A 57671-nucleotide genomic window follows, 5' to 3' on the forward strand; every position below is an offset into this window, starting at 1 on the left:
TAATGCTTATGCTCGTTTTAGCAGGATGTAAGAGCGGTGGAAATCTCGCCACTAATACTCCCGAAGATTCAAACAGCAAAGGAAATAGTAATAGTGGAGAAGAAGTAAAAGAGGAAGATCCAGAAGAAGATCCCTTGAAGCCGGTTTTCGATTCTTCTGTGGAAGGGTCAGTTACCTTCTGGACGTGGACTGCAGATATTTATGTAGATATTGTAAAAGAATTTAATAAAGTTTATCCAAATGTAAAAGTAGAAGTAGTAGGCTTAGATTTTGGTGATTTGCATGACAAGTTGCAAACGACGCTGGCAGCTGGAAGTGGATCGCCTGATGTAGCACAAGTTGAACAAGGGCAGTTTGGCCGTTATGTAGTAGGAGATCTGCTTGAAGATTTACTTCAGCCACCTTACGATGCCGGGCGCTATAAAGATTTGAATTCAGAATATAACTGGGAGCGCTGGAAATCTGTTGACGGAATAAAACTTCTTGGGATGCCGTGGGATGTTACTCCGGGTGTATTCTATTACAGACAAGATTTATATGAACAAATGGGTCTGCCAAGCGATCCTGAAGAACTTGGTGAATTCATTAAAGATCCAGACAACGTACTAGCAGCAGCAAGAACATTTGCAGCAAATGGAATTTATATGTTTGAATGGCGTGACTCTCCAGCTATTCAGTACGGGGACGCCTTAGGATACTATGATAGTGATTATAAGTGGCTTCGAAATGATGAGAAAATGGCTGAATTACTCGATTTTGTAAAAGAAGGAAACCAATTAGGATGGGCTCCGCAAATGTCAATCCTTGGAAGTGATGAAGGAAAGCAGTTAGTTAACCAAGGAAAAGTTGCTTCTTTCCCTGTAGGAAGCTGGGGAGCGCGTGAATTGGCTAACGTTTTTCCAGAACAGGCTGGGAAATGGAGAGCAACAACAATGCCGCTTGATTTAAAAGTTGGTCTTGGTGGATCGACATTTGTTATCCCTTCACAAGGCGAAAACAAAGAGGCTGCATGGGCGTTTGTTGAATGGATGAATACAGCGGAAGAATCATGGAAAGTATTTGTCGAGCATTCTGTACAACCAGGCTGGAATCATATTACCGCTATGCCTTGGTATCAAGAGCATTCAAATGAGTACCTAGGTGGGCAAAAAGATTATGCATTATATGATACAATCGCTGCAGAAATTCCAGTGCGCAGGCTTACACCTTTTGATGGTCAAGCTTGGCCAATTTATATTGATAGAGTAGCAAAAGCGATTGATGAAAATATTGATTCTAAAACTACTCTCCAACAAATTGAAGAAGCTGCAGAGAAGGAACTTGGTCCTGAAATTGAAAAATTAAAGGCGGATATGGGTAACTAACAAATTTGGGCTGTCCTTACGATTTTAATAGATGAGTAGGACAGCCCTTGATTTAGAAGTCAACTCAACAAATTAAACAAAACCTTTTAAACGATATTTATATTAGTTCCTTACACAAGATTGCTTATCGATAAATGAAATTAGTCCTTTTCTAATGAAAAGTCAACATCGGGCAAGTTAGCCGAACTTTATCTCAGTCAATGGAACTGAATTTTGTCAGTTGATGAACAAATGCTCACACTTTTCTTGCAGAAATGAAACGAAACTGGGGGAGGCTTCCGTGAAACGATTGCTTCGAAAATATGCAGTTAGCATAACCGTTATTGTTGTCATCATTGCATCAATTATAATATGGAATCAATCCCGGGGGTATAATGACGCGGCGATGGCAATGATTCCAGAATATGATGACGTTGAAGAAAGATCTATATTAGCTGATGAAGATATTCAAAGTAAGTTGGAACCATCCTTTTTTGAATATTACGATAACCATAACTTAGCTGGAGCTTCGGACTCCACTGGTTTTGATATGACAATTGCTTCAACTGATTATTCGGCAATTAGTCAGGATGATGTTGAAATTAATACAGGTCTTGGTGAACCGTTTGACAAGGCTGTTGCACTTATAGATCAAAAAGGTTGGATAGAGTATTCCTTTACTGTTCCGGAAGATGGCTATTACCAAATGGGAATGAGTTACTATGCATTACCTGGAAAAAGGGCTGCAGTTGTCCGGAGTTTGCAAATCGATGGGGAATACCCATTTTTTCAAGCTAAAAAGCTAACTTTCCAACGGATGTGGAAAGAAAAAAATGAAACTTGGTTTGATAATCAAGGAAATGAATTTAACCCGAGCCGTGAGGAAGTACATGGTTGGCAATACAAAGAGCTGCGTGATTCCGAAGCGAAAATTGCAGAGCCTCTTCGTTTTTATTTGACGAAGGGTGAGCATACACTTCGTATTGAAGCTGTACGTGAACCAGCTGCCATTGGTGAGATTCGCATCTATTCACCGATTCATTATCCTGCATATGATGAAATGTTAAATACATATACAGAGAAAGGATATAAAGAAACGAAAGGTGTACAAGTTAAAATTCAGGCGGAACAAGCGATATTACGATCTGATCCTACATTGAAGCGAATTGAAGACAGGGAGCCAATTACTGAACCTTTTAATCCGAAATCGATTGTGTTAAATACATTCGGTGGTGATGGTTGGAGAAATGGGGAACAGTGGGCTGAATGGGAATTCGAAGTGCCTGAAAGTGGTTTGTACAATATCGGAATGCGATATGGCCAATGGTATTTAAATGGAATTCCTACACAAAGAAAAATCATGATTGATAACAAAGTGCCGTTTCAAGAAATGAATGGAGTTCTTTTTCCTTACAAGCAAGAGTTCCAAGTAATGAAATTAGGAAATGAAAATGAAGAATTTTTATATTATTTGGAAAAAGGCAAGCATACGATTCGAATGGAAGTGCAAGTTGGCAGTTTAGGACCAATGATGGAATCGATAAGGGTGACGACGAATAAATTGTCGCTTCTATATAGAGAAATCATACGTGTTACAGGGACAAGCCCGGATCCTAATGCCGATTGGAATTTGGAGAATAATATTACGAACCTTGTGCCGCGATTACACATACTGGCGCGGAACGTAAATGATATCGTTGAATCATTATACGATTTGGGCGTTCAAAAAGGCAGCTCTGATATTAGTACTCTATTAGAAGTACGAAATACATTGCTAAGTATGGCCGAAAATACGGATACGATTCCGGCAAGATTAGATTCCATCAATAACCTTCAAGCCTCTCTTGGTACATGGGTGAATAGTATGAGCCAGCAGAGCTTGCTGCTCGATTATATATTAGTCCAGTCGCCTGATCAAAAATGGCCGCAGCCTGCTGCACCTTGGTACGTGAGAGCAGGAACGAGTGTGAGGGATTTAGGGTATTCCTTTACGAAGGATTATAGTGGGATCGGTAATCTGTATAAAGATGAAGAAGTTCTCGACGTCTGGGTTGCACGTGGGCGCGACTGGGTGCAGATCATTAAACAAATGATTGATGAGGATTTTACGACTGAAACCGGGATTAAGGTGAATGTAAACGTCGTACCTGCTGGTCAAATGCAAGTATTGCTTTTAGCCAATACCGCAGGATTAGCACCGGATGTTGCACTTGGAGTTGAAGGTGAAACACCGATTGATTTCGCGGTCCGTAATGCGCTCGTCAATTTAAATGAATACCCAGACTACGAGGAAGTTGCTAGTCGTTTTAGACCAGGGGCACTCATCCCGTATAAATATAATGGCGGAGACTATGCTCTACCTGAAAACCAGAATTTTTATATGCTCTTTTATCGGAAAGATATTATGGAGGAGCTTGGCATAACGGAGGAAGAAATTCCGGATACATGGGAAGAAGTAATGGGGCTCATTCCTACATTACAGCAAAATGGGATGGATTTCTTTTATCCACATGCTCCAAACGATACGAAACTTGCAATCAATGAATTCGCGCCATTTTTATTCCAGCATGGCGGTGATTTATACGATGAAAAAGGAATGATTTCGAAGCTCGATTCACCAGAAGCGTTAAAGGCGATGGAAATGTGGACAGAGCTTTTCACGAATTACAAGATTGAAAAGCAAGCTGATTTCTATAACCGTTTTAGATCGGGTGAAATGCCAATTGGGGTAGCAGACTATTCAACATATATTTTATTATCTACAGCTGCACCTGAATTAACTGGTTGGTGGGGAATGAAGCCAATGCCGGGACTTAAGCAGGAAGATGGAAGAATCAATCGTTCTACAGGTGGTCTAGGGCAGACAGGTATCATATTTAAAGATTCTGATATGAAAGATGAGGCTTGGCAATTTTTAAAATGGTGGACGGGTGCAGATGCTCAGGAAAGGTTCGGGTCTGAATTAGAAGCCCTTCTTGGGGTTGAAGCACGTTGGAATACCGCGAATGTTGAAGCATTAAATAGACTTCCTTGGGAACAAAAAGATTTGGAGGCCATTCTAGAACAATGGGAATGGTTTAGAGAAAGGGAAGTTGTCATCGGTGGGTACTATACAACCCGCCATATCGCGAATATGTGGAATGAAATTGTTTTAAATGGAAAGGTGACCCGTGAAGCGGTCGAAGAAGGAGTGCGGGAAATCAACAAGGAACTCCGGAAAAAACGTGAGGAATTCGGTTTGGAAACATCTGACACCGATCGCCTTGATGAATAAGGGGGCGCACATAAATGGCTATTGAATCAACAACGACTGTAAAAAATGAGGCTCCGATCACTAAAACATCGGGTCCTCCCCTTCCGATGGGGAAATGGAAAAAACTTTGGTTTGATATGAAAAGAAACCGTATGTCTTATTTATTATTAGCACCATTTCTACTCGTATTTACCATGTTTACGATAATTCCTATCATTACATCGGTTATGTTAAGTTTTTCCTATTACAATATCGTGGAAGCCCCAAGATTTGTTGGTCTTTCTAATTACAAACTATTGTTTGTTGATGATGATATTTTCTTAAAAGCTATTGGGATTACGCTTAAATTTGCGTTCGTAACAGGACCGCTCGGCTATGTGTTAGCGTTTTTGCTGGCATGGCTCATCAGTCAAATCCCGCAAAAGTATCGCTTTTTCTATACATTATGTTTTTATACACCATCGATTACGAGTGCGGTTGCGATGTCTGTCGTGTGGCTGTATTTATTCGCAGGTGACCGAAAAGGCTTGTTTAACCACTTTTTAATGCAAATTGGAATATTAAATGAACCTTATTTATTTTTACAAAATGTTGAATCAATTGTTCCGGTTATCATCATTGTATCGTTATGGAGCAGCATGGGAATTGGCTTTCTTGCTTTCCTCGCTGGGTTGCAAAATGTTCCAAAGGATTTATATGAAGCAGGAAAAATTGATGGGATTAGGTATCGCTGGCAAGAGCTATGGTATATTACCCTGCCGTCTGTAAAACCACAACTTTTATTCGGAGCGGTTATGCAGGTTGTATTTTCACTCCAAGTGTTTGATGTGAGTATGCAGCTCGTCGGTATGCCAAGTCCGCTATATGCGGGACATACGATCCTTGCACATTTATATGACTATGCTTTTATCCGCTTTGAAATGGGATATGCTTCTGCGATTGCGGTCATTTTATTTCTTATGATGCTTGGGTTAAATAGACTTATTTTTAGAGTGTTGGGGAGGGAATAGAAGATGAGAGCTGCGGTTTCCCGAAAAAAAACAGATTGGGGAGGAGTTTTTCTTTACGTATTCCTAACCGTTTTCGGTTTACTGATGCTTGCGCCGCTTGTGTATATGGCTTCAACGTCCGTTAAACCAATCAGTGAATTATTCCTGTTTCCGCCAAGGTTTTTTCCGATAAATCCTACTTTAATGAATTTCCGGGATTTGCTTTTAATTACGGGTACATCATTTGTACCATTTTCCCGTTATATTTTTAATAGTGTATTGATCACAGCGGGGATTGTCTTTTTTGGAGTCGTGATTTCTGCTATGGCAGCCTATCCACTTGCCAAACATGAAATGCCGTTTAAAAGTTCGATTTTTAATTTGATTGTGACGGCATTAATGTTTTCGCCAATGGTATTGCAAATTCCGCAATATCTACTAGTCAGTAAATCGGGAATGATGAATACGTACTTTGCGATGATTCTCCCATATTTGGCTGCACCTATCGGTATATTCTTAATGATTCAGTTCCTTAAGCAATTGCCGGATTCTTTAATCGAGTCAGCAAGAATTGAAGGGGCCTCTGAATGGACGATTCTTTGGAAAATCGTGTTCCCGTTGCTAAAACCAGCAATTGCCACATTTGCGCTCTTTAGCTTTGTTCAAGCATGGAATGATCCGTACCCATCAATGATGTATACAACGAAGGAAGAATTAAAGACATTGCCTTTCGCGATTCAGTCCATTAGTGGTGGGGCAGGAGTCATCGCCCGTGTCGGTACACTTGCCGCAGCAAGCTTTTTGATGGTAATACCTACCATTATCGTCTTTACGATTACACAACGAATGGTATTGCAAACAATGGCTCACTCGGGCCTGAAAGAGTAGGGGGGAGAACATTTGAAGACAACGAAACGACTTTGTGTAATGTTGGCAGCTGTCATGATGATGTTGGTTTTGCCAATGGAAGGTTTGGCGGAAGCCCCCTACGAAGGTTATATATGGAATACCGAGGGAAGAGATGTTCATTCCATCAATGGATATGTATATCATGATTCAATTGATGGTGCTTACTTGTCGACAGGGGTTTTTAATAATCCGGAAGATATTTTTATCGCAACGGACGACACCATTTATATTACGGATACGGGTAATAATCGGATCGTTCATTTAGATCAAGACTATGAAGTAATCAAGGTGATTGGCGACCAAGACGGACCAGGGAAGTTAAACGGACCTAAAGGTGTGTTCATTAAGGAAGATGGAACAATCTATGTTGCCGATACGAAAAATCAACGTGTGGCCATTTTTGATGAAAATGGAAAGTTCGAAAAGGAGCTTACTGCACCGACAAGTACACTATTAGGTAAAAAGTTTTCGTATTCCCCCTCCAAGCTTGTAGTGGACAAGCGTGATTACTTGTACGTTGTCAGTGAAGGAAATACGAAAGGCTTAATGCAAATAGACCAAAATGGTGAATTTAAAGGCTTTTTTGGAACGAATGAAGTTGGTTTTAATTTATGGCGCTTTCTTGCACGTCTCATTGCAACAGATGAACAAAAAGCGAAAATGAGGTCCGTACAGCCATTAGCTTTTTCAAATTTAGACCAAGATGACGATGGATTTATATATACAACCACACTTGGAACGGGTGAGAATCAGATTAAGAGACTATCTCCCGTAGGGGTAGATACGTTAAATTCATCTGCAAAGAAGTATGGAGACCTGTTTAGCTACGGTGGAAATATTGAAATCTCTGCCTTTATTGATATCACTGTTAATGAAGATGGATTGATCACAGCACTAAATCTACAGACGAGCAGAATCTATCAATATGATAAATTAGGAAATCTTTTATTCGTATTTGGTGGAACAGGAGAGCAAAACGGGATATTTACCACACCTTCAAGCATCGCCCAGGATTCGGATGGAGTGTTATACGTCGTTGACAAAGGACGAAATCGAATCGATTTATTTAGAACGACTCCTTTTGCCGACCTTGTACATACCGCGTCCAAATTATATGTAGATGGTCAATACGAAGAAGCGAAAGAAATATGGGAAGAAGTCATCCATTTAAATGGAAATTATGATATTGCTTATCATGCGATCGGAAAAGCTCTTTATAAATCAGAGAAATATAAAGAGGCGATGGATTACTTTAAAAAGGCGAGTTCCCGTACAGATTACTCTGCATCCTTCCGTGAATATCGTGTTGAATATGTTCGAGATCATTTTGGTTGGTTTTTTGGAGGGGTGATCGTCTTATTTTTTGGTCTTCGTTTTGGAATTCCGCTTTTGATCAAGCGCATTCGACAAGGTCGCAAGGAAAGACAGACGGCTCTTGAAGGAGAGGTGGAAGCAAAGTGAATACTGTACAGATGATGCGCCAAATCTTATTTAAACCATTAGACTTCTTTTATGAGATTCAGGAGCCGAACCGCTTAAAATGGTCACAAGGATTTATCCTTATCCTATTAGCTTTTATTGCAAGAATGGCATCTCTTCTATTAGTTGGATATGATTTCGAAACGAGAGAGCCGTATCAAATTTCCTATTTACATGAGTTCATTTGGATATTTGTTCCATGGATTACATGGAGTCTGTCCAACTGGAGTGTAAGCACCATTTTAGATGGTGAAGGGAAATTTAAAGAGCTTTTTATCGGCAGTGCTTTTTGTCTTGTCCCATATATCATATTTATTATTCCTATAACTTTAATGACAAATGTTCTCGCATTGAGTGAAGAAACGTTTTATAACTCAGCTACCATTTTCATTTTTTGCTGGGTTGGTCTATTAATTTTAATAAAGGTAAAAGTTTTGCATGACTTTGAAGTCGGAAAGCTTATCATGATTACGTTTTTTACATTGCTCGGAATGGCGATCATTTGGTTTATTGGTATTTTGTTATACGGACTAATCAACCAATTTATTAGTTTTTTCCTAGATCTCTTTAAAGAAATCCGATTCAGGCTATAGGAGGTGGAAAAGTTGTTCCAATACGAAAAGATTAATCGGAAAAACATGTTAATATTCTTCATCTGCACGATGTTAATCTTTAGTTTGTTTCCACAAGGGATTTTTGCAGAGGATGCTGAAAGTGATTCTGCTGCCGAAGCGAATAGTGAGGAGCAGGAAGCGGGTTCTGACGGTGAGAATGCCGAGGCGGCTCCACCTAAAGAAATCGTCATTGTTGAAACAGGAGAATTATATCCTATTACTGCAACGAAAAAGGTAGCGGAAAATGCTTCTTTTGAGCTATATATCGATGAAGCGAACGGAAATATTCGAATTGTTAATAAAAAGTCTGGAATTGAATGGCTTGGAGGGCCACAAGTAGATAAAGGAATTCTCCCTAACAATAAGGCGTTTATCGATGCCCCTGTTCATATTGAATATACAGACGGATCGAGTATATCCCAAACATATACGTTAAAAGACAAGGAAAATGAATTTACAACGTCAGTGATTGAAAACGGCATACGAGTTGACTTTTCGATTAAGGAAATAAAGGTCAATTTTGCGCTTGAATATACACTGACGGACGATGGGTTTGAAGTGACGATTCCAGATGACTCCATTAAGGAATCGGGAACAGTTAGACTTACGAGCCTAGAAGTGATGCCATTTTTCCATGCAGCTGACAGAAAAGTGGATGGAGAAGTGTTTGTTCCGGATGGATCAGGGGCGTTAATGATCGTTAGCGAAAAACATCCACAATATTTTAAAGGATATTCTGAACCTGTTTATGGACCAGATCCTACTTTCGCAATGGAGCTTGGGGATGTTATGGCTCAAGGTTTTACGAGAGGAGCAGCACCTAAAGAAAAAATTGCCCTGCCTGTGTTCGGCATTCATCAAGATAAAACTGGCTTCCTAGGCATTATTACAGAAGGAGAAGAAACAGCTAATATTACAGCTACACCTTCGGGGATAAGAAATATTCCGCTGTACCGTGCAGGAGCAAAGTTCTTTTACAGAAAACAAGATGTCATGTTTATTGGTTCTTCAGGGGCCATACCATTATTCCAAGGACAAAGATTGACCGGAGATCGAAAGGTGAAATACATATTATTAGAAGGTGAAGGGTCCAATTACGTCGGAATGGCACATGCTTATCGAGATTATTTGCTCAAGGAAGCCGGATTGCAAAAACAAGCTGAGCAAGAAGCACCTTTATTTCTTGAACTAGTTGGTGGGATTTTGCGTGATGAAATTATTGGAAAAACATTTATCGACTTGACTACTTTTGAACAGGCGATATCCATGATAGATGATTATGCTGATAAAGATATAAAATCTTTGACCATTACGTTTAAAGGCTGGTCAAAAAAAGGATTGTACGGTAATCAACCAGATCATTTTCCAGTAGAACGAAAGCTTGGCGGAAAAAAGGATCTGGAGGAATTAGCAAATTATGCAAAAAAAGTGGGCGTCACTTTAAATTTAGATGCAAATTATGTCCGGCCATTTCAAGATAGTGATGGGTTGACACCTAGAAAAGATGCTGTCAGAGGAATCGATCGGGAAGTGATGATGAACCCAAATTACCGAGTATCGAGTAGGTTAGGGCATAACGGGCAGCTCTTTTATTTATTAAAACCAAAAAAATCATCTGAGTATGCGTTGAAGGAGGCTTCTTCCTTTAAAGATCTAGGTGTTTCTGGAGTTCATTTAAATCATGTAGGAAACTTGCTTTATACGGATTTAGATAAGCAAAATCCTTCAAGTAGAGAAGATATGAAAGAGACTTGGATCGAAACGATTGATCAATTTAAAAAATCCGTGGATCATATATCAGTAGATTATGGGTTTGGATATTTACTCGGGCGTGTAGATGAGATTCATCAAATACCGATGGATTCTAGTAACTTTGTTTATTTAGATGAAACCGTGCCATTCTATCAAATTGTAATACATGGATTAATTCCATACACTGGAAAACCATCAAATTTGCGTGATGATGAAAGAATTGAATTTTTAAGAGCGATTGAATATGGTGCTTCACCAAGCTTCGAGCTTACGTATAAGCCGACGGATCAATTCAAGCGTACGATGGAAGACAGATTGTTCAGTTCTGATTACTCTTATTGGTTTAATCGATCCGTTGAAGAATATAAAGAAATCAATAGGCTCAAAGAGAACATAGGTGGACAATTGATCGTAAATCATGAACGACTTGCAAAGAAAGTATACAAAACTACGTATGAAAATGGAACGCAAGTGATTGTAAATTACAATCGTAAGGCGAAAACGATTGATGGGCAAACGGTTGAAGGAGAAAATTATACAGTCATTGAAGGAGGGGGGAAATAACCATGAAACTTTCAATGAAAACAAGACATATTATAGAAGGTTATTCTTTTGTTGGACCATGGATTATTGGCTTCTTCCTATTTATGGCTGTCCCGCTTGGCCGCTCCTTTTACTATTCATTAAATAACTTAAAGCCTACTAAGGAAGGGCTTCAAGCAACATTTGTCGGGATGAAAAATTATCGTGATGCCTTCACGACAGACGTAAACTTTTTTCCTTTGTTGCTGGAGACGATGAAGGATATGCTCACGCAAGTGCCGCTCATCCTCATATTTGCGATGTTTTGTGCCATTCTGCTGAATCGAAACGCGTTTGGAAGAACATTTTTTAGAGGGATTTTCTTCTTGCCCGTTATTATTGCCTCGGGTGCTGCACTCAGGAAGTTAATGGAGCAAGGAGCGGCAACATTGCCGATTTTTTACCAATTTGATTTATATAGGCAGCTGAATGCTTTTATTCCGGAAGAAGTTCTCGATCCATTATTACAATATGCGGATGCACTTACACTTGTCATGTGGGATTCGGGCGTTCAAATATTAATATTTTTGGCCGGGCTGCAGACGATATCACCTTCGCTATATGAAGCAGCAAAAATTGATGGAGCGACAGAGTGGGAAGTGTTTTGGAAAATTACGTTTCCAATGTTGATCCCGATGATTTTTGTCAATACATTGTACAGCATCGTAAACTCATTTACGAAACCGGATAATGGAGTTATGAATCATTTATTGAATGTAGTATTCGTATCGAATAACTACGCATATGGTTCCGCCATTGGCTGGCTCTATTTTATCTTTATTTTTATCGTGCTGGGCATCGTATTTCTCATATTCCGCAGAGGGTTGACCAATTAGAGAGGGGGCAGACTTTAGATGGATTTGCCAATCGTTCGTTCCGTTCAAGCTCTTACGAAAAAAGTGGACCATGACAAAAAGGCATTATTAATAAGACAAACAAAGTCAATTATTGGAAATACCTTTTATTACGTTTTGCTATTTAGCTTATCGTTTGTATTCGTTTATCCACTTCTTTATATGATTTCCCAGTCCTTCATGCGTCCTTCGGATGTAGCGGATGCGACTGTCCAATGGCTTCCGAAAGTATTAACGATGCAAAATTATGTGGAAGCATTCAAATCGATTAATTATTGGAACGGATTATTAAACAGCATGTGGATTTCTTTTGGCAGCGCTATTTTACAAATTATTAGCTGTTCCTTTATCGGATATGGCTTCGCACGCTATAAATTTCCTTTAAAAGGGTTGTGGCTTGCCTTGCTTGTCTTTACGTTTTTAGTGCCGCCACAAACGATTGTCGTCCCACTTTATATCTTTTTCAGTGACTTAGGGTGGATCAATACGTTATATCCATTTATTTTCCCAGCAATTTTTGGCTTTGGCTTAAAAGGGGCGTTATTCGTCTTAATCTTTATCCAATTTTATCTCGGCTTGCCGAAGGTTTTGGAAGAAGCAGCAAAAATCGATGGAGCCGGACCATTTCGTACATATTTTACGATTATGTTCCCGTTGGCTAAGCCAGCTATGGTTGTCGTGTTCTTGTTCTCTGTCGTTTGGAATTGGAATGACGTGTTCCAGCCGAATATGTATTTACTCGTACCCGAATACTTCAACCTAGCACAGAACTTAGCGACATTTAATGGAAACGCGAATGCGCAAGGAGTCATTCAAATGCAACAGATGGTCTCAGCGTCAGATGCATTTGGTTTGACACCGACCTTATTAAACCAAATCATGGCGGCAGTCATGCTGACCATTTTACCGATCGTCATCTTGTATTTATTTGTACAGCGGGCGTTTGTTGAAGGGATAGAACGCTCAGGTATCTCAGGGGAGTAGTAAGAAAAGCGGAAGCGCCATGCTCATCGATGTATAGGCCCACAGGATGTGGGTCCGTCGACGTCGCCACAGGACGTGGGGGTTTTAGTAGACGTTCCTTTTTGGACTTCGACTGAGATAAAGGAAACACGACGAGGAACGAGTCGATGTTGACTTATCGTAGGGAGGAGGAAAAGAAGTTTACTAGTCGATAGGCGCTGTAGCTAGACAAAGCAAAGCGGAAGCGCCTGATCAGCTCCGAGAAGCAGAGGTTCTTAGAAACGGTAGTGGTTATTTTTGATTTCGATCCCTTAGCGCTTGCAGCTGGACAATAAGAAAGAGGAATGAATTTTCATTCCTCTATTCTTAACTTTTCAATTTTATTAAATGCGCGGTTGCAAAGTGAAAAATTAATATTGGCCCACAAGCTGAAAATAATCAAACATGTGACGGGGAGATATAGCAGGATGAATAAAAAGATTACTGCTAGGATCATGATTAGAATCGTTGAAGGGAAGTAGACGAGTGATACAATAAATGAATTTTTTAATACATCCCTTAGTCTTAATTGGTAGTGAGTCATAACTGGAAATAAAAAGGTTGTCATGAAAAGGAAAATCAATGCGATAAAAAATAGTGGTACTAATAGAAAAGTTCGCCACTCTGAAGCTGCTTGAATGACGTAAAAGTAGTCGAGATAAAGTAGAAAAGCAAAGGGTATCCACAATAATCCTATCAATAGACTTTGTTTGAAATTCAATTTAAATGCATTTATGAAAGGTTTTACCACCGATACCTCATGCTTCAGTTTCCATTGCCTGACCACACTGAACATGGCAGCGGTTGCAGGGAAAATCGTGATGATGGGAATACAGGATACGATCCATAGAACATTTAAAATAAAGAGATTTGAGATTTTCTCTAACACGATGTAAAATCGGCTGTTTAATATATTCATAGTTTCACCTAAGTTATAAGATTCTGTGATTAAGGTATCACACAATCTAGTAAAAGAAAAGAGTAGATAGACGTACGAGTTAGTGAGAGCTCAAAATATTTAATGATTATCCATTGAAAAACAAAATAAAAATGATAGAATCTAATTAAGGTTATGCGTACAAGTTGTAGAATTTAACCGATTGTACGTATATACATAGTAATATTGAATAAGATGAAGTGATGATTAATTTTACATTGAATAGGGTGATAAACATTGGCGAAATATTCAATTGGAGTTGATTTCGGAACACAATCTGGACGAGCAGTCCTTGTGGAGGTTGGATCTGCACGAGAAGTGGCTACCGCTGTAAAGGAATACACGCACGGTGTCATGGACGAATTTTTACCGGATGGAACTACAAGGCTCGAGGATGATTGGGCATTACAGCATCCGTATGATTATTTGGAAGTGTTAGAGGTAACGATTCCGAAGGTTTTGGAAGATTCGGGAGTGGCGGCTGATGATGTAATAGGAATCGGCATTGATTTTACTGCTTGTACGGTTCTCCCGATTAAGGCAGATGGAACGCCGTTATGTATGATGGATGAATTTAGCGGACATCCACACAGCTATGTGAAGCTTTGGAAGCATCATGCGGCACAAGATGAAGCTAATCGTTTGAATGAGATTGCCGAGAAACGTGGAGAGGATTTTTTACAGCGTTATGGAGGTAAAATTTCCTCAGAGTGGATGATCCCAAAAGTGTGGCAAATATTAAATGAAGCACCTGAAATTTTTGAGGCGGCTGATCAAATCGTTGAAGCGACGGACTGGGTTATTTCGCAGATGACAGGTGAAATAAGAAGAAATAGTTGTACAGCAGGTTATAAAGCGATTTGGCATAAGCAGGAAGGCTATCCTTCAAAGGAGTTTTTTAAGGCGCTTGACCCACGATTGGAAAATGTCGTCGAAGATAAGCTTTCGAATGATATTTACTCGATTGGTTCAAAGGCCGGGGAAGTGACTGAAAAGGCTGCTAGTTTAATAGGTTTGAATTCTGGTACTGCCGTGGCTGTTGCAAACGTAGATGCCCATGTTTCGATACCAGCAGTCGGCATTACGGAACCTGGGAAACTATTGATGATTATGGGAACGTCGACGTGCCACGTGCTGCTTGGTGAGGAAGAAAAAATTGTACCAGGCATGTGTGGAGTTGTAGAAGATGGCGTCATCCCAGGATTTATGGGGTATGAGGCTGGACAGTCTTGTGTAGGAGATCATTTTGAGTGGTTCATCGAAAATGGTGTTCCAGCTAGTTATTATGAAGAAGCGAAAGAAAAGGGAGTTAACATTCACGCATTGCTTACGGAGAAAGCTGAGAGTCTGAAAGTCGGCAAAAGTGGTCTTATAGCTTTGGACTGGTGGAATGGGAATCGGTCAACTCTTGTGGACGCTGACTTAACGGGAGTATTGCTTGGAGCAACCCTTCTGACGAAGCCGGAAGAAATATATCGTGCATTAATTGAAGCAACCGCTTACGGTACACGGATTATTATTGAAGCATTTAGAAATAGTGGTGTTCGGGTTGATGAAGTATATGCATGTGGGGGGATTGCTGAGAAAAATGCTCTCATGATGCAGATTTATTCAGATGTATTAAACACAGAAATTAAGATTTCCGCATCTTCACAAACTCCAGCTCTTGGATCAGCTATGTTTGGAGCTGTGGCTGCGGGCAAAGAGCGCGGCGGATACGACAGTATTGAGGATGCTGCAAAGGAAATGGGACGAGTGAAGGAAGAGACATATCAACCGAACCCAGACAATGTGAAAGTATATGACAAACTTTTTGCAGAATATGAAAGACTATATGACTATTTTGGCCGCGGCGAAAATAATGTCATGAAAAGATTAAAAGATATTAAACTACATGCCTCTAAGTGAACAGGAGGAAATTGCATGCTTGAAACTTTGAAGCAGGAAGTATTGGAAGCGAACTTACAGCTTCCTGTACATGGGTTAGTGACATTTACGTGGGGAAATGTTAGTGGGATTGATCGGGAAAGTGGGCATGTTGTCATTAAGCCGAGCGGAGTCGCCTATTCGGAAATGAAGCTTGAAGATCTTGTTGTAGTGGATTTGGAAGGGGAAATTGTAGAAGGGAATCTGCGCCCGTCTTCCGACACGCCAACACATCTCGCATTATATAAAGCTTTTCCGGAAATTGGCGGAGTTGTCCATACACACTCACCTTGGGCAACGAGCTGGGCTCAAGCAGGCCGCCCGATTCCGGCACTTGGAACGACACATGCCGATTATTATTATGGTGAAATCCCGGTAACTCGTGGCTTAACCAAAAAGGAAATTGAAGAAGCATATGAACTCGAAACAGGCCAAGTCATTATCGAGACATTTCAAAAACTGGGACTCGATCCAAAAGCAATGCCAGGCGTCCTCGTCTCCGGACACGCCCCCTTTAACTGGGGAAAAAACGCAGACGAAGCAGTCCACAACGCCGTCGTCCTAGAAGAAGTTGCCAAAATGGCACTTCACACAATCCAACTAAACCCACAAGTAGGACCCATGGACCAATTCCTACTCGACAAGCACTACCTGCGAAAACACGGTCCCGGCGCCTACTACGGACAAAAATAAATGCGTGCCGGGAGTTGTTTGAGTGCCAGGCACTCAAACAACTCCCGATTAATTCGCACAATTGTAAATAGATAGAATTGTTGCGAAGTTGTTCCGGTGCCTGGCACTCGAACAATTTGAAAGATTATAAATTAGGAAGGGTGAAGTTTATGTTGAAGACGAGGTCTTATGAGTTTTGGTTTGTGACGGGGAGTCAGTTGCTTTATGGGGAGGATGTGCTTGTACAGGTTGAGGAGCACTCTAAAACAATAGCTGCTGGAATTGATGGGGGTGGCTCGGTACCTTATAAGGTTGTTTTTAAATCAGTTGTGAAGGAGTCTGATGCGATTCGCCGGTTGTTTTTGGAGGCGAATGCGGATGAAAATTGTGCAGGGATTATTACGTGGATGCATACTTTTTCGCCAGCTAAAATGTGGATTGCTGGTTTGAAGGCATTAAAAAAACCACTTCTGCACTTACATACCCAATATAATCGCGACATTCCCTGGGACAGCATCGATATGGATTTCATGAATTTAAATCAATCTGCTCATGGTGACCGTGAATATGGTTTTATCGGAGCGAGAATGAATGTGATTCGTAAAGTCGTTGTTGGACATTGGGAAAGCGAAGATGTGCGTAAACGTATTGGCGGTTGGATGGGAACTGCTGTCGCTTTTAACGAGAGTCAACACTTGAAGGTTGCTCGTTTCGGGGACAACATGCGTCAAGTAGCCGTTACTGAAGGCGATAAAGTAGAAGCTCAGATCCAATTAGGATGGACTGTGAATGGTTATGGTATTGGTGACCTAGTACAACTTATCAACGCTGTGACAGAACAACAAGTAGACGAACTAATGACAGAATACGAAGATCAATACGAAATCGCCGCGGAAGGTAAGCAAGATAGCCCAATTCGAGATGCAATCCGCTATCAAGCAAAAATTGAAATCGCTTTAAAAGCATTTTTAGAAGAAGGTGGCTATACAGCATTCACGACTACGTTTGAAGACTTGCATGGGATGAAGCAACTTCCAGGTCTGGCGGTCCAGCGCTTAATGGAACAAGGCTATGGGTTTGCAGGTGAAGGTGACTGGAAAACGGCTGCCCTCGTCCGTTTGATGAAAATAATAGCAGACGGGAAGGGAACTTCCTTTATGGAGGACTATACGTACCATTTTGAGCCCGGAAATGAAATGGTTCTTGGTTCTCACATGCTTGAGGTATGTCCTACGATTGCAGAAACAAAACCGATGATTGAAGTGCATCCACTTGGAATTGGCGATAGAGAGGATCCTGCCCGCATCGTATTCAATGGAGCGAGCGGCCCAGCACTAAATGCATCAATCATTGATTTAGGGCATCGTTTCCGTCTCGTAATCAATGAAGTAGACGCTGTAAAAGTAGAAAAAGAAATGCCGAAATTGCCTGTAGCTCGTGTCCTCTGGAAGCCTCAGCCATCTCTTAGCCAAGGGGCTGAAAATTGGATTATTGCGGGCGGGGCCCATCATTCAGGCTTCTCATACATCGTGACGGCAGAGCAATTAAAAGATCTTGCTGCATTGCTTGGGATTGAATCTGTATTAATTAATAATGAGACAAAGACTCATGCCTTTGAAAATGAACTTCGTTGGAATGAACTTCTCTATAAATAATAACAATTCGTGTAGAAAAGGGTTGTTGCAATGGAAAAGCAAGCCTATCAAGGTGTTGCACTAAAAGTTGAAAATCCCATTACTTGGTCAGATGTTCCGGATATAGATGTCATCAGGGTTGGCGATGTTTATTACATGTCTAGTACAACTATGCATATGAATCCTGGTGTTCCGATTATGAAATCAGAAGACCTCATTCAATGGGAAATTGTCAATTACGTCTATGACATCTTGGAAGAAAATGATGAACAACTCCTCAACTATGGAAAGAACGAATATGGACAAGGGTCATGGGCGAGCAGTCTTAGATTTTATAACGATACATTTTATCTAGCAGTCGCGTCCTTCAGTACAGACAAAACATATATTTTTCAAACGAAGGATATTGAAAATGGTGATTGGAAAAAATCATCACTCAATGGTGTATATCATGACATGTCCCTTCTTTTTGATGAGGGGCATGTGTACATGATTTATGGCGGCGGAGATATTAAAGTGATAGAGCTTACTTCTGATGCCACTGCGATAAAAGAAGGAGGGCTCAATAAAGTCATTATCCCGAATGCTAGTTTGATTGCAGGTCCGAATGTGGGGCTGCCTGCTGAAGGAGCACATATTCAAAAGATTAATGAAAAGTATTATGTCTTTCTCATAACCTGGCCAAAGGGAGCAGGGCGCACGCAATTAATGTTCAGATCAGACAGCATTGATGGGGAGTATGAAGGGCGGATTGCTTTAGATGACGCTGGTATTGCACAAGGTGGAATTGTCGATACGACAGGTGGAGATTGGTATGCAATGTTGTTTCAGGATTGTGGTGCAGTAGGGCGAACTCCTTTCATCGTTCCTGTTGAATGGGAAGATGAGTGGCCGATTCATAAGAATGTTTATGACATAAAACACGCTTCCTCAAACAGTGTCATACCAGCGATTGTAGCATCAGATGAATTTGATCAAGCCTTAGAAAATCGTAATCTTTCATATGTGAAAAATATTGAAGTTTTACAAGATCAAGGGTTAAAACTCCCGCTTGTATGGCAGTGGAATCACAATCCAGATCCTGCATGCTGGTCCTTAACGGAACGGCCAGGGTATTTAAGACTTAAAAATGGTAGATTAAGCGACAGTATCCTCGATGCTAGAAACATATTAACCCAGAGAACATTTGGCCCAGAATGTTCGGGGCGAGTTGCTGTTGAGATTAATCATATGAATGATGGGGACTTTGCAGGACTGGCAGGATTACAAGAAAACTGTGGGTTTGTAGGCGTCAAAGCCACAAGTAATAAACATTATATCGTAATGGTTTTAGGTAATTCCAAGGAAAAACAAGAAATCGAAGCGATACCGATTACGACTAATCGAATCTATTTCAAAGTAGACTTTGATTTTAAAAATATGATAGATCAAGCTTATTTCTATTACAGTGTGAATGAAGTGGAATGGCACTCAATTGGAAAGCCTCTAAAGATGAAATATACAATCCCGCATTTTATGGGATATCGCTTTGCCTTATTTAATTATGCAACGAAAACAAGTGATGGATTCGTTGATTTTGATTATTTCCGTGTAAATAAAACGATTTCTAAGAAATGAAATATTTTTAAACAATACGTATTCGAAAAGGAGAAATCAATGGGAAACAACGTCATTATTAACGCAGATGTAGAAAAAGCTACGATTAATAAAAACATTTACGGTCATTTTGCTGAGCATTTGGGCAGAGGGATTTACGAAGGTATTTGGGTAGGCGAGGATTCTCCGATTCCGAACACAAATGGAATACGCAATGACGTGTTTGAAGCTTTGAAGCATTTAAACATACCTGTTCTACGATGGCCGGGCGGCTGCTTTGCAGACGAATATCATTGGAAAGATGGAATTGGTCCTCGTGAAAATCGTAAACGCATGATCAATACGCACTGGGGCGGAGTTTTAGAAAATAATCACTTCGGAACGCATGAGTTCATGATGCTTTGTGAAATGCTGGAAACGGAACCTTATATTTGCGGAAATGTTGGAAGCGGTACCGTGCAGGAAATGTCTGAATGGGTGGAATATATGACATTTGACGGTGAATCTCCAATGGCTAATATGCGGAGAGAAAATGGTCGCGATGAGCCTTGGAAGCTGAAATACTTCGGTGTTGGAAATGAGAACTGGGGCTGCGGGGGGAATATGCGTCCAGAATATTATGCCGATTTGTACCGCCGTTATCAGACGTATGTCCGCAATTACGGAGATAACCGTATTTATAAAATTGCCGGTGGTGCCAATGTCGATGACTATAATTGGACAGAAGTGTTAATGAAAAATGCTCATTGGATGATGGATGGATTAAGCCTACATTACTATACAATCCCGGGAGATTGGTCGAATAAAGGATCAGCAACGGACTTTCCTGAAAATGAATGGTTTACGACATTAAAGAAAGCTCTTCATATGGACACGCTCATCTCTAAACATAGCACGATTATGGACAAATATGATCCAGCGAAAAGAGTTGGCTTAATCATTGACGAATGGGGTACATGGTTTGATGCAGAGCCAGGCACAAACCCAGGATTTCTTTATCAGCAAAATACAATCCGTGATGCACTTGTAGCAGGTATCCATTTTAATATTTTCCATGCTCATGCGGACCGTGTGCAAATGGCGAATATCGCCCAAACGATTAACGTATTACAGGCAATGATTTTAACGGAAGGCGAAAAAATGCTCTTAACACCAACATACCATGTATTTGAAATGTTTAAGGTTCATCACGATGCTTCCTTGCTATCAGTTGAATCTTCCTTTGAAAATTATGAACTGGATGAAGAAGCATTGCCGCAAGTTACCGTTTCTGCTTCAAAAGATTCCACTGGAAAAGTTCATATAAGTCTATGTAATCTCGACCATCAAAGTCAATCCGATGTTAACATCGATCTGCGCGGAATCAATTTATCATCCGCTACTGTAAGTGGACGTATTTTAACAGCTGATCAAATGAATGCCCATAACACATTCGAACAGCCAGAAAATGTAAAACCATCAGATTTTACGAAGATTAAAAAAGAAGAGCAATCCTTATCCGTCACTCTCCCTCCAATGTCTGTCGTTATATTGGCAGTAGAATAAGAGAGTGTAAGATGAGTCTTTGTAAAGGTTGTACTCATAATGTCATTGTTTCACAGGAAGTCTTGCAAGAATTGATACAGGATGCTGAAAAAGAAGGCATAAAAATTGTTTCAGAAGAAGTATTTGAAAAACGTCTCAACATGTGTAACAGCTGCCCTTCTCTTCAATATGAAACAACTTGTATGCATAGCGGCAGTCTCATTCATTATAGAGCAAAGCTTGAAGCAAGCACTTGTCCATATCCACAAGGTTCAAAATGGCTCGGAGCGTAATGTACGCCGCGAGTCTTGCGAATAAAAAGAGAGGATGAAAAAAATGACTAGTAAAAAAGCTAAAATGATTGTCGAAAAGGATTTTAAAGTGTCCGAGGTAGATAAGCGAATTTATGGTTCTTTCGTAGAGCATCTTGGACGAGCTGTCTATGGCGGAATTTATGAACCAGATCATCCAGAGGCTGATGAAAATGGATTCCGTAAGGACGTTATTGAACTTGTGAAAGAACTGGATGTTCCACTAATCCGTTACCCAGGTGGAAACTTCGTATCCGGTTATAACTGGGAGGATGGTATTGGACCGAAAGAAAATCGTCCACGCCGCTTGGAACTTGCTTGGCGCACAATTGAAACGAATGAACTTGGTACAAATGAATTTGTTGATTGGGCAAAACTCGTAAATGCAGATGTAAATATGGCTGTAAACCTTGGAACAAGAGGAATTGAAGAAGCTAGAAATCTACTTGAATACTGCAACCATCCATCAGGTACATACTACAGTGATTTGCGTATTTCTCATGGCTACAAAGAGCCACATAAAATTAAAACATGGTGTCTTGGAAATGAAATGGATGGTCCTTGGCAAATCGGCCATAAAACCGCGCATGAATACGGAAGACTAGCAAATGAAACTGCAAAAGTCATGAAGCTTGTCGATCCGTCAATTGAGTTAGTCGCTTGCGGAAGCTCACATCGTCATATGCCGACATTTGCGGAATGGGAAGCAACTGTCCTTGATCATACGTATGAAAACGTCGAATTTATTTCCCTTCATCAATATTACGGAAATCGTGACAACGATATAGCTAACTACCTTGCACAATCGCTTGGAATGGATGATTTTATCAAATCCGTCATTTCAATTGCCGATTATATTAAAGCGAAAAAACATAGTAAAAAGACAATCAATCTTTCATTCGACGAGTGGAATGTTTGGTATCATTCCAATGCGGCTGACCGCAAAATCGATCCTTGGACGATTGCACCACCTCAACTTGAGGATATTTATAATTTCGAAGATGCTTTATTAGTAGGTTCAATGCTCATTACTCTACTAAAGCATGCAGACCGAGTCAAAATTGCTTGTATGGCTCAGCTTGTTAATGTTATCGCGCCAATCATGACGGAAAATGGCGGTCCAGCTTGGAAACAAACAATCTTCTATCCATATATGCATGCTTCAAAATATGGAAGAGGGGTTGTATTGAATCCGATCGTATCAAGTCCGAAATATGATAGTAAAGATTTTACAGATGTGCCTGTTCTTGATACGACTGCCGTTTACAACGAGGAAAATGATGAACTTACAATTTTTGCAGTAAACCGCGATCTTGAAGATAGCCTTTTATTAGAATGCGATATTCGTAACTTCGAAGGCTATAAAGTGGCAGAGCATATCGTCCTTGAAAATAATGATTTAAAACAAGTTAATACTGCAACATCCCAAGCAGTTGCTCCACACAATAATGGCGATGCGACTAATGATAATGGTCGAGTAACAGCTACTCTGCCAAAACTGTCTTGGAACGTTATTCGTTTGAAAAAGTAATTTTTCCATAAGGGAGGGGGGAACCTCCCCTTCCTAATTAACATTTTCGGATGTCTCCTTCGTTGCCCAAACCTTGCTTCTTTGCCCTTACTTATTATGGTCAATAAGAAATGATTAGACTCTCTGACTGACTTCTACCAATTTCACCTTTGAAACGGACACTGTTACGTATAAATTTTCATGAAAAGAACCACCTACTTTTTAATGTGAGTCATACGTACTATTGACTTCTGCAGGAAAAGCTTGAAAATGTCGAAAAAAGTTATATCTAAATTGCCTGATTATTTCGTATAAATGGTTGACGGGGTTTCTGTCTAGTGATAACATGTTCGTACAGGTTATCGTTTCATCCTTGTTACTTGTACACCTTTATGACGTGAGGAAACCACTAAAAAGGAGGAGGGTTTAATCTTAAATATATTGTAAGTGCTTTCATCCAATTGGGGGGGATAATGATGAAGAAGAAAGCTCTGCTAGCATTACTTTTCGGAGTAATAGCTTTATTATTAGTTGCTTGCGCAGGTGAAAGTTCGGGTGGTTCAAGTGATTCAGGTGGCTCCGGGGATGCGGAAGAAACGGTTGTTATTGGAGATGATGTTGAAGGTGCAACTGAATTATCATTCTGGACATTCGCATCATTGCACATGGAATTTTTTGAAGATGCCGTTCCACGTTGGAATGAAGCAAATCCAGACAGGCCCATAACATTGAAAGCGGAAACCTTCCCTTATGATCAAATGCACAACAACTTACTACTAGCCTTACAATCTGGTACAGGTGCACCAGATATCGTTGATATTGAAATTAGCCGTTTCCCGAATTATCTGCAAGGGGAACCTCAACTACTGCCAATGAATCAGTTTGTTGAACCTGAAATAGATAATTACGTTCAATCTCGTTTTGAAATTTACAGTAAAGACGGGCAGTATTATGGTATGCCAACCCATGTTGGCGCTTCCGTAATGTATTATAATACTGAAATTATGGATGCAGCTGGTGTCGATATTGATTCAATCAAAACTTGGGATGATTTTGTAGAAGCTGGTAAAAAAGTAATCGCAAATACAGATTCTATGATGTACAACGTTGTGACTGATGACTATATTCCGTTATGGTCAATGATTAGTCAACGTGACTCGGATTGGTTTGATAAGGATGGCAAACTTACGCTTGATAATCAAGCTAATATTGACACACTTCAATTCTTACATGACATGCTTTATGTGCATAAAATTGCAGAAATTACCCCAGGTGGTCAACCACATGCTGAAGAATTTTATGCGTATTTTAATGAGGGCGGAGCGGCCGCTATTACTATGCCGATGTGGTATATGGGTAGATTTATAGAATATATGCCAGACCTTAAAGGTAAAATTGCAGTTCGTCCAATGCCAGCTTGGGAACCAGGCGGAAAACGTTCAGCTGGTATGGGTGGAACAGGTACAGTTGTAACAAACCAAACTAAGCACCCTGAACTTGCAAAAGAATTTTTAGCTTTCGCGAAACTATCTAAAGAAGCCAATATTAAATTATGGACGGTTCTAGGCTTCGATCCTCCTAGATGGGATGTTTGGGAAAGTGATGAAGTTAAAGTAGATAATAAGTTCTATCAATACTTCGGGGACAACATATTTGATGTATTGTTAGAGGTTAAAGATGAAATTAATCCGGTTAAAATCACTGAATACACTCCTGATGTCGCAACAGAAATAAATACCAATACAGTAAACAATGTAATTCGACAGCAAACACAAACGGCTGAAGAGGCATTAAAACAGTCGCAAAAAACGATTGAAGCTAATATGCAGTAATGAAAAACTAAATTGCAAGGCACATATTCATGTACCTTGCAATTTTGCTGATTCGTAAAGAATCCTAGAAATAGTTTATTTATAGACCTTTCCATTAAAAAATCCAGAATAGACCAATGTGACTCTATGATAATAACTCGTACGTACAATATAAAAAATGATTCATGCAATAAGACCATATTCAATCTATGGTTTGATTAATCTATTTAAGGAGGGATATATTTCATGTTGGAAACATCAAAAGGTACATTGCCCCAATTACCTGTTAAAAGTCCTAATAAATTCCTAACCTTTTTAAACTCTAAGAAAGTCGTCCCATATGTATTTATTGCACCATTTGTCCTTTCATTTTTGGTTTTCACCTTTTATCCATCCATTAAGGGAATGATGATGAGCTTTCAAAAAGTGTTGCCAGGGCAGGTGACATTTGTTGGATTAAGCAATTATCGAAGAATTTTTAATCCAACTTTTTATAAAGCACTTTCCAATACGTCCATTTATGTAGTCCTAACCGTAGTAATATTAGTCATTGTACCAATTATATTAGCTGTGCTGCTAGATTCAAAGTTTGTTAAATTTAAAACCACTTTCAGAGCTTCCTTATTTCTCCCAGCCTTAACTTCAACGATTGTCGCGGGTATGATTTTTCGGTTAATGTTCGGGGAAACGAATTCTGCAGTAGGTAACCAAATTATTGGTTTATTTGGATTTGCACCGATCGAATGGAAATATCATGCTTGGTCGGGGATGTTTTTGATGGTTGTCCTTTGTTGTTGGCGCTGGATGGGGGTTAATATTCTATATTTCCTAGCTGCCCTGCAAAATATTCCAGATGAATTATATGAAGCGGCCGATATAGATGGTGCAACGAGATTTCAGAAGTTTCGATTTGTTACACTTCCCTTCTTAAAACCAATCACTATATTCGTTGCGACGATTTCAGTTATTGGCGGGTTTCGGATGTTTGAAGAAAGTTTTGTTTATTGGACGGCTGGATCACCGGGTAATATTGGTTTATCCGTAGTCGGTTATATTTATCAACAAGGAATTCAACAAAATGATATGGGATTTGGTGCTGCAATTGGTGTTGTCCTGATGATCATTATTTTTATAGTAAGCGTAATTCAATTGTTACTTACCGGCGCGTTTAAAAGGAGTGATGAATAGATGAAGAAAAACAATAATATGGGACTAAAATGGGTCGCTAATATGAGCTTTGCGATCATTTCCTTAATCGCGTTGTTTCCGATTCTGATTTTATTGCTATCCTCCTTCAGACCATCATCAGAGTTGATGCGTAACGGCATTAGCTTAACATTCGACATCAGTTCATTAAACTTAGCAAACTATACGTACATATTTTCACAAGCTGCGACATATTGGGGATGGTACGGAAACAGTTTAATTATTTCAGGTCTGACGATCGTTCTTTCGCTATTTTTCTCAGCAATGGTCGGATATGCATTAGCTGTATATGATTTTAAGGGAAGAAACTTTTTCTTCATACTTGTTTTGTTTATATTGATGGTGCCATTTGAAATTTTGATGTTGCCTCTTTATCAAATGATGATTGGCTGGAAATTAATTAATACATATACGGCCGTTATGTTACCAGCTATTGTTTCGCCAATCGCCGTCTTTTTCTTTAGACAATACGCACTTGGTCTTCCGAGGGAATTAATGGACTCGGCTAGAATTGATGGATCAACTGAATATGGTATTTATTTTAAGATTATGTTCCCATTAATGGGACCTTCGTTAGCTGCGATGGCCATCCTTCTAGGATTAGGGAGCTGGAATAACTTCCTATGGCCGTTAATTGTGCTGCGCTCGAATGCCATGTTTACGCTGCCAATTGGTCTTGCTACACTCTTGACGCCATATGGAAATAACTATGATATCCTCATTGCCGGCTCAATGATGACCATCGTTCCTATCATAATATTATTTATTTTCTTCCAACGTTATTTTGTTGCCGGGTTAACGGTTGGAGGAGTAAAAGGATAGAAATTAAGGGGAAAAGGGTGACTGACAACCATGGATGGTAAACGGATTGTCTCTACACTTGATCGTTTATTTCAATGGATTATGCGCCTAGCCGCAGTGAATGGGCTATGGATTCTGTTCACTGCTTTTGGACTTTTTGCAGGTGGGGTTTTTCCGGCTACAGTGGCGGCATTAGGAGTATCGAGAAAGTGGATAATGGGGGAACAAGAACTAAAGCTTTGGAAAACATTTAAACAAATATACTTTCAAGAGTTTGTCGGTGCCAATATATTAGGTTGGATTTTGTCGATTGTCGGGGGCTTGCTGTATCTTAATTACAAAGTGCTGGCCGACGCGGCGAGTGAAATTTTATTTATCATACCATTTATGTTCTACCTTATTCTATTTTTCTATTGCATTATCCTTTTATGGACATTCCCACTGCTTGTCCATTATAAAGCTACATGGTTTCAACATTTGAGGAATGCACTTATCATCGGATTATCTAAAATACATTATACTGCCGCAAGTGGGCTTGTGATCATTAGTGTCATTTTCTTTTCCTTGGAGTTCCCTGGAATGATTCCGTTCTTTTCAATTAGTATCGCGGCATTAGGATGCATGTGGTTTTCATTAAAAATATTCCAAGGAATGGATAATAGGGTTTCTTGAATCAAAAAGAAGTCCTTAAAAATAAATCAGGTGGAAAAAACATTTTGTATTTCTCCACCTGATTCTATCGTATGAAAATACAAGATCTTATTCCTGAATCGGTCACAATAGAGACTGAATTTGTAAAAAAGTGAAAATTTTGTTCCTGAATTTCTACACTTAACTAAATAAATGGAGGCTTTTGAATGAGTAAAAAATCGGCACGTCTGCTAATGCTCGTTTTACTAACATTACTATTAGTTACTCCAAGCAGTGTAATGGGCAACGAATATGAATCTAACCAAATCGAAGGTGAAGCTCCAGTGTTTGACAATGTATCAGTACATGATCCTTCTATTATTAAAGAAGGTGACACCTATTATGTTTTCGGCACACATATTGAAGGGGCCAAATCGAATGATTTAATGAGCTGGACGAGATTTACGAATGGGTATAAAACTCCGGGCAACGCGCTTTATGGGGATCTTTCTGCTAACCTCGCGGAGTCATTTAAATGGGCAGGTGAAGATGATTCAGATAGTAAAGGTGGATTTGCCGTCTGGGCACCGGAAATCTTTTGGAATGAGCATTACATGAATGAAGACGGGTCAAAAGGTGCTTATATGATGTACTATAGCGCCTCATCCACTTATATTCGTTCCGCCATTGGCTATGCCGTTTCAAAAAATATTGAAGGACCTTATACGTATGTCGATACGATTATGTACTCTGGTTTTACTAGGGATGAGGCGTATGATGCTAATAGTGAAATCAATAAAAAATGGGATAATACGAATATAAAAGAGTTGATTGATGATGGTACATTAACCGACACAAGAGCGGGTTGGTTTAATAGTAATGGATCGTATAATAACGGAAACTTCCCAAATGCAATTGATGCAAATCTCTTTTATGACGATGCTGGAAAGCTTTGGATGACTTACGGCTCGTGGTCCGGAGGAATTTTTATCCTCGAAATTGATAAAACAACTGGAAAAGCGATCTACCCGGGGAAAGATGGAACGACTTCCGATGGAAGATTAATTGATCGCTATTTTGGGACGAAAATATCCGGTGGGTACGGAAAATCAGGTGAAGGTCCTTATGTTGTGTATGATCAAAAAATGAAATACTACTATTTGTACGTTACGACTGGATGGCTTGCAGCTGATGGTGAGTACAATATGAGGGTGTTTAGATCGACGAATCCGTCCGGCCCGTATGTAGATGCAATGGGACAAAATGCAGTTCTACCAGGAAACGTTGACCATTCTCCATATGGAAATAAAATAATGGGACACTTCTTATTTGAAAGAAACGTAGGAGACCCTGGTACAGGAATTGGATATGGGTATTTGTCGCCTGGACATAATTCCGTCTTTTATGATGAAGACGAAGGCAAACAATTTTTAGTATTCCATACACGCTTCCCGCAAAGAGGGGAAACACACGAGGTTCGCGTACACCAATTATTTATCAACAAAGATGGCTGGCCAGTTGCCGCACCATATCGCTATACAGGTGAAAAACTTGAAAAAATTAATAAAGAAGACATTGCCGGAGACTATCAATTTATTAATCATGGAAAAGATATTTCCAAGACACTAAAAAAGGCTATAACAGTCACATTAAATAAGGACGGCACCCTTTCCGGAGCGAATGGTTCATGGGAATTGGTTGACGATTATCATGCTATGGTCACGATTGATGGCAAAACATATAACGGTGTATTTTTACGTCAATGGAACTCGGTCGTTAATAAAGTGGGCATGACATTTACTGCGTTATCTAGCGAAGGTGTTTCTATTTGGGGCATAAAAACAATCGAGCGAACAGATGAAGAAATAGTTGAGCTGATTAAAAATCAGTTGACTCTTGGTGATACGAGTGCTGTCATTGCAAACTTGGAATTGCCGACAGAAGGAGCACGTGGAACGCAAATTTCATGGGAATCCTCTAACCCTGAAGTTGTATCGGCACAAGGTGTCGTGAATCGACCAGTCGCTGGAGCGGGAAATGCGACCGTCACCTTAACTGCAACTATTACAAAAGGTGATGCTACCGCTGTAAAAACATTCACGATTATTGTCCTTGCCGAAAAGGACGCCAGGTTAGTGGCTCATTATACGTTTGAAGGCGACTTATCCGATCGAACTAAAAATGTAGCTGCAGGAACTGTTACAGGGAATCGAATCGATAACAGTGGAGGCGAAATTTCATATGGAGATGGGATTGTGGGTCAAGGAGCCGATTTCGATGGAGAATCTGGCGTTAGGCTGCCAAACGGATTAATCTCCAGCAATCAATATTCTGTATCCTTTTGGCTAAACCCGGATCAGCTCACCGATTTTACAACGACTTTCTTTGGAGCAAGAACAAATGAAAATTGGGTGAGTGTTGTTCCAAAAGGTCCAGTTAATAGTGAAACGATGGTTTGGTCAGGTTCCGCTTGGTACGATGCGAATACAAGAATGCAGATTCCGAAAAATGAATGGTCTCATATCGCCTTCACAGTGGATGAAGGGAAAATCAATGTGTATGTAAATGGTGTGAACAGGTTTTCTGGAGTGGGTTTCCCGAATGTATTTACGTCGACAAACGCCGTCTTTGCATTGGGTGTAAATTATTGGGATCTTCCCTTTAAAGGCTTAATGGATGAGCTGCTTATTTATGACGGAATCGTTTTAACCGAAGAGGAAGTTAAAACATATTACAATACAGGTGAAATTCCAAGAGAGGAAAAACCGAGTATAGAATTGGTTAAAGAGCGAATCCAACAATATGTTGCGAATCCTGGCATCCGTAATTCATTGGTTGTTCAGTTGGACAACGCCCAAAGAGACTTTAATCAAATGGAAAAATTCCTCAACGAGGGCAAGGAAAAACAAGCGGAGCAATCAGAATTCAATGGATATAAAAAATTGGAACATGTCAAAGAGCGTATTGAACAGCATTCCGGTAAACATATCGAAGAGGGAAATGCCGAACAGTTGATTAGTATGATGGAATATATATTGGAAAATCAGACACCGAGTTCTTAATACTAGAAAAAAAGCAGTCTTAACATAAATCAGGTGGAAAAAAATTTGTTGTTTTTCTCCACCTGATTTTGTCGTTAGAAATACACGAATTTAATCTTGAATAGCGCCCAATCAGGACAAAGTTGTGACCAATCGACCATTTTGTTCCCGAATCGTTTTCCATCATGAAGGAGCTAAACTTGGCTAGTTTAAAGAATACTTAAATATCTTTATTGGATTACGGCTTTTTAACCTTACCCTGATTGTTTTCTTGACCTTTTCCTTTAGAGGGATGGTTTGGATTTGTCTTATTTGCATTATTTTTTGCCTCAGGCGGATGCTCTTGATTTTTAACATTTTCTTTCTTAGGATTAACCTCTTCGGTATTTTGAGTCTTTGTTATTTTTGAATTGCTTGGCTGCTTTTTTTCTTCCTGCTTTTCAATTGATTGAATATCAGGATCAGCTTGCCTATTCGGCTGCTTAGGGATGTCTTGTTCTTTTTGCGGTTTTACAGAATTTTGTTTATCCTCTTGTGCCTTTTTCTGATTTATTGGATTTACATTCTTTTGTTGTTCGGTCTCTGGCAAAAAATCCTTTTCCTCAGGTATATCAACTTGTTGTTTACTCTTTATAAATTCGTGGACGGACATTTGCTGCTCATCCGCCATCACCTTGTCCTCAGATGTGCTTTCGTTATATTCCAAGGTTAGTTCTTTATGTGCCCTTTGAATACCGCTTACTGCCTTTTCCAAAATTTCTTGAACCTTATCATTTCTTTCGCTGTCAGGAAAGATCGTCGTAATCATAACTTGTACGTCACTTGTTTGTTTCGGTGAATCCTTTATTGCACTTTCTAATACATCACGTATTGGTTTCCCTTTCCATTCATCAAAGCTGTCCTCAAGTTCAGTAGACGTTCCATTCAATTGTCGCAAGGAAATAACATGCCCTTTCTGATTTACGCCAAACTCCAAAGCCTCGCCTGACTCCAATTGGACATATGCCATCACCTTGTCTGTATTCGGAACTAAAGATGAAACGATGAAAAAGAGAAGCACTGCCGCCATCATAAGCGACCCGTAGAATAGAGGCTTTGTTTTTCTAACGAATAGAGAAGGCCCATGAAGTTGAATAAATTCAACTTCATCTCCTATTTCTGATTTTTCATCCAGAGGAATTCCTCGTAAAAATTCCCCTTTATCTGTTAGAAGTATCGTATAATATTTTTTCTTTTCGCAAACAATGCCTCTCTTTTTCCGCATCATAAAAGTTCCTCTCTTATGTATTCCTTTAAGTGCACAAAATTGCTATTAATCAACAGTGTAACCGCAATGATATATCTTCTATGTCGTTCAATTGTTTTTCTTGAAACGCTAGCGATGGGCACAAGTTCTTTAATAGGTAATTTTTTCTTATCAGTAAGATAATTATATAATTTAGGTGTTTCCGCGATGATTTGTGCGATATGAATAGCTGTTTTTCTTGAAGCGGCATGTTTCGGTGAAGATGTGGCTAAAACTTGAAATGACATACCATAGTCTTTTAGTAGTTTAGAATACTCTTTAATTTCTTCACGGCGTTCTACTGCCTGCTGTTCTTTTAAAAATGAGGAAATCGATATTTCATTAAATATGTGATGCTGATCATCTGCACTTGTTTCCCCATTTTCATCTTTTAGAGTAAAAAACGTTTCATTTCTTGTTGATTCACTTCGGATATAATCAATGAGACGTCTCCTTATGATCAAATGAGAAAAAGTTTTCAACGAAGTATTTTCTTTAGGATTAAAGTTAAGTATAGCTTCATGAAAACCCTTTAAGGCTACACTAAATTCATCATCATGCTCGTTAATGAATCGTTTACAAACTAATGAAGCTGTCTTTTTTATGAACGGAGTATACGCGATGAGAAGCTCGTTCATGACCTTCTCATCGCCTTTCTTTGCCCTCAATACAAGCTCATTCAATGCTGTATCAGACTTCTTTTTGAATACTCCTTGTATGATAGACAAAAGCATAAGTACCTCTCCGTTCTCATTAATCAACACAACATAACTGTATAGGGTAAAATGAAAATTGAAAAGCAGTTTGCCGAAATCAGTCCGTTCTTATTTCTTTTTCTCTTGCTTTTGTTGCTCTTTTTTTGCTTTTTGTTCTACTTTTAATGCTTCACGCTCGGCTTTTTGAGCTGCCTTTAATTCTTTTCTCTCTTCTAATTGCTTTGCATTCAATTGTGCTTGTGGAGCTTTCACCTGATTTTCTTTAGCAGGCTTTTCTTGTTGTACTGGTGATTCGTCCTTAATCGTTTCCTCTTTTTCTTCAGTTTGCTCTGGAGTTTCAGCTTCGGGTTGCTTGCTCTCCCATTTTTCAACTGAACGTTCCATATTACGCTTAATGGCAGCTTTTGCCGTTGGATTTTTTACTTGTTCATGGGCTTTTCCAAGAGCAGCAAGATTACCAGCCTTATAGCCTTCTGGTGTTGCTGGAAGAGAACCTTCCTCAGTTTCAGTTGCTCCTTCTTCTACTTCTCCATTTTCTTTGTCAGTTGCCTCTTCTAAGTCGCCTGCATCTTCCGCGCCTTCTCCATTTTCAGCTTCTTCTGTTGATTCTTCTTCTTTTTGAACGTCTTCTTCATCCGCATCTTCCGTTGTTCCTTGCTCGTTGTCCGCATCTTCCAATTCTGCATCTGATTCATTCTCTACATCTTCGTTAATATTATCTTTATCTACAACTATTCCATCTTCAATAACGTCATTTTCTTCTGAAGGTACATTCAGTGTTTCAGGTAATTCTTCGACTACATTAGAAGAATCTTTTTCGGATGAATCGAGTGCTTGTCCATTTGCCCAAGCATAGCCTGTTCCCGTTACCGTGAATCCAGCAACAAGTAATGCTGCTCCAACCTTTTTCAATTTGTTTTTCATTTTCAACATCACCTCGTCATTTTTTGTCTATTTTTGTAGACATATAGTTATTCGGAGGAACAACTCTTATTTAGGGGGTCGACAAAAAAATTTGTCGGAGGTGAAAATCATGCATATTAGGAATGCAAGGCAACTATGCAGGACAAAAGTTTTCATTCCGAAGCCAGTTTATCCAATAAGGGACTATGCAAGTTCCATAGTCAGTTTGCATCTTCGAATATTCCAAAAGGCCATACATTAGCTTGCGGGATTATTTGATGGGTCCTTTTATACTAGAAAAAAACACTTCACTAATTTATAGTGGAGTGTTTTTTAGTAGTCAAACTATTGTAAAAACTGAAGTGTACCTCAAAAGAAAAAGTCTAGTTCGTTATAAAGTGTAGGAAAAAGAGAATAGGGACGATTGATTATTTTTAGAATTCTGAAATTTTGATACCCATAAATGTATACATTTACTATATAATACACAATAAATATTTTAGAAGGAGAGTGATAGATTCCAATTCAATTTAAATTTGAAAGCGTTTACTAGTTGTTTAGCTACGGAATCCTCTTATCAAGTATAAAAAATTTGCAGTAGGGGGGCGGAACGAAATATGCAAAGAAGAAAACCTTTATTCATTTTACTTGTAGGACTATTACTAAGCGGAATGTTCTTAAGTGGCTGCCAAGCTTTGACTGTATCAGGAAAAGATGGAAAGCCGGAAACAGTATGGAGACAAAGTGGTGGTTGGCCAAAACCACCGTTATTTCAAGGGAATAACTTTGCGAATGGCGGTGTCGGAGCCGCTTATCCGTTTGTATTTGAAGGCTTATTTCAAAATGTTAGATTTACGGATAAACAGTATTATAGGCTTGCGGAATCGCTCGAACATCAAGGGAATAAAACAATTGTAAAAATCAAGCCCGGAGTGAAATGGCAAGATGGCAAGCCTTTTACGAGCAAGGATGTTTGGGCTTATTACACATTGAATAACGGTGCAGAAGTAACGAAGTATTTGGAGAGCGTTGAAGTGGAAGATGATTTAACAATAATCTTCAATTGGCGCGATCCTTCGCCGGCTGAGCATATGAAGCAATTATTTATTGGTCAGGATGGACATGGAACGATACCTTATCATCTGTACCAACAGTATGTCGATAAAGCAGCCGAACTTTTAAAAAAGGCCAAGCCTTTAACAGATCCTACAAAGGAAGGTCCATTTGGATTGGAGATCAAAGATAAAGTACGAGAGGATATGGATAAAAACTGGCAGGACTTTTTAAAGGCGGGTCCGGATTTTCCAGTCGGTACAGGCCCATTTATTGTTAAAAAAGTAACTTCTTCCGATATGTTACTTGAAAAAAACCCGAATTATTGGAATGTCGAAAACATTCAATTTGATAAGGTGACAATTAAAAATCCAGGTCCCGATCCTTCTGCCGGGTTTGCACTTGTCAGATCTGGAAATGTTGATTGGTTTGACGGGACGCCTCCAAGAGACATTGTCGAGTCGATTTTAAAATTAAATAAGGAGGTTGCCCATTATAAAATGCTTGATCCGGCATCTGTCGGAATGGTGTTTAATCTTGATCGTGCTCCATTTGACAACAAAGATTTCCGTAAAGCGATCGTTTATGCACTAGATCGGACGAAAATCCGAGAGATTGGAAATTTTTACGGACAGGAATCAGATGTTTCAATGGCAGGGATGCCACAATCTGAATTTGATAACTGGATCACATCCGACATTCGAAACGGGATGGAAAAGTTTACGTACAATCCTGAAAAGGCTAACGAAATATTGACGGAATTAGGTTGGAAAAAAGGATCGAATGGAATATGGCGCGACCCAGATGGTAAAGTCCATGAATTTATTATTGGCGTAAATGGGGGATGGCAAAATGGTCCAATACCAGGGCAGGTAGCTGCTGAGCAATTAACTCAGTTCGGCTTGCCCACCAAGCTCATTGCCGTTGACGGGACGGTTTATTTTGATAATGCCGCTAAGGATAAAGGGAAGTACGATATGTCAATGGACTGGGTAGACGTTTCGTGGGGATTCATGTTCCCTTGGAACTCTATGCGCAACTTCTATTGGTGGGGACTAGGAGAAATGGGGCATTTGCCAAGATATGAATCTGGTGAAAAACAAAACCAACTGAATTTACAGCTTCCGGGTCCAGACGGCAAAGTGATCGATATAGACAGAATGCTGCGGGATATCCCTTACATGGATTCTGTTGAAGAGCAAAAAGAAGCTTTATCCAAACTTGCATGGATTACAAATGAAAATGCTTTTGGTGTAGTGTTGTTTCAAAATGTCACAGGCGCATGGGCTAATTTAAAAACTGTAAAAGGATGGCCGCGAGCAGATGAAATAGAAAAATATGATCGTGATATGCCTGTTACAACTAACTTGGAAGACTTACAGGACGTGGCTGACATTAACCAAGGTTTTTCTGGAATTACACCATTTGTAGAGGGACGGTACGCACCGAAGCAATGAATTGGGAGGGATAAAGCATGACAGTGAAGGTTTTATTAAAAAGAGTGGGAACGGCTGCAATTACGATTGTTCTTGCAACGATATTAACCTTTTTATTATTAAGATTGACTCCAGGAAATGCGATTGACCAATGGGCTCGTGAATATTCCATCCAATACAATATTTCTTTGACGGATGCGTATGAACGGATTGCAGCCATGATTAACTACAATCCGCTTGAACCGATTTATCATCAATTTGTCCGATACGTATCAGGACTTGCACATGGAAATCTCGGTTACTCGATGGTGAATCAGGGATTGACCGTTAACGAAATCATAGCAAAAGCATTGCCATGGACATTATTTGTTTCTAGTGTTTCATTGGTCATCAGCTTTGTCATTGGAATCTTTTTAGGGGTAAAAATGGCGTGGAAACGAAATTCAATTTTGGAACCGATCGTTTCTTTATATTCCGTTGTCACTAATGCCGTTCCCGATTTTATTTTCGCTATCATTTTGTTGATTATTTTTGCCTATGGGCTCGGGTGGTTTCCAATTAATGGAGCTTATGATTTCTATTTAACCCCTGGATTTAACTTGCCATTTCTTTTAAGTGTCGTTTATTATGCGGCATTGCCAATTTTAACGTATGTCATTACCTTGATTGGCGGTTGGGCTTTAATGATGAAAGGCAGTGCAGTCGGTGTGCTAGGTGAAGATTATGTGGAAGCTGCAAGAGCGAGGGGAATCTCAGAATCGAGGATCATGGATCAATATGTAAAAAAGAACGCGATCATTCCACTTGTTACACAACTAGCAGTAGCACTAGGTGCTATGTTAGGTGGTGCCATCTTGATTGAAAACTTATTCCAGTACCCAGGAATTGGCTACTATATGGCAGAAGCGACTAAACAACGTGATTATACGGTCATGCAAGGAATCCTGCTTTTTATCGCAATTACGATGGTCGTTGCCAATTTGATTTCTGACTTAATTTACTCCAAGTTAGATCCGCGAATTAAGGTAGAGGAGTGATGATCATGCAGAGAACAATCGATTTTTTTAAAATTATTTGCGGTAATAAACGATCTTTGGTTGGATTAATTATTCTTATCTTTTTCTTTTTAATGGCAACAGTCGGTCCGTTTATTTTCAAGCTGGATATGGGGGTTGATTACGAAAATCGCTACTCTGGACCAACATGGGATCATTGGCTTGGAACAGATTATGGCGGAAGAGACACGTGGACACAATTAGTTCATGGCTCAAAAGAAGTTATTACGATCGGGTTATTGACGGCAATAATTACAATGATTTTCGGTTCATTATTAGGGATGATTTCCGGGTTAATTGGAGGGAAGGTTGATACAGGAATCATGCTCGTAACGAATTTATTCTTAACGATTCCATCTTTCCCAATCTTTATCATGTTGGCAGCCATCCTTTCTATAAGGGATCCGATTAGTTTCGCCCTTGTATTGAGTGCGTGGAGCTGGCCAGGTTTGACCCGTGCCGTTCGCTCTCAAGTTATTTCATTAAAAGAAAGAGACTTTATCGTCATTTGCAGGGTGATGAATTTAAGTCTTCCACATATTATTTTTCAAGAATTAATGCCGAATATTGTTTCCTACCTCGCAATTAACTTTGTATTAATTATGCGCGGAGCGATTGTCGGCAGTGTTGGATTAATGATGCTAGGATTGGCGCCTTATTCACCGACTAACTGGGGACAAATGCTTTCCTTAGCCATCTCGCAAACAGGGGGAATTTTTAATCCGAATGGTTATATTTATGTGCTTGCACCAATTGTCTGTCTTGCTCTATTCCAATTAGGAGCCATCTTTTTTGCGAATGGATTGGATGAAGCCTTAAATCCTAGGTTGAGGGGGAATGCATGATGGAACAGAATCTTGTTGAAATTCGTGATCTCTCGGTAGAATTTAAGCTGAAAAGAGGTACAGTTCGAGCAGTCGATCATGTCTCTTTGGATATTCCAAAAGGGAAGGTGACTGCATTAGTAGGTGAAAGTGGAAGTGGTAAATCGACGCTTGCCTCTGCGATTTTAAAAATGGTTTCCTCACCTGGGGTCATTAGCAGTGGATCGATCAATATGTATGGCAATGATATTTTAACGTTTAAACAACGAGCATTGCAGCAATATCGCTGGAGTAATGTATCAATGGTATTTCAGGCAGCACAAAATGCTTTAAATCCAGTTGTAAAAATAAAAAACCAATTTATCGAAACATATTTGGCTCATAAAAAAGCGCCGGAGAAGGAAATTTTAGCAAAAGCTTCCCAATTACTTGAATATGTTAGGCTTGAACCGAAACGGGTTTTTGAATCGTATCCACATGAATTAAGCGGCGGGATGAAGCAGAGGGTGATGATTGCTTTTAGCCTTTTGCTCGATCCAGATTTGGTCATTTTAGATGAACCTACCACTGCTCTTGATGTTATTACACAAGATTATATATTTGATATTCTATTAAAGATTCATGAGGAATTGGGAATTACGATGCTGCTTTTATCCCACGACATTTCAGTAGTTGCAAAAGTAGCGGACAGAATCGGTGTCATGTATGCCGGTAAAGTGGTGGAGGTTGGAGATATATTTCAACTCTTCCATAATCCGAAACATCCATATACATCGGGATTAATTAAAGCGGCTCCTTCTTTATTAGAGGATTTGGAGAATACAGTTCCAATTGGCGGATCTCCTCCAGATCTATTAAATTTACCTTCAGGCTGTGCGTTTCATCCGAGGTGTCAATTTGCTACCGATACTTGCACGCAAGTCACTCCACAAATGGAAGCAGTCGGAGAAAATCACTTAACCGCTTGTCATCTATATAACGTCGTAGAGATGAAAGGGGCGAATTAATTGAGACATTTACTAGAACTAAATGATGTCAGTATTATTTTTGAAGGCAAAACGGACGGTATAAAACATACGATTCCCGCGATGGTGAATGTTAATTTGAAATTTGATCCAGGGGAAATTGTCGCTCTTGTTGGAGAAAGCGGCTGCGGAAAAACAACGTTAGGGAAGGTGTTGACAGGACTGCAGAAGCCTACAGAAGGGGAGTTGCTTTTTAACGGCAAAAATGTTTGGTCCATGAGTAAAGCGGAGTTTGCCGAATATCGTTCTAGCGTTCAGCTTGTTCAACAGGATTCTTATGCAGCATTAAATCCTACAAAAACAATCTATCAATCGTTATCAGCTCCTATTTTACAAAATAAAATTGTGAAAGGAAAAAGGGCGGCTTACGAAAAAGTTTGTGAACTATTACGAACGGTCGAATTAACGCCTCCTGAACAATTTTTGGATAAATATCCGCATCAGCTTAGTGGAGGGCAAAGGCAGAGGGTGCTAATGGCTCGAGCCATTTCGTTAAATCCAAGGCTAATTGTTGCTGATGAACCGGTATCGATGGTTGATGTTTCACTCAGATTATCGATATTAAATTTAATGGCAAAGCTAAATAAAGAAATGGGGATAGCTTTTGTATATATCACCCATGATTTAGCAACCGCTCGCTATATTGCGAAAAGTGGCAGACTCGCCGTCATGTATTTAGGAAAAATAGTGGAACTTGGAAGTGTGAGAAACGTGTTGGCACAGCCAAGGCATCCTTATTTACAGGCGTTGCTGACAGCCGTTCCCGTACCAGACCCAAAAGTAGCAAAGGGAAAACGAGAGCTGCCTTTAAAAAGTTTAGAAATGCCGAGTATATCGAATCCTCCAAGTGGATGTGCCTTTAATCCGAGGTGTCCCTATGCAGATGAAACATGCAGTGTTGCTCCACCAGAACTCGTCTTCCACGGGGACGATTTAGTTGCATGCCACCATGTAGAAAGGATACCGGAATGGAAATTGGTCACTTTAGCAAAATAATATTTAAAATTGCCGTCTTTTTCGCATTATCTAGTTTGATTTTGCTGTTTTGGGTGGAAAAGGATACAGCCCAGTTCGTTCTAGTTGTGTTGTCGCTTGGGATTAATCTTGTATTGATACTCATTATTTTAGGGATGAGTGTTATCGTGAAAAAGAAGGGGTGAATTCAAAAATGCTGTTTCTCTAGAATGGAGAAACAGCATTTTGGTGTTATCGCGAATTTTAATGGGATTCACGATGAAAAAGAATAACGGTGGAATTTGATCGTGAATTAGCCTGGGATTCACGATGAAAAAGAAAAACGTTGGAGTTTGATCGTGAATTAGCCTGGGATTCACGATGAAAAAGAAAAATCTCGGAGTTTGATCGAGAAATAGTCTGGAATTCAAGACGAAAAAGAAAAACTTCAAAGTTACGCCACAAATCAATTCAGTATCCGGAACAAATTTATCCTATTTGACGGTTATTTTAATATTTGGATAACAGCTTTCCATCGCTTGAATAAGCATTCCAGGTGGGACTATATGTAAACCAATTTACATTCCCATCAGTGACCATAAAAAATACTCTTGTTCCTTTGTCGGTCGTAATAATATTTGTAGCGATTTCTTCATTTGTTTTTTCATTAAATACTGTAATTTTAGCAATATCATCATTAAGTATAATTCCCCCGGTATAGTACAAGGTTTTACCAGGAATATCTAATGGTCCTATACTACCAGCAATATTCATTGCAGTCTCACCAGCACCAATGGTTCCTCTATGACTAACTATTTTCCACTTGAATTTAGCGCGTTGTAATATATTTATGCCAATCCATCCTGTCTCTTCCTCAAGCAAAGCAAATGCTAAATTCTTATTCAATTTCTCAACGTGAACGATATCATTAATATCATATTCTTCTTCCAATTCACTTTCTATCGTGTTGCTGCACCCACTTAAAAATAAAAAGACAAAAATAAGACATGCTAGCTTATTATTCATGAATTTACCCCGTGTTCATTGTTTTACATATTATTCAATTTTTAATTAAAAACTCCTTTAAGAAAAATAAGAAATTGCAAAAAGTTCAAGGATTCTAGTAAATGATGAAGAATATTATATATAGCCTATTAGGAAGGGTTGACTAATTAGGATGTCTCTGTAAAACACTCAATAACTAAGAAGGATGCAATTGTAAGTAAATCAACAATAGATACAGGACTAGGTTTGTATCCAGACCTATTCAAGCATACAAGGGAGAGGACAATTATTTATGGAGAAATTTAATGTGTTGGGATTCGGTCATGTAGGATTAAGTGTAAGAGATGTTGAAATATCACGGAAGTTTTATGAAGATATGTTGGGTTTCGGTGTGGTTTGGGAACATTTCAATACAAATGGAAATCGAAGTCTACTGTTTATGGGGAATCAATCCTGCGTCATCGAGTTCCTGGATGCAAAGCATGATAAAGTGGACGGAATCAATGGGCCTATCAACCATTTATCTATTCTTGTAGATGATATAGAGGCTGCAGTGGCAGAACTTAAAAGTAAAGGCATTGAATTTGAATTAGACATAACTTTAGACCCGAATCTATACCAAAATGGGGAAAAGTTTGCTATTTTTCGTGGGCCAGACGGGGAACGCCTCCAGCTAGAACAAATTCTGTAAGGATATTTGTAAAAGCAAGGGATATAAAAATAAATAAAACAGGTGGAGAATGTTTCCACCTGTTTTACATATTTAAATAACAAACATATTAAAGTTCTTTCTTATTTTTCTTTCTTGCAGAATCTTTTTTAACTCCAGTTTCATTAGTTGTCGTTCCTTGCCCCATAGTTTGTGATGCTCCTAGACCGATCGTTGATGGGTCGGCTTTTCTTCCTTTCGACACGATCTTCACCTCCATGTAATAGTATTCCTGAAAATTATTTACGTATACGGTCAAAACTCTTTAAAGAAAAGTCGGAAATTATCAAGGATTCTAACAAAATATGAAGAATACTATATATAGCTTAATAGAAAGGATGACATAATGGACAAACGCAAATATTTAATGATGATTGACGACACGATTGCAAAGGGACAATTCAAAGATGATTGGGACTCATTATCGCAAATTCAAGTCCCAGATTGGTACCAAAACGCGAAATTCGGGATATTCATCCATTGGGGAGTGTATTCAGTTCCGGCTTTTAAAAATGAATGGTACCCGCGAAATATGTATATTCACGATTCTGATGAATATAAGCATCATCTCGAAGTGTATGGAGACCATAAGGATTTTGGCTATAAAGATTTTATACCGATGTTTCAAGCGGAGAATTTCCATGCAGAGGAATGGGCCGATCTTTTTAAGCAATCAGGCGCGAAATATATTATGCCTGTTGCAGAACATCATGATGGATTTCAACTTTATAAAAGTGATATTTCGACGTTAAATGCGTATGAAATGGGTCCAAAACGGGATCTTCTTGGAGAAATGAAGACGGCTTTCGAAGAGCAAGGTTTAGAGCTCACGGTTTCGTCTCATCGGGCGGAACATTGGTTTTTCATGTCGGGAGGAAAGGAATTTGACTCTGATATTAAAGAGCCTCTAGTTCGCGGAGATTTGTATTGGCCTTCGATGCCTGAAGCGGATCTTCACGATATCCATTCACCAAAACCAACTGAAGAATTTTTAGAAGACTGGCTAATTCGTTGTTGCGAACTTATCGATCAATATAAGCCAAAGGTTTTTTATTTCGATTGGTGGATTCAAACGGAAGCATTTAAACCATACTTGAAAAAATTTGCTGCCTACTATTATAACCGTGCAGAGGAATGGGGAGCACAAGTCGCCATCAATTATAAATTCGATGCCTTCGTATTCGGATCAGCAGTGCCTGATATGGAAAGAGGCCACTTTGCAGAATTAAAGCCTTATTTTTGGCAAACATGTACATCCGTCGCCCGGAATTCGTGGTGCTACACACCGGGGAATGATTATAAGTCTTCTATTGAAATCATTCAGAATCTAGTAGACATTGTCAGTAAAAATGGTGCTCTTTTATTAAACATCGGTCCAAAAGCGGATGGTACGATTCCTGAGGAAGATAAAGCAATTTTGCTAGCTGTGGGCGATTGGCTTAAAGTGAACGGCGAAGCCATTTATGATACTACTTATTGGAAAACATTCGGAGAAGGGCCAAATAATATTGAAGAGGGCCAGTTTACGGATCAAGCGGCTAAAGTCTTTACAAGTGAAGACATACGCTTTACGAGAAAAGGAAGTCATTTATACGCAACTGTGCTTGTGTATCCAGAAAATGGTGAAGTTCGAATCAAGTCGCTAGGAAAAAAATCATCATTATTCCATGGAATAATCGAAGAAATATCTATTCTAGGATTTGACGAAAAACCAACATGGAATCAAGCAGAAGATGCGTTATTGATTCAAACGTCAACAGTAAAATGCCCAACCCCTGTCGTTTTTAAAATTGTATTAAATTAAAAATGAAAGCGTTAACTAGAGGAGGTAGATTGATGAAGATTACAAACGTAGAAACGTATTTACTTGATGTACCTTTGAAGCAACGAGCCATTACCGATTCACAAACAAGGCTTGAGAGTGTTGAATTTATCGCGATTCGCATTGATACTGATGAAGGAATTAGCGGCTGGGGCTTTAACTGGAATTATACGAAAGGGACAAGGGCCGTCCAAGCGATTATCGATGATACATATGCACCTAAATTAATAGGAAAAAACCCGCTTATGTATAAAAATGTTTTAAAAGAACTTCATTACACGAATCATTTTATCGGACAAGTCGGGGTCACACGTGTTGGACTCTGCGCAGTTGAAATGGCTTTATGGGATATAAAATTGAAGGTTGCGAACTTGCCTCTCTGGAAATACCTCGGTCCAGTCAAAGATAAAGTGAAGGCATACAACACGGACGGCGGCTGGCTCCAAGTGACGCAGGATGAACTGATTCGAGATATGACGGCCTTAATTGAACGTGGATTTGATGCTGTAAAAATGAAGGTCGGTTTGCCTGATCCACGCGAGGATTATAAACGTGTAAAAGCGGTACGAAAGGCGATTGGCGATGACATCAAGTTAATGGTCGACGTGAATACAGTTTGGGATCTCAAAACATCAATTGTATGGGGCCGAAAATTAGAGGAGTTTGATGTGTATTGGCTTGAAGAACCGATGAATCCTTTTGATAAAAAAGCCCATGCGGAATTGGCGCGTACCCTAGACTTACCAATTGCTGTTGGAGAAACGATTTATACGAAATATGATTTCCGTGATTATATCGAAATGGGAGCGGTTGATATCGTCCAGGCGGATGCTACGAAACTATCAGGAATTGATGAGTGGCTGGATGTCGCAGCTCTTGCACGCTGTTATAATCTTGAGGTCATTCCACATACAAATGTCCAGCAAAAATTGCATGTACAGCTAGCGGCGGCTTCGTCGAATGTTCCAATGGTGGAGTATTGCTACGAATCGATTGCCGACATTTGGGAAAATCCTATTAAAGTTGTAAATGGGTATTATACGTTGCCGGAAGAACCAGGATTAGGGTGTAAATTCACGGAAAAAGTACTTTCGGAATGCCGAATTGGGTAAGGGGGTTTACCGATGAAACGACTAGAAAACCGGGTGGCGCTTGTAACGGGAGCAAGTAGGGGGATCGGAGCGGCCATCGCAGAGCGGATTGCCGAAGAAGGTGCGCATGTCGCAATCAATTATAAATCGCCAGAACAAAAAGAAGAAGCGGAAAAAGTACTATCCAACTTGCAAACTCATTTTTCGGGAAAATATATGATCGTTGAAGCGAACATAGGAGTGAAAGATGAAGTAGATCGTATGATCAATGAGGTTGAAAAAGAATTAGGCTCTGTAGAAATTTTAGTAAATAACGCAGGCATTGCTCCTTTTCAGCCATTCCTACAGGTCACCGAAGAAATATGGGATGCAACGTATCAAACAAATGTAAAATCCATTTTTCTTACCTCTCAGAGAGTAGCACCTCAGATGATACAAAAGCGATACGGCAAAATCATTAATATCGCTTCAACGGCTAGTTTACTTGTGACAAGCCCAATTGTACCTCATTATATTTCATCAAAAGCAGCAGCACATCAATTGACGAAGGCACTCGCCATTGAACTCGGCCAATATAATATCAACGTCAATGCAGTTGGACCGAGTACGATCGATACGGAGATGTGCCGTGAATATTTAGCGGATCCGGCCATTCGTGCAAAAGAAACTGAAGCGAATCCAATGAAAAGATTAGGGACAGAAAAGCAAATTGGCGATGCGGTCGTTTTCCTGGCATCAGAAGAGTCAATGCAAATTAATGGCCACCTTTTAATGGTGGATGGAGGATTAACCGTAAAAGCTGCTCAGCCGGAAGATCATATGCAGGAGGAACGGGAGGCATTGACATGAGGTTAGATGGGAAAATGGCTATTATTACCGGATCAGGAAGCGGAATCGGGAGGGCAACAGCTTTGCGTTTTGCTTCAGAAGGTGCTCATGTGGTTGTAAATGATATTCATCAGGAGCATGGTGAAGAGACAGTCGAAGAGATTAGGAAAAATGGTGGAAGTGCCTCTTTCTTTAAAGCGGATGTGACAAATGCTGGAGATGTTCAAGCCTTAACAAAGTTTGCGGTCGAGGAATATGGGAAAATTGATATTTTATTCAACAATGCAGGAATCAGCAATGTAGGTAGGGTAGACGAAGTCGAACCGGACGTTTGGGATAAGGTGATGAGCGTAAATGTAAAGGGCGTTTATTTGCCGAGTAAATATATTGTTCCTTATATGATGGAGCAAAAAAGTGGGTGCATCATTAATATGTCCTCATGTGCTGCTGAAATTGGCCTTTTAAAAAGAGCTCTATATTCAGCAACGAAGGGTGCAGTTTTATCTCTGACAAAGGCAATGCAAGTGGATTACGCACCTTATAATATTCGGGTGAACGCCATCCTTCCGGGTACGATCTATACACCATTTGTCGAGAACTATCTAAAATCCGCCTATGATGATCCATCAGAAGCGATTGAAGGAATTAAAAAAAGACAATTAAGCGGTGATTTAGGAAAGCCTGAAGATGTCGCTAATGCTGCTTTATTTTTAGCATCTAATGAGTCGTCATTTATGATGGGGTCTCCCCTTTATGTTGATGGCGGCGCCACGTTTGGAAAAAATGCATAATTTATGAGAGGAGAAATAAAATATGAAGTTATTAACGTTTATTGATAATGGGGTACATAAGCTTGGAGTGAAAACAGATCAAGGGATATTAGATATTTCCGCCTCTGTTAAAAACGGAATAAATTTTGATATAAAAACTGATATGATGGATGTTATTTCCGGCTTTAAAGAAGAGGTTTCCAGACTGCAGGACTTTATTGATTATTCGCTTAGTGAAAAAAAGGCGATCTTTGTGAATGAAGAGGATCTTACTTGGGGTCCAAGTGTCACGAGGCCGCACAAAATTATATGCGTCGGCTTGAATTACAGAAAGCACGCAGATGAAACGAACGCCCCTTATCCAGAAGTACCTATTTTATTTAATAAGTTTGACAACACATTAACTGGACATAAGGATGAAATTCCAGTTCCGAAAGTGACGAAAAAATTAGATTATGAGGTAGAGCTCGGCATCGTCATTGGAAAAAAAGCAAAATACATTAATGTAGATGATGCATTGGATCATGTTTTTGGCTATTGTACTGTAAACGACTTATCTGCGAGAGATTTGCAATTGAGAACACCACAATGGCTGCTCGGAAAGTCATGCGATAAATTTAGTCCAGTGGGACCATACTTAGTGACGGCAGATGAAGTTGGAAATCCTAATGATCTTTCATTAAAAACATATGTAAATGGAGAATTAAGACAAGATTCCAATACATCGGATATGATTTTTAATTGTGCAGAAATCGTTAGTTATATTTCGCAGCATATGACATTAGAGCCTGGTGATATTATTTTGACAGGTACACCAGAAGGCGTCGTCATGGGCTATCCGGCAGATAATCAGCACTATTTACAGCCAGGAGATGTCGTCACTGTTGAAATTGAAAAACTAGGTACGCTCACTAATTATTTTATAGAGGAGTGAGATGATGCTAAAAGGCATCCCTTCCATTCTTTCGCCTGACTTAATGAAAACATTAATGGAAATGGGGCATGGAGATGAAATCGTATTGGCGGATGGGAACTTTCCTTCCGCCAGCAATGCCAAACGAATTATTCGCTGTGATGGCCATGGCATTCGAGAATTATTGGAAGCCATCATGCAGTTCCTTCCTTTAGATACATATGTGGATCGCCCGGTAGCGGTAATGGAAGTTGTACCGGGCGACCCATTTGAACCAATGATTTGGAAGGATTATGAGACGATCATTGGATCATCCGTTTCCATTGAATATGTTGAAAGATTCGCTTTTTACGAGCGGGCAAAAGAAGCATTTGCCATCGTGGCAACGAGTGAAAAAGAGTTGTACGCAAATATTATATTGAAAAAGGGAGTTATTGGATAGAGAGCTTGCATGTACATGCAGGCTTTTTTTATTCGTAGGATGTTGTAATGAGCTATTCGGTAATCTTTTAAAAGATTACCGGGTTCTATTAGCTGATTCGCCCCTTCTATTAGCCGAATGTCGAGTTCTATTAGCCGATCTTCCATTCTATTAGAAGATTGCCGTGTTCTATTAGACGTTCCACCAATTCTATTAGATGACAGTTCTATTATTATTTTCAAAGAGAAATAGTGTATAATTATAATAATCTAAAATTTTCGCATAATCACCTCAATACACGTATGGAAAGGGAGCCGTTTTTCATGGAATTATCAAAAATAAAAGATCTTGCAGATCAGGTTAAACAAAATATTCAACAAGTCATCGTGGGGAAGGAAGAAACGATTGATCAGCTGCTTGTGGCACTGATTTCTTCGGGGCATGTGCTCCTTGAGGATGTTCCGGGAACAGGGAAAACATTATTGGCAAAGTCATTGGCGCAATCGCTTTCCTGCTCTTGTAAACGCATCCAATTTACACCGGATTTACTGCCATCAGACGTGACGGGCATTAATTTTTATAATCAAAAAATAGGCGAATTCGAATTTCGTCAAGGTCCTATTTTTTCTAATATCATTCTTGCGGATGAAATTAACAGGGCCACTCCTAGAACACAGTCGAGTCTTCTTGAATGTATGGAAGAGCAGCAGACGACGATTGATGGTGAGACCCATATACTAGATAAACCTTTTCTCGTTATTGCTACTCAAAATCCGCTTGAAAGCCAAGGGACGTTTCCTTTGCCGGAAGCTCAGCTCGATCGTTTCTTATTAAAATTAAACTTAGGCTATCCTTCTAAGGAAGAGGGCATCGCCATTTTAAAACGATTTAAAGAAAAAAATCCGATTCACGAATTGCTTCCGATTGCAAGCAAGGAGGATATCGTAGAAGCACAAAGACTGTATTCAAAAGTATATGTAAGTAACGATATGCTTAGCTACGTAATAGAAATCATTGAGAAAACTAGGAATCACGAGCATATTGAATTAGGTGTCAGTCCGCGCGGAAGCCAAGCACTGCTCAAAGCTGTCCAAGTATATGCTCTATTAAAAGGCAGAGACTATGTCATTCCGGATGATGTAAAAGCGATGATTAAACCAGTTTTGGCACATCGGCTCATTTTAGCCCATACGATAAGGCTGCGGGAAAATCAAGCCCACCTATTATTAGATGAAATCCTTGATCAGGTGGCAGTTCCAGCAGAAGAATTGACGGTGAAGTAAATGAATATAGCGTGGTTTATTTTAATAACCTTTGCGGTAGTCGGCGTACAAGCATATATCTACCATAAATGGGGGCTTTTACGAATTGAATATACGCGCTCTTTTAACGAAAAAACGGTTTTTGAAGGCGAAAAAATCGAAATGATTGATGAAATTTCAAATAAAAAACTGCTTCCCATTCCGTGGCTTCGACTTGAATCGAAAATAAGTGCAAACCTGCAATTCCAAAAAACGTCCGCTACCGATAACGAAATCGATAGTGGCGACTATCACCGTACGTTATTTAGCTTGATGCCGTATCAAAAAGTGAAAAGAAGACAGTTTTTGACGTGTACGAAAAGAGGGCACTATCAATTTAAAACAGTGTCTCTTTCAACTGGTGATGCATTTGGAATTAGTGAAAGGTTTAAAAGTGTATCATCAGCTGCGGAAATTATTGTGTATCCTCGTTTAGTTGCGTTGGATAATATTCCGTTGCCTGCCCATAGCTGGCTAGGGGATATTATCGTTAGACGTTGGATTATTGAAGATCCGTTTTTGACGGCAGGTATCCGTGATTATGCATATGGGGACCCTTTAAATTCGGTTAATTGGAAGGCGACCGTACGCACGAATCGTCTTCAAGTAAGTAAGAAGGATTATTCAGCGGATCACCACTTAATGATTTACGTGAATTTTAATCAGACAGAAGATTTTCGGATTCCGATTATTGATGAAGCTCTGATGGAACAAGCCCTTTCCTATGCGGCTTCCATTGCCCAATATGCGATTGCAAATGGGATTGGGACTGGCTTTGGCTGCAATGCATATTTTGATGAAATGGACAAAAAGCCGATTCGCATTGAACCCGAGAATAGCAAGCAGCAGCTGAACTATTTATTTGAAACGCTGGCAAAAGTAAAAATAGGAACAAGCACGTTTTTTGACTTTTTCTTACAGGAAGACGTCGATCGTAATTTGGAAGGAACGGATATTCTTCTCATTACAGCGATCGTAACAGATGGGATGAGAGAAACAATTAAAAAGTTAGAGGCACAAGGGAATTCTGTGGAGGTTCTTCCTTTGGAATCTGAAATTACATTAAAAAAGGCGAATTGATAAGGAGGTATATGACTTTTGAAAAAACTGATCATAACAATCATTCAAGGTTTATTTGAGTACCTTCTTTTCTTTCCACTTGTCTTAATGGTCGGAATTTTGCTTATGCCTGAAATGCTTTGGACTTGGATACCTGTTCTTTTTGGTTTGTTTATTGTTGGTGTTCTCTTTCGAACTCTATTACGGGTGCAAAAATGGTGGGTATATGCCTTTTGTTCGTTTGTGTTCGGAATAATTCCAACTATTTTGTTTGGTGAGCATATTGTTACTTTAATTTTATTAGGTATTATCCATCCTATTATTATTTACCGTGGAATGATGTATGTGGGACGCAATTGGGAAACCCTTCTGCCTACGTCATTCATGTGGTATGGAGGTTTTGGGATTTATTTTGTCTGCTACATTCTTTTTCGATACGTTGATAAATTTCAATCTTATTTGTCTATTATTTCGATATGTGGAGCGGCTATCGTTGTTAGTATTCTTTTTATCTCAAATAGCGAGCATTTGAGAGCTTCTACACTATCGAAAGATAAAAAACCATTTATCAGTCGAGCTATCAAAAATCAAAATAGGGTTTATCTTCTGTTAACGACTGCCGTTATTCTTCTATTAACGAATGGTAAAGTCGTGCAAGAAGCTGTTTTTCAAGCGTTTAAAGGTTTTATTCAAATGATTTTATGGTTGTTTGGGACGGACGAAGGAAAATCTGTTGTTGAGGAGACACCTCCACCGCAACAGATGGAGATTGGCTTAGAAAAAGGTGAGGCTAGTCCCTTTTGGAAGTTTTTAGAAATGATATTCATGTATGTATTTTATTTTGTTTTAGCAGCTCTAGTTATAGGAGTTCTTCTTTTATTTATAAAAAGGGTAAGAATGCTTGTGAAAAAATGGATTGGCAAATTCATTTCATTTTTGAAAAATATCATTTTCAGATCAACTGATCTAGCAGAATCAACACAATATATAGATGAAAAAGAGAGTGTTTTTGATTGGAATGAATGGAAGGAATCTCAACAAGAAAAAGCGAAAAGCCTATTCCAACAAATATTTAAACGCGAGCCACGTTGGGATTCAATGACAAATGATCAAAAAGTTCGATATGTGTATAAACAATTTTTAAAGCAAAATAAAAAGGGAATGGAATTCAAGGCATCGAAAACTCCTCGGGAAACGATTGAGGTATTAAAGACTTTGGTGAATGAAAAGACAACAGCAGAGGAATTACGTGATGCTTATGAGCAGGTAAGATATGGTGAAAGCAGTGTGGAGGAGAGTAGAATTAAGGATTTGCGATTGTTGATAAAGGAGTAGCGATGACAATAACTTTTTATTAATGGGAGAAAATGATATGCATATAGATATGCCAATACATGAATTAGAAAAGTATATGGGAAAGAACCCGAAACCAGCAGATCATGAACACTATTGGGAACGAGGCCTGTCTGAACTGGATGAGCTTTCGCTTCAATATGAGCTTGTGCCTGCTGATTTTCAATCCAATATTGCGGATTGCTATCATTTATATTTTACAGGTTTAGGCGGAGCTAGAGTACATTGCAAATATGTTAAACCGAAAAATGCACAACCGAATGGACCAGGTCTAGTTATTTTTCATGGGTATTCCGGCAGCAGCGGAGAATGGACGGATAAAATTTCATTCGCTGCAGAAGGTATTACCGTTTTAGTCATGGACTGCCGTGGGCAAGGAGGTCTATCGGAGGACAATCTACAAGTACAAGGTCCAACAATAAGAGGACATATTATTCGTGGCTTGGAAGACGCTAATCCTGATCATCTTTATTATCGGAATGTCTTTTTGGATACCGTTCAAACAGCACGCATCTTGATGTCAATGGACCACGTTGATTGTAATCGGGTCGGTTCATACGGTTATTCTCAAGGTGGTGCACTTGCTACTGTGTGTGCGGCGCTAGAACCGAGAATAAAGGAACTCGTTGCGGTGTACCCATTCCTGTCCGATTACAAGCGAGTTTGGGAAAACATGGATATCAGTAATTCTGCATATGAAGAGATCTCCTACTTTTTTAGAGTATGCGATCCGAACCATTTAAGAGAAGAGGAAATTTTTGAGAAGCTTGGATATATCGATATTCAACATTTAGCAGATCGAATAAAGGCCAATACACTTTGGGTGACAGGACTTAAGGATAATGTTTGTCCGCCTTCCACACAATATGCGGCTTATAATAAAATTAAGGCTAAAAAAGAAATATTATTATTTCATGAGTTTGGCCATGAGCATTTATATGGCTTAGCGGATAAGGCATTTCAAATGTTCCGTTCGTTATAATTATTTAAGACAGGTTCTTCTGGGGCCTGTTTTTACATGAAAGCAATTACCTTGCAAGGGAGGTAAATCATGTCCATCACCAGCATCTTTCACCCAGAACTAATGCAAGAAAACTATTTCCCTAAAGTGAATGCTTACTATTTTAAGCAATGGGAAGATTATGAAATGGATTATCATGTACATAAAGATGTGGAAATCATGTATGTGATCAATGGAGAATGCATCGTAGAAACATTATCAGAATCAATTTCTTTAAAAAAAGGGGATTTTATTTTATTAGATTCGAATATTCCGCATAGACTCATCGTCGGCGCTGAGCAGCCTTGCAGAATGTTAAATGTAGAATTTTCCTTTATAGAAAGGAGCGGGAGTTTTCCCTCCATCCGTGAAATGGCTCTTGAAAATACGGCTTTATCCGAGTTTTTACAAATGAACATTCCGTATCTTATATTAAAGGATCCGAATGAAATCTATCATACTTTGAAAAATCTCGTTCTTGAAAGTGATAAAAAAGAAGATAAGCAGATAATGGTTCACCTGCTTTTATCACAGCTTCTTATCCAAATTGCGAGAATGGCTGTGGAAGATCGAAAAATAAAAAAGGAAAATCAGCAAGCGAATTTATATGTCAATCAAACGATCGAATTTCTTCATCATAACTATGACCGCGACTTGAAATTAGAAGATATCGGGCGGGCAGTCAATTTGCACCCTGGTTACTTACATAGAATTTTTAAAAAAATCATGAATTGTACGATTATGGAATATTTATCTACATTGCGAATGGAAAAGGCAAAGGCACTTTTAGCTCATACTGACATACCTATTATTGAAATCTCACAATATATCGGGATCAATAGTAGTCAATATTTTAGTCAGCTTTTTAAAAGACATGCGAGTATGACACCTGTTGATTTTAGAAGAACTTTCTCAAGTCATGTTGAAAAATATAGATCATAGGAAGTTAAGATTTTAAACATGCCATCAGCTGAAAAAGTTATAATCCTGCAATAATGAAAATAGAATGCTTGTTATGATTATAGCAATCATTATTTTTTAAAAAGGAGATATGCCTTATGTCATTTAAAGTAGCTTTCATTGGTGCAGGAAGTATCGGCTTTACGCGAGGTCTTTTACGCGATCTTCTATCTGTACCTGAATTCCAAACGATAGAAGTTGCCTTTACAGATATTAATGAGCGTAATTTGGATATGGTTACTCAGCTTTGCCAAAGAGATATTGACGAAAACGGTCTGGATATTAAAATCCAACCAACGCTTGATCGCAGGGAAGCATTTAAAGATGCAAAATACATTTTTTCCGTTGTACGTATTGGGGGACTTGAAGCCTTCCAAACAGACGTTGATATTCCGTTAAAATACGGTATTGACCAATGTGTAGGTGATACATTGTGTGCAGGTGGAATTATGTACGGGCAACGTGGAATTGCAGCGATGTTAGACATCTGCAAGGATATACGCGAAGTGGCAGATCCGAATGTTTTATTACTCAACTATGCGAACCCAATGGCGATGATGACATGGGCTTGCAATAAATACGGCGGGGTCAGGACGATCGGACTTTGCCATGGTGTACAAGGCGGGCATTGGCAAATTGCTACGGCTCTCGGGCTAAAAAAAGAAGAAGTCGATATCATTTGTGCGGGAATTAATCATCAAACTTGGTATATAAGTGTGAAACATAATGGAGAAGATTTAACACATAAAATATTGGAAGCGTTTGAAAGCCATCCTGAATTTAGTCAAACGGAAAAAGTTCGCATTGATATGTTAAGACGTTTCGGATATTACAGTACAGAATCGAATGGGCATTTAAGTGAATATGTTCCTTGGTACCGGAAACGTCCTGAAGAAATCAATGAATGGATTGATTTAGGCGTATGGATTAACGGTGAAACTGGCGGATACTTACGCGTTTGTACAGAAGGAAGAAACTGGTTTGAAACAGACTTTCCAAATTGGCTAAAGGAAAAACCAATGGAATACAAAACGGAGAACCGCAGTGAAGAGCATGGCTCATGGATTATTGAAGGACTTGAGACAGGGCGTGTATACCGCGGTCACTTCAATGTTGTAAATAATGGAGTCATCACTAACCTTCCAGATGACGCGATTATTGAAGCACCTGGTTATGTTGACCGCAATGGAATTAACATGCCACATGTTGGGGACCTTCCGCTTGGCCCGGCAGCTGTATGTAACGTCAGCATCTCTGTTCAAAGACTCGCAGTCGAGGCAGCCGTACATGGCGATGACTTCTTGCTTCGCCAAGCGATGATGATGGATCCCCTAACTGGTGCGGTCTGCAATCCGAAAGAAATATGGCAAATGACTGATGAGATGCTCGTCGCTCAGGAAAAATGGCTGCCGCAATACAGTAAAGCAATAGTGGAGGCAAAAGAGCGCCTCGCATTAGGCAATCTTATTCCGACGAAAGACGATTATAAAGGGGCAGCACGCCTTAAAGTGAAAACGGTCGAGGAAATGGCGGAAGACCGAGAAGCCGCAAATAAAAATGCCGGGGAAGCGGATAAGGCGAAGGAGCGGCCGGCTGAGGTGAAGTAGTAAATTTCAAGGCAAAGGGACTTAAATGATAAGTCCTTTTGTTTTTTGTTTGTAATCATATAGTGCATTTATAAATATAGGCCGATCTGTGAAAAATGATAAAAAACGAGCACATGATCAAGAGGTGCATTATATCTATTTATTTGCGAAACTTATATAGTATTGTAATATTACGTTTAGGGAGTACATTTTAAACTTTCTCGTACGGAATATTAAAACTGAAAGGTGCAAATATAAAATGGTATCGATAAAAGATGTAGCCAAGCGGGCAAATGTGTCAGTTACGGTAGTTTCTAAAGCGCTAAATGGATATCCAGATGTTAAGGAAGAGACTCGGAAAAAGGTTCTACTGGCTGCGGAGGAACTTAAATACTTTCCTAATATGATGGCAAAAAATTTAAAGCAAAAAAAGACTAAGAAAATTGCATTGATTTTTTCCAACTTTGAGCGGGCTGATGGTAGAGACGGATTGCTTATTCAAACAATGAATGGGATATTTGGTGCAGCAGGTGCGAATCAATATGAGGTGGCGATTTACACAAGGAGTTTATCGGAGCAACAAGACAAGTCATACTGGCAATTCTGTAAAGAGCATAAAATATCTGGAGCTATTATAACAGGACTGAAGACGACAGATCCTTATTTTCAGGAAATCATAAATAGTGACTTTCCTTGTGTAGCGATTGACACGATGCTTACAGGTCCCTTCACTGGATCTGTGTCAACAGATAATGTCAAGGCATCCAAGGAAGCAGTTGAATTTTTTTTAGATAGAGGACATCGAAAAATTGGCATGGTAAACGGTCATGAATTTGCTGTTGTTAGCAAGCAACGTCTAAAGGGATATCAGTTAGCACTAGAGGAAAGAGGAATTCTTTATGATCCTTCTATTGTTATCAATGCAAATTTCTCTGAAGAAGAGGCTTATCATATAACCGAGGAGTATATAAATCGACACCCTGATGTTACAGGAATTTTCTTTGCCAGCGATATGATGGCAATTGGATTCATGAATCGTTGTCGGGAATTAGAGATCAACATACCGAAAGATATATCTGTTATGGGGTTTGATGATATTGTTTTGGCAAACTATGTAACACCCAAATTATCTACTATACGACAAGATTTTCAACAAATTGCAAATATAGCATTTCAACAGGTTGTTCAAATAATTGAACTAAAGGAAGGCACCCATATTACAGTCCCTTATCAACTTGTTGACAGAGATACGATTCAGGTGCTATAATCATTTCGAAAACGTTTTCGGTTTTATGTAAGTGATTTCATTTTGCTAAAATGGACTATTAAAATTAATAGATTGGGAGTCATTTTATTGAATAACTTGATGTTTCTACTTTTAGCTTTTATAGGTGAAATTCATAAGATTATTAAATAAGTAATGTGCCAAACTGTTAGTCATGTTTTTGGTAAGTTTAACTATATCGAAAAACGAAAACGATTTCGGTCGAAAATAAAAACAATAGGGAGTGGCTTCACGTATGAAAAAATGGTCAATCGTTTTAATTGTGGCGATGCTTGCTGCATTCGGTTTATCTGCATGTGGAGGTAAAGACGAGGGTGAAAAAGCAGGAACTAAAGATAAAGTAATTGAACTAAAATTTACAGCATGGGGTGACGTGAATAGCAATGGCCCAGAGGCGCAGCTTGCTGAGGAATTTAATAAGAATCATGACGACATCAAAGTTGTGTTTGAACCGGTTCCTGGAGATGGATACGGTACAAAGCTTACGACTTCCCTTGCTTCCGGTACAGCTCCTGATGTATTTCTTATCGGTGAAGGCGACTTTTATACATATGTCGATAAAGGCGCAGTCGAGCCTCTTGACAGCTATTTAGAAAATGACAACTCATTTAGTACAGATGTTTTTCAACAAGAACTTTTAAATATGGGTAATATTCATGATAAATTGTATTACCTTCCAAAGGACTTTAACCCAATTTCATTATGGTATAACAAAACAATGTTTGATGAAGCAGGATTAGCTTATCCAGATGATAGTTGGACTTGGGATGATTTGATTGATACTGCCAAAAAATTGACTGTTAAAGATGATAATGGAAAGTATACACAATTCGGTTTTAATGCTGGTACGTGGCAATACCCGATTTACACATACTTATGGGCACATGGAACAAGTATTTCAAACGAAGATGGTACACAAGCTGAAGGATTTTTAAATAATGAGAAGACTATTAAGGCAATGGAAAATTACGTAAACTTCTCTATTGGTTCAGATAGAGTATCACCAACACCACAAGACACTGAGACACTTGGTGGAGATAGCTCCATGTTTATGACAAATAAGCTAGGTATGATGATTACTGGTCGTTGGGTGAAAGGCGACCTAGATAAATCTGATATCGAGTATGGTACGGCAATGATTCCAAAAGGTCCCGAGGGAGAGCGTGCTGGCATTATTGCTGCAGCAGGTTGGGCAGTGAATTCTAAAGGAAAAAACAAAGAAGCAGCTTATGAACTTGCAAAATGGTTGTCTGGTCCCGAAGCACAAAAAATCCGTGCTAAAGATGGCAAAGTCCTTCCAGCCACTTTAACAGACCTTGAAGAGGTAAAATCAACTGAAGTGAGTGAAAAGGCAGTTATTGATATGATGGATTATGCTAAAAAACCAGTCACAATGCTTTCTTCAAATGGACCAATTTTCGTTGAGGAATTTGGGAATGCGATGGAAAAAGTCCTTCTCAAAAAATCAAGCGTAGAGGACGCTTTTAATGAAGCGGCGGCAAATGTAGACGAAAAAATTAAGAAATAATTAAATAGGTGAAGATAGCTTAAATGCTAGCTTCACCTTGTTTTGTTAAGTTTTAAGAATATAAATAAAATTTTTCAGTCTATTTTTAATGAATAGACTTGCGGTGTCTAGCTCCAGCGCCTATCGGCTAGCAAACTTCTTGTCCTCCTCCCTACGATAAGTCAACATCGGCTCGTTCCTCGCCGTGTTTCCTTTATCTCAGTCGAAGGACCTGAAGTTTGTACGCCGATGGGCAAGGCGCTTGCGCTTTTCTATAAGGAGGAGGCTTTCATGCGTAAATCTAGTTCTGAGAGAGCAGGCTATTTGTTTATACTGCCCTGGCTTTTGGGCCTTATATTGTTTACGATCGGTCCCATGATTTTTTCGTTAATCCTGTCTTTTAGTTCATGGGATATCATTTCTGGCATCGATTC

48 protein-coding genes (2 of these 48 only partly in view) are annotated in these 57671 nt (G+C 39.3%); 42 read left to right on the forward strand and 6 right to left on the reverse strand.

What is annotated here, in order from left to right; all coding sequences use genetic code 11:
* The 9 genes from KHA96_RS12895 to KHA96_RS12935 all read left to right on the forward strand — a co-directional run.
* On the forward strand, nt 1–1364 hold the 3' portion of the coding sequence (locus KHA96_RS12895; RefSeq protein WP_213129667.1) for an extracellular solute-binding protein. It extends 34 nt beyond the left edge of the window; the window shows 1364 of its 1398 coding nt (coding positions 35–1398); the start codon falls outside the window, past its left edge; the stop codon is at nt 1362–1364.
* 280 nt (nt 1365–1644) lie between these two features.
* A complete protein-coding gene (locus tag KHA96_RS12900) occupies nt 1645–4617 on the forward strand; it encodes an extracellular solute-binding protein (protein WP_213129668.1) in 2973 nt (990 codons plus the stop codon).
* A 14-nt stretch (nt 4618–4631) separates the two neighbouring features.
* Nucleotides 4632–5606: a carbohydrate ABC transporter permease gene (locus KHA96_RS12905; RefSeq protein WP_249315510.1), complete on the forward strand. Its 975-nt coding sequence runs from the start codon at nt 4632–4634 to the stop codon at nt 5604–5606.
* A gap of 3 nt (nt 5607–5609) precedes the next feature.
* A complete protein-coding gene (locus KHA96_RS12910) occupies nt 5610–6473 on the forward strand; it encodes a carbohydrate ABC transporter permease (protein WP_213129669.1) in 864 nt (287 codons plus the stop codon).
* A 12-nt stretch (nt 6474–6485) separates the two neighbouring features.
* Entirely contained in the window at nt 6486–7955 is a 1470-nt protein-coding gene (locus KHA96_RS12915; protein WP_213129670.1) for a hypothetical protein, read from the forward strand.
* Entirely contained in the window at nt 7952–8566 is a 615-nt protein-coding gene (locus tag KHA96_RS12920; protein WP_213129671.1) for a YIP1 family protein, read from the forward strand. Before KHA96_RS12915 ends, KHA96_RS12920 begins: the two co-directional genes overlap by 4 nt.
* Before the next feature lie 12 nt (nt 8567–8578).
* The gene (locus KHA96_RS12925; protein WP_213129672.1) at nt 8579–10903 is read left to right on the forward strand and encodes a DUF5696 domain-containing protein; all 2325 of its coding nucleotides are present in this window, start codon (nt 8579–8581) and stop codon (nt 10901–10903) included.
* Nucleotides 10904–10905: 2 nt separating this feature from the next.
* Nucleotides 10906–11757 carry a carbohydrate ABC transporter permease gene (locus KHA96_RS12930; protein WP_213129673.1) on the forward strand — a complete coding sequence of 284 codons (852 nt, stop codon included), beginning with the start codon at nt 10906–10908 and terminating at the stop codon, nt 11755–11757.
* Between the two features lie 18 nt (nt 11758–11775).
* Nucleotides 11776–12759, forward strand: coding sequence for a carbohydrate ABC transporter permease (locus KHA96_RS12935; protein WP_213129674.1), 984 nt, complete (start codon nt 11776–11778; stop codon nt 12757–12759).
* A 331-nt stretch (nt 12760–13090) separates the two neighbouring features.
* On the opposite strand, the gene KHA96_RS23545 is transcribed toward KHA96_RS12935, so the two are convergent.
* Entirely contained in the window at nt 13091–13696 is a 606-nt protein-coding gene (locus KHA96_RS23545; protein WP_213129675.1) for a DUF624 domain-containing protein, read from the reverse strand.
* A gap of 255 nt (nt 13697–13951) precedes the next feature.
* Here KHA96_RS23545 and araB point away from each other — a divergent pair, with 255 nt between their 5' ends.
* The 12 genes from araB (at nt 13952) to KHA96_RS13000 (ending at nt 30397) form a co-directional block, all read left to right on the forward strand.
* Entirely contained in the window at nt 13952–15622 is a 1671-nt protein-coding gene (gene araB / locus KHA96_RS12945; protein ID WP_213129676.1) for a ribulokinase, read from the forward strand.
* Between the two features lie 15 nt (nt 15623–15637).
* Nucleotides 15638–16333, forward strand: a complete 696-nt coding sequence (gene araD / locus KHA96_RS12950; protein ID WP_213129677.1) for an L-ribulose-5-phosphate 4-epimerase — start codon at nt 15638–15640, stop codon at nt 16331–16333.
* Nucleotides 16334–16482: 149 nt separating this feature from the next.
* Entirely contained in the window at nt 16483–17967 is a 1485-nt protein-coding gene (araA, locus tag KHA96_RS12955; protein WP_213129678.1) for an L-arabinose isomerase, read from the forward strand.
* Between the two features lie 30 nt (nt 17968–17997).
* Complete coding sequence (locus tag KHA96_RS12960) at nt 17998–19563, forward strand: glycoside hydrolase family 43 protein (protein WP_213129679.1); 1566 nt, start codon at nt 17998–18000, stop codon at nt 19561–19563.
* Nucleotides 19564–19602: 39 nt separating this feature from the next.
* Nucleotides 19603–21087 (forward strand): alpha-N-arabinofuranosidase, encoded by a 1485-nt coding sequence (locus tag KHA96_RS12965; protein ID WP_213129680.1) that lies wholly within the window; start codon nt 19603–19605, stop codon nt 21085–21087.
* An 11-nt stretch (nt 21088–21098) separates the two neighbouring features.
* Nucleotides 21099–21359 carry a DUF6171 family protein gene (locus KHA96_RS12970; protein WP_213129681.1) on the forward strand — a complete coding sequence of 87 codons (261 nt, stop codon included), beginning with the start codon at nt 21099–21101 and terminating at the stop codon, nt 21357–21359.
* 43 nt (nt 21360–21402) lie between these two features.
* Nucleotides 21403–22908: an arabinosylfuranosidase ArfA gene (gene arfA / locus KHA96_RS12975; protein WP_213129682.1), complete on the forward strand. Its 1506-nt coding sequence runs from the start codon at nt 21403–21405 to the stop codon at nt 22906–22908.
* Nucleotides 22909–23363: 455 nt separating this feature from the next.
* Entirely contained in the window at nt 23364–24719 is a 1356-nt protein-coding gene (locus KHA96_RS12980; RefSeq protein WP_213129683.1) for an ABC transporter substrate-binding protein, read from the forward strand.
* A 225-nt stretch (nt 24720–24944) separates the two neighbouring features.
* Nucleotides 24945–25886 carry a carbohydrate ABC transporter permease gene (locus tag KHA96_RS12985; protein ID WP_213129684.1) on the forward strand — a complete coding sequence of 314 codons (942 nt, stop codon included), beginning with the start codon at nt 24945–24947 and terminating at the stop codon, nt 25884–25886.
* Entirely contained in the window at nt 25887–26726 is an 840-nt protein-coding gene (locus KHA96_RS12990) for a carbohydrate ABC transporter permease (RefSeq protein WP_213129685.1), read from the forward strand. It begins immediately after the preceding gene.
* Nucleotides 26727–26756: 30 nt separating this feature from the next.
* Entirely contained in the window at nt 26757–27377 is a 621-nt protein-coding gene (locus KHA96_RS12995; RefSeq protein WP_213129686.1) for a YesL family protein, read from the forward strand.
* Between the two features lie 185 nt (nt 27378–27562).
* On the forward strand, nt 27563–30397 hold the full coding sequence (locus KHA96_RS13000) for a LamG-like jellyroll fold domain-containing protein (RefSeq protein ID WP_213129687.1): 2835 nt from the start codon (nt 27563–27565) through the stop codon (nt 30395–30397).
* A gap of 217 nt (nt 30398–30614) precedes the next feature.
* Here the strand turns inward: KHA96_RS13000 and KHA96_RS13005 are convergent, their stop codons facing one another.
* The 3 genes from KHA96_RS13005 to KHA96_RS13015 form a co-directional block, all read right to left on the reverse strand.
* Nucleotides 30615–31643, reverse strand: coding sequence for an anti-sigma factor domain-containing protein (locus KHA96_RS13005; RefSeq protein WP_213129688.1), 1029 nt, complete (start codon nt 31641–31643; stop codon nt 30615–30617).
* Nucleotides 31640–32395 carry an RNA polymerase sigma-I factor gene (gene sigI / locus KHA96_RS13010; RefSeq protein ID WP_213129689.1) on the reverse strand — a complete coding sequence of 252 codons (756 nt, stop codon included), beginning with the start codon at nt 32393–32395 and terminating at the stop codon, nt 31640–31642. Before sigI ends, KHA96_RS13005 begins: the two co-directional genes overlap by 4 nt.
* A 90-nt stretch (nt 32396–32485) precedes the next feature.
* The gene (locus KHA96_RS13015; RefSeq protein ID WP_213129690.1) at nt 32486–33301 is read right to left on the reverse strand and encodes a hypothetical protein; all 816 of its coding nucleotides are present in this window, start codon (nt 33299–33301) and stop codon (nt 32486–32488) included.
* Between the two features lie 596 nt (nt 33302–33897).
* Between KHA96_RS13015 and KHA96_RS13020 the strand changes: the two genes are divergently transcribed.
* Genes KHA96_RS13020 through KHA96_RS13040 form a run of 5 tightly spaced genes read left to right on the forward strand, consistent with a single transcriptional unit; the run spans nt 33898 to nt 39669 of the window.
* Complete coding sequence (locus KHA96_RS13020) at nt 33898–35790, forward strand: ABC transporter substrate-binding protein (protein WP_213129691.1); 1893 nt, start codon at nt 33898–33900, stop codon at nt 35788–35790.
* Nucleotides 35791–35807: 17 nt separating this feature from the next.
* Nucleotides 35808–36806: an ABC transporter permease gene (locus KHA96_RS13025; RefSeq protein ID WP_213129692.1), complete on the forward strand. Its 999-nt coding sequence runs from the start codon at nt 35808–35810 to the stop codon at nt 36804–36806.
* A gap of 5 nt (nt 36807–36811) precedes the next feature.
* Nucleotides 36812–37669, forward strand: coding sequence for an ABC transporter permease (locus KHA96_RS13030; protein ID WP_213129693.1), 858 nt, complete (start codon nt 36812–36814; stop codon nt 37667–37669).
* Complete coding sequence (locus KHA96_RS13035; protein WP_213129694.1) at nt 37669–38655, forward strand: ABC transporter ATP-binding protein; 987 nt, start codon at nt 37669–37671, stop codon at nt 38653–38655. Before KHA96_RS13030 ends, KHA96_RS13035 begins: the two co-directional genes overlap by 1 nt.
* Nucleotides 38656–39669, forward strand: coding sequence for an ABC transporter ATP-binding protein (locus KHA96_RS13040; RefSeq protein ID WP_213129695.1), 1014 nt, complete (start codon nt 38656–38658; stop codon nt 39667–39669). It abuts the gene before it with no gap.
* 468 nt (nt 39670–40137) lie between these two features.
* Here KHA96_RS13040 and KHA96_RS13045 read toward each other — a convergent pair whose 3' ends face one another.
* A complete protein-coding gene (locus tag KHA96_RS13045) occupies nt 40138–40653 on the reverse strand; it encodes a hypothetical protein (protein WP_213129696.1) in 516 nt (171 codons plus the stop codon).
* 271 nt (nt 40654–40924) lie between these two features.
* Between KHA96_RS13045 and KHA96_RS13050 the strand changes: the two genes are divergently transcribed.
* Complete coding sequence (locus KHA96_RS13050; RefSeq protein ID WP_213129697.1) at nt 40925–41323, forward strand: VOC family protein; 399 nt, start codon at nt 40925–40927, stop codon at nt 41321–41323.
* Nucleotides 41324–41411: 88 nt separating this feature from the next.
* Here the strand turns inward: KHA96_RS13050 and KHA96_RS13055 are convergent, their stop codons facing one another.
* Nucleotides 41412–41546, reverse strand: coding sequence for a YuzL family protein (locus tag KHA96_RS13055; RefSeq protein ID WP_349305744.1), 135 nt, complete (start codon nt 41544–41546; stop codon nt 41412–41414).
* Nucleotides 41547–41687: 141 nt separating this feature from the next.
* On the opposite strand from KHA96_RS13055, the gene KHA96_RS13060 reads away from it, so the two are divergent.
* The 15 genes from KHA96_RS13060 to KHA96_RS13130 form a co-directional block, all read left to right on the forward strand.
* Nucleotides 41688–43145 carry an alpha-L-fucosidase gene (locus tag KHA96_RS13060; RefSeq protein WP_213129699.1) on the forward strand — a complete coding sequence of 486 codons (1458 nt, stop codon included), beginning with the start codon at nt 41688–41690 and terminating at the stop codon, nt 43143–43145.
* Between the two features lie 32 nt (nt 43146–43177).
* The gene (locus KHA96_RS13065) at nt 43178–44275 is read left to right on the forward strand and encodes a mandelate racemase/muconate lactonizing enzyme family protein (RefSeq protein WP_213129700.1); all 1098 of its coding nucleotides are present in this window, start codon (nt 43178–43180) and stop codon (nt 44273–44275) included.
* 12 nt (nt 44276–44287) lie between these two features.
* Nucleotides 44288–45103, forward strand: coding sequence for an SDR family NAD(P)-dependent oxidoreductase (locus tag KHA96_RS13070; RefSeq protein WP_213129701.1), 816 nt, complete (start codon nt 44288–44290; stop codon nt 45101–45103).
* Nucleotides 45100–45873 carry an SDR family NAD(P)-dependent oxidoreductase gene (locus KHA96_RS13075; protein ID WP_213129702.1) on the forward strand — a complete coding sequence of 258 codons (774 nt, stop codon included), beginning with the start codon at nt 45100–45102 and terminating at the stop codon, nt 45871–45873. Before KHA96_RS13070 ends, KHA96_RS13075 begins: the two co-directional genes overlap by 4 nt.
* 22 nt (nt 45874–45895) lie before the next feature.
* Complete coding sequence (locus KHA96_RS13080) at nt 45896–46786, forward strand: fumarylacetoacetate hydrolase family protein (RefSeq protein WP_213129703.1); 891 nt, start codon at nt 45896–45898, stop codon at nt 46784–46786.
* A 4-nt stretch (nt 46787–46790) separates the two neighbouring features.
* On the forward strand, nt 46791–47207 hold the full coding sequence (locus KHA96_RS13085) for an RbsD/FucU family protein (RefSeq protein ID WP_213129704.1): 417 nt from the start codon (nt 46791–46793) through the stop codon (nt 47205–47207).
* A 302-nt stretch (nt 47208–47509) separates the two neighbouring features.
* The gene (locus tag KHA96_RS13090) at nt 47510–48469 is read left to right on the forward strand and encodes an AAA family ATPase (protein WP_213129705.1); all 960 of its coding nucleotides are present in this window, start codon (nt 47510–47512) and stop codon (nt 48467–48469) included.
* Complete coding sequence (locus KHA96_RS13095) at nt 48470–49567, forward strand: DUF58 domain-containing protein (RefSeq protein WP_213129706.1); 1098 nt, start codon at nt 48470–48472, stop codon at nt 49565–49567.
* Between the two features lie 18 nt (nt 49568–49585).
* The gene (locus KHA96_RS13100) at nt 49586–50881 is read left to right on the forward strand and encodes a DUF4129 domain-containing protein (protein WP_213129707.1); all 1296 of its coding nucleotides are present in this window, start codon (nt 49586–49588) and stop codon (nt 50879–50881) included.
* A 37-nt stretch (nt 50882–50918) separates the two neighbouring features.
* Complete coding sequence (locus KHA96_RS13105; protein WP_213129708.1) at nt 50919–51881, forward strand: alpha/beta fold hydrolase; 963 nt, start codon at nt 50919–50921, stop codon at nt 51879–51881.
* A gap of 69 nt (nt 51882–51950) precedes the next feature.
* Nucleotides 51951–52841 carry an AraC family transcriptional regulator gene (locus KHA96_RS13110; protein WP_213129709.1) on the forward strand — a complete coding sequence of 297 codons (891 nt, stop codon included), beginning with the start codon at nt 51951–51953 and terminating at the stop codon, nt 52839–52841.
* 116 nt (nt 52842–52957) lie between these two features.
* Nucleotides 52958–54466, forward strand: coding sequence for an alpha-glucosidase/alpha-galactosidase (gene melA, locus KHA96_RS13115; protein WP_213129710.1), 1509 nt, complete (start codon nt 52958–52960; stop codon nt 54464–54466).
* A gap of 238 nt (nt 54467–54704) precedes the next feature.
* A complete protein-coding gene (locus KHA96_RS13120; protein ID WP_213129711.1) occupies nt 54705–55712 on the forward strand; it encodes a LacI family DNA-binding transcriptional regulator in 1008 nt (335 codons plus the stop codon).
* Nucleotides 55713–55965: 253 nt separating this feature from the next.
* Nucleotides 55966–57258 (forward strand): ABC transporter substrate-binding protein, encoded by a 1293-nt coding sequence (locus KHA96_RS13125; protein WP_213129712.1) that lies wholly within the window; start codon nt 55966–55968, stop codon nt 57256–57258.
* A gap of 270 nt (nt 57259–57528) precedes the next feature.
* A protein-coding gene (locus KHA96_RS13130) for a carbohydrate ABC transporter permease (protein WP_213129713.1) crosses the window boundary here: on the forward strand, nt 57529–57671 show its 5' portion. 754 nt of this gene lie beyond the right edge of the window; 143 of the gene's 897 nt are visible here — the first part of the coding sequence; its start codon is at nt 57529–57531; its stop codon lies beyond the right edge, outside the window.

Origin of the sequence: Bacillus sp. FJAT-49711 (genome assembly GCF_018343715.1) — a bacterium.
Taxonomy (GTDB): domain Bacteria; phylum Bacillota; class Bacilli; order Bacillales; family Bacillaceae_C; genus Lederbergia.

What these genes read in the sequence shown, in the direction of transcription:
- KHA96_RS12905 (WP_249315510.1), top strand. Translation starts at nt 4,632, where the DNA reads ATGGCTATTGAATCAACAACGACTGTAAAAAATGAGGCTCCGATCACT.
- KHA96_RS12910 (WP_213129669.1), top strand. Translation starts at nt 5,610, where the DNA reads ATGAGAGCTGCGGTTTCCCGAAAAAAAACAGATTGGGGAGGAGTTTTT.
- KHA96_RS12930 (WP_213129673.1), top strand. Translation starts at nt 10,906, where the DNA reads ATGAAACTTTCAATGAAAACAAGACATATTATAGAAGGTTATTCTTTT.
- KHA96_RS12935 (WP_213129674.1), top strand. Translation starts at nt 11,776, where the DNA reads ATGGATTTGCCAATCGTTCGTTCCGTTCAAGCTCTTACGAAAAAAGTG.
- KHA96_RS23545 (WP_213129675.1), bottom strand. Translation starts at nt 13,696, where the DNA reads ATGAATATATTAAACAGCCGATTTTACATCGTGTTAGAGAAAATCTCA.
- araD (WP_213129677.1), top strand. Translation starts at nt 15,638, where the DNA reads ATGCTTGAAACTTTGAAGCAGGAAGTATTGGAAGCGAACTTACAGCTT.
- araA (WP_213129678.1), top strand. Translation starts at nt 16,483, where the DNA reads ATGTTGAAGACGAGGTCTTATGAGTTTTGGTTTGTGACGGGGAGTCAG.
- KHA96_RS12960 (WP_213129679.1), top strand. Translation starts at nt 17,998, where the DNA reads ATGGAAAAGCAAGCCTATCAAGGTGTTGCACTAAAAGTTGAAAATCCC.
- KHA96_RS12965 (WP_213129680.1), top strand. Translation starts at nt 19,603, where the DNA reads ATGGGAAACAACGTCATTATTAACGCAGATGTAGAAAAAGCTACGATT.
- KHA96_RS12970 (WP_213129681.1), top strand. Translation starts at nt 21,099, where the DNA reads ATGAGTCTTTGTAAAGGTTGTACTCATAATGTCATTGTTTCACAGGAA.
- arfA (WP_213129682.1), top strand. Translation starts at nt 21,403, where the DNA reads ATGACTAGTAAAAAAGCTAAAATGATTGTCGAAAAGGATTTTAAAGTG.
- KHA96_RS12980 (WP_213129683.1), top strand. Translation starts at nt 23,364, where the DNA reads ATGAAGAAGAAAGCTCTGCTAGCATTACTTTTCGGAGTAATAGCTTTA.
- KHA96_RS12985 (WP_213129684.1), top strand. Translation starts at nt 24,945, where the DNA reads ATGTTGGAAACATCAAAAGGTACATTGCCCCAATTACCTGTTAAAAGT.
- KHA96_RS12990 (WP_213129685.1), top strand. Translation starts at nt 25,887, where the DNA reads ATGAAGAAAAACAATAATATGGGACTAAAATGGGTCGCTAATATGAGC.
- KHA96_RS12995 (WP_213129686.1), top strand. Translation starts at nt 26,757, where the DNA reads ATGGATGGTAAACGGATTGTCTCTACACTTGATCGTTTATTTCAATGG.
- KHA96_RS13000 (WP_213129687.1), top strand. Translation starts at nt 27,563, where the DNA reads ATGAGTAAAAAATCGGCACGTCTGCTAATGCTCGTTTTACTAACATTA.
- KHA96_RS13005 (WP_213129688.1), bottom strand. Translation starts at nt 31,643, where the DNA reads ATGATGCGGAAAAAGAGAGGCATTGTTTGCGAAAAGAAAAAATATTAT.
- sigI (WP_213129689.1), bottom strand. Translation starts at nt 32,395, where the DNA reads ATGCTTTTGTCTATCATACAAGGAGTATTCAAAAAGAAGTCTGATACA.
- KHA96_RS13015 (WP_213129690.1), bottom strand. Translation starts at nt 33,301, where the DNA reads ATGAAAAACAAATTGAAAAAGGTTGGAGCAGCATTACTTGTTGCTGGA.
- KHA96_RS13020 (WP_213129691.1), top strand. Translation starts at nt 33,898, where the DNA reads ATGCAAAGAAGAAAACCTTTATTCATTTTACTTGTAGGACTATTACTA.
- KHA96_RS13025 (WP_213129692.1), top strand. Translation starts at nt 35,808, where the DNA reads ATGACAGTGAAGGTTTTATTAAAAAGAGTGGGAACGGCTGCAATTACG.
- KHA96_RS13030 (WP_213129693.1), top strand. Translation starts at nt 36,812, where the DNA reads ATGCAGAGAACAATCGATTTTTTTAAAATTATTTGCGGTAATAAACGA.
- KHA96_RS13035 (WP_213129694.1), top strand. Translation starts at nt 37,669, where the DNA reads ATGGAACAGAATCTTGTTGAAATTCGTGATCTCTCGGTAGAATTTAAG.
- KHA96_RS13045 (WP_213129696.1), bottom strand. Translation starts at nt 40,653, where the DNA reads ATGAATAATAAGCTAGCATGTCTTATTTTTGTCTTTTTATTTTTAAGT.
- KHA96_RS13050 (WP_213129697.1), top strand. Translation starts at nt 40,925, where the DNA reads ATGGAGAAATTTAATGTGTTGGGATTCGGTCATGTAGGATTAAGTGTA.
- KHA96_RS13060 (WP_213129699.1), top strand. Translation starts at nt 41,688, where the DNA reads ATGGACAAACGCAAATATTTAATGATGATTGACGACACGATTGCAAAG.
- KHA96_RS13065 (WP_213129700.1), top strand. Translation starts at nt 43,178, where the DNA reads ATGAAGATTACAAACGTAGAAACGTATTTACTTGATGTACCTTTGAAG.
- KHA96_RS13070 (WP_213129701.1), top strand. Translation starts at nt 44,288, where the DNA reads ATGAAACGACTAGAAAACCGGGTGGCGCTTGTAACGGGAGCAAGTAGG.
- KHA96_RS13075 (WP_213129702.1), top strand. Translation starts at nt 45,100, where the DNA reads ATGAGGTTAGATGGGAAAATGGCTATTATTACCGGATCAGGAAGCGGA.
- KHA96_RS13080 (WP_213129703.1), top strand. Translation starts at nt 45,896, where the DNA reads ATGAAGTTATTAACGTTTATTGATAATGGGGTACATAAGCTTGGAGTG.
- KHA96_RS13085 (WP_213129704.1), top strand. Translation starts at nt 46,791, where the DNA reads ATGCTAAAAGGCATCCCTTCCATTCTTTCGCCTGACTTAATGAAAACA.
- KHA96_RS13090 (WP_213129705.1), top strand. Translation starts at nt 47,510, where the DNA reads ATGGAATTATCAAAAATAAAAGATCTTGCAGATCAGGTTAAACAAAAT.
- KHA96_RS13095 (WP_213129706.1), top strand. Translation starts at nt 48,470, where the DNA reads ATGAATATAGCGTGGTTTATTTTAATAACCTTTGCGGTAGTCGGCGTA.
- KHA96_RS13105 (WP_213129708.1), top strand. Translation starts at nt 50,919, where the DNA reads ATGCATATAGATATGCCAATACATGAATTAGAAAAGTATATGGGAAAG.
- KHA96_RS13110 (WP_213129709.1), top strand. Translation starts at nt 51,951, where the DNA reads ATGTCCATCACCAGCATCTTTCACCCAGAACTAATGCAAGAAAACTAT.
- melA (WP_213129710.1), top strand. Translation starts at nt 52,958, where the DNA reads ATGTCATTTAAAGTAGCTTTCATTGGTGCAGGAAGTATCGGCTTTACG.
- KHA96_RS13120 (WP_213129711.1), top strand. Translation starts at nt 54,705, where the DNA reads ATGGTATCGATAAAAGATGTAGCCAAGCGGGCAAATGTGTCAGTTACG.
- KHA96_RS13125 (WP_213129712.1), top strand. Translation starts at nt 55,966, where the DNA reads ATGAAAAAATGGTCAATCGTTTTAATTGTGGCGATGCTTGCTGCATTC.